Source organism: Arthrobacter sp. NPDC093128 (genome assembly GCF_040683875.1).
Taxonomy (GTDB): domain Bacteria; phylum Actinomycetota; class Actinomycetes; order Actinomycetales; family Micrococcaceae; genus Arthrobacter.
Genome location: NZ_JBFBEY010000009.1, coordinates 1 through 57,549, shown reverse-complemented (window position 1 = coordinate 57,549; position 57,549 = coordinate 1). Strand labels below are relative to the sequence as shown.

Below are 57,549 nucleotides of genomic sequence, written 5' to 3'. Positions count from 1 at the left end.
CGCTCCACAAGTCGGGGTCTGCCACGTAGCATCAAAGTACGTCGTAGCTAGGAGTGTGGCGAAATGTTTGAGCGATTTACGGACCGTGCCCGTCGCGTAGTTGTGCTTGCCCAAGAAGAGGCACGCATGCTGAACCACAATTACATCGGTACCGAACACATCCTCTTGGGTCTTATCCATGAGGGTGAAGGCGTTGCCGCCAAAGCTCTGGAGTCCTTGAGCATTTCGCTCGACGGCGTACGCGAGCAAGTGCAGGAGATCATCGGCCAGGGCCAGCAAGCCCCGTCCGGCCACATCCCCTTTACTCCGCGCGCCAAGAAGGTGCTGGAGCTCTCGCTCCGCGAAGCGCTGCAGCTGGGCCACAACTACATCGGCACGGAGCACATCCTGCTGGGCCTCATCCGTGAGGGTGAAGGTGTTGCCGCCCAGGTGCTCGTGAAGCTCGGGGCCGACCTCAATCGGGTCCGCCAGCAGGTGATCCAGCTCCTCTCTGGCTACCAGGGCAAGGAGACCACCGGCGCAGGCGTCGGGCCCGGCCAGCCGGAGGGAACCCCTGCCGGCTCCGTGGTCCTGGACCAGTTCGGCCGCAACCTCACCCAGGCTGCGCGCGAGAACAAGCTGGACCCGGTCATCGGGCGCGAACAGGAAATGGAACGCGTTATGCAGGTCCTTTCCCGCCGCACCAAGAACAACCCCGTCCTCATCGGCGAACCCGGCGTCGGCAAGACTGCCGTCGTAGAGGGCCTCGCCCAGGCGATCGTCCGCGGGGACGTCCCGGAAACCATCAAGGACAAGCAGCTCTACACGCTGGACCTTGGGTCCCTGGTGGCAGGCTCCCGCTACCGCGGTGACTTTGAAGAGCGCCTGAAGAAGGTCCTCAAGGAAATCCGCACCCGCGGCGACATCATCCTGTTCATCGACGAAATCCACACCCTCGTCGGTGCCGGTGCAGCCGAAGGCGCCATCGATGCAGCTTCCATCCTGAAGCCCATGCTGGCCCGCGGTGAGCTCCAGACCATCGGTGCCACCACGCTGGACGAATACCGCAAGCACATCGAGAAGGATGCCGCGCTGGAGCGCCGCTTCCAGCCGATCCAGGTCAAGGAGCCTTCGGTTGCGCACGCGATCGAGATCCTCAAGGGCCTGCGTGACCGCTACGAGGCGCACCACCGCGTCACCATCACCGACGGCGCCCTCGCCTCGGCAGCCAACCTGTCCGAACGCTACATCTCGGACCGCTTCCTGCCGGACAAGGCCATCGACCTCATCGACGAAGCCGGCGCACGCCTGCGCATCCGCCGCATGACCGCTCCGCCGGAGCTGAAGGCCATGGACGAGCGCATCGCCGAACTCAAGATGGAGAAGGAGTCCGCGATTGACGCGCAGGACTTCGAAGGCGCCGCCTCGCTGCGCGACAAGGAGCAGAAGCTCATTGCCGAGCGGGCAGAGAAGGAACGCCACTGGAAGACCGGCGGCATGGACGACATCTCCGAGGTGGATGAGGATCTCATCGCCGAGGTGCTGGCGAACTCCACCGGCATTCCGGTCTTCAAGCTGACCGAGGAAGAGTCCTCGCGCCTGCTGAAGATGGAAGACGAACTGCACAAGCGCGTCGTCGGTCAGAACGAGGCCATCAGGTCCCTGTCCCAGGCCATCCGCCGCACCCGTGCAGGCCTGAAGGACCCCAAGCGTCCGGGTGGCTCGTTCATCTTCGCCGGCCCCACCGGCGTCGGCAAGACCGAACTCGCCAAGGCCCTCGCGGAGTTCCTGTTCGGTGAAGAGGATGCCCTCATCACGCTGGACATGTCCGAGTACTCCGAGAAGCACACGGTTTCGCGCCTCTTCGGTGCCCCTCCGGGCTACGTCGGTTACGAGGAAGGCGGTCAACTGACCGAAAAGGTCCGCCGCCGTCCGTTCTCCGTGGTCCTTTTTGACGAAGTGGAGAAGGCCCACGCGGACCTCTTCAACTCGCTGCTGCAGATCCTGGAAGACGGCCGACTGACCGACTCCCAGGGCCGGGTGGTGGACTTCAAGAACACCGTGATCATCATGACCACCAACCTTGGAACACGGGACATTTCCAAGAGCGTTGCCACGGGTTTCCAGTCCGGCACGGACACGCAGACCGGCTACAACCGGATGCGCGCCCGGGTCACTGAGGAGCTCAAGCAGCACTTCCGCCCCGAGTTCCTGAACCGTGTTGATGACGTTGTGGTGTTCCCGCAGCTGACCCAGGACGAGATCATCGAGATCGTGGACATGTTCGTGGCCCGCCTGGAGAAGCGCCTCAAGGACAAGGACATGGGCATCGAGCTCACCACCGCGGCCAAGGTGCTCCTGGCCACCCGTGGTTACGATCCCGCCATGGGTGCACGGCCGTTGCGCCGCACCATCCAGCGCGAGATCGAGGACCAGCTGTCCGAGAAGATCCTCTTCGGAGAGATCCACGCGGGCGACATCGTGGTGGTGGATGTGGATGGCGAAGGCGACGACGCCAAGTTCACTTTCGCCGGCAACGCCAAGCCGCGCATCCCGGAGATCGCCCCGAGCGTATAAGTACCACGTCAACGGCCCCGCCATCCCGCAAGGGAAGGCGGGGCCTTTGCGTTGCCTCCCGCCTCCCGCCAGGCACCGGCGACACGTGCCAGAGTGTGAAAACACCCTTTCACCCGTAGTGAACTTGCTGTGATCCAGCGCACATCCGGTGTTGAATCTCTTCATGGCATTTGAAGACTCAGCGATCCTGAGCGAACAACCTGCGACCCCCTTCCACGACGTGGACCACTACCTCGCCATCCCGAGGGTGAGCGGCCTTGCGCTGAGCCCTGACGGAAAGCGCCTGGTGACCACCGTCTCCACCCTCAACGCCAAGGGGACCGAATACGTGACGGCCCTGTGGGAGCTGGATCCTGCGGGGGAGAAGCACGCCCGGAGGATCACGCGCAGTGCCAAGGGCGAGGCCGGTGCGGCATTTGCCTCCAACGGGGACCTCTACTTCACGTCGGCCCGCCCTGATCCCGAAAGCCCGGAGGGCGACCCCGTCAACGCGCTCTGGCAGTTGCCCGCCGACGGCGGCGAAGCCCGGGTGGTCCTCTCGCGTGCCGGCGGGATCAGCCACGTGATGTCGGCCAGGGATACCGGCGCCACCTTCGTCACGGCGTCCATCCTTGCCGGGTCACCCGATGAGGAAGCGGACGAGGAGCGGCGCAAGAGCCGCAAGGACCACAAGGTATCCGCCATACTCCACACCGGCTACCCCGTGCGCTACTGGGATGCGGACCTGGGCCCGGATCAGCCGCGAATTTTCGCTGTGGAGCCGGGGGAAGAGAAGGAACCCGGCAAGCCGGTAACGGTTGACGCCGCCGCCCCGCTCAAGCTCCGCAACCTGACGCCGGACGCGGCAGGCCTTTTGCGCGACTCCGAATCCGTGGTCAGCCCCGACGGCAAGACCATCTATACAAGCTTCAACAAGCCCCTCGCAAAAGCGGACTCGCGGTCGGTACTGGTGGCAATCGACGTGGCCACTGCAACGCACAAGGTCCTGCTGGACCATGAAGGCATGAGCTACTTCGCGGGCCCGGTGAGCCCTGACAACCGCACGCTTGTGGTGATGAGCGAATCCGACTCCACTCCCCATCAGGCTCCGCAGGTCAAGCTCCACCTGCTCGATGTCGGTTCCCAAGGGGAACCGGAAGCCGAGCTCCGGCCGTTGGCCCACGACTGGGACCGCTGGGCCATCAAAGCGGCGTGGTTGCCGGATGGCTCCGCCCTCTTGGTGACCGCCGACGACGACGGTGCCTCCCCGGTTTTCCGGATCAGTTCCGCGGGGATTGGGTTTGGGGCCGGCAGCGTGGACATCACCCGGGTGACGCGCGACGCGGCGGCCTACACCGACGTCGTGGTTTCACCTGACGGGCTGAGCGCCTACGCGCTGCGGAGCTCCTACGAATTCCCGCCCGAAGCCGTCCGGATCGACCTGGCGAGCGGAGAAGCCACCCGGCTGCCCGCTCCGGCCGAGCGCCCCCGCATCCAAGGATCCCTGGAGCGCATCGGGACCGCCGCTGCCGACGGCTCCCGGGTTCCCGCGTACCTGGCCCTGCCGGAGGGAGCCTCCGCACAGAATCCGGCACCGCTGCTGTTGTGGATCCACGGCGGGCCCCTCGGCTCGTGGAACGCCTGGACGTGGCGCTGGAACCCGTGGCTGCTGGCGGCCAGGGGCTACGCCGTACTCCTGCCGGATCCGGCGCTGTCCACCGGCTACGGCCAGTCCTACATCCAGCGCGGCTGGGGCGGCTGGGGCAGGGCGCCGTACACGGACCTCATGGAGATCACGGATGCCGTGGTAGAACGCCCGGACATCGATGCGTCCCGGACTGCTGCCATGGGCGGCTCCTTCGGCGGCTACATGGCCAACTGGGTGGCCGGCCAGACGGACCGCTTTGACGCGATCGTCACGCACGCCAGCCTGTGGGCCCTCGACCAGTTCGGCCCCACCACCGACGCGTCACAATACTGGCTGAAGGAAATGACGGCCGAGATGGCCCTGGCGAACTCGCCCCACCTGCACGTTGAGAAAATCAGCACGCCCATGCTGGTGATCCACGGCGACAAGGACTACCGCGTGCCCATCGGCGAAGGCCTGCGGCTCTGGTACGAACTGCTGTCCAAATCCCAGCTGGCAGCCGATGGCAACGGCCAGACGCCCCACCGCTTCCTCTATTACCCGGACGAGAACCACTGGATCCTGCAGCCGCAGCACGCCAAGGTCTGGTACGGCGTCGTGGAGCACTTCCTGGCGAAGAACGTGCTGGACCAGGACGTGCCCCTGCCCGCTGACCTGGGGCTCTAAGCGGCAGGGCGGCCGTAAGATTGGGGCTGTGACTGAGACCTTCCGCATCCGCCCTGCCCGCACCAGCGACGTACCTGCCATCAAGGGGCTTGTGGCTCCGCTGGCGGACAAGAGGATCCTGATGGCCAAGGAGACGGTGGCCTACTACGAAAGCCTGCAGGAATTCAGGATCGCGGAGGCGGCCAACGGCGAGGTGATCGGCTGCGGCGCCCTGCACGTGATGTGGGAGGACCTGGCCGAGGTGCGGACCCTGGCTGCCTCGGACGCGTGGCGAGGCAAGGGCGTGGGCCACGTGCTGGTGGAAAGCCTCCTCGAGGAGGCCCAGGCGCTGGGGGTCTCGCGCGTGTTCTGCCTGACCTTCGAGGTGGACTTCTTCAAGAAGCACGGCTTCGACGTTATGGCGGACCAGACCGCAGTGGACCCCGTGGTCTATTCCGAGCTGCTGCGTTCCCATGACGAAGGCGTGGCGGAGTTCCTGGACCTCGCCCGGGTCAAGCCGAACACCCTGGGAAATACCCGCATGATCAAGTTCCTCTAGAGGCCTTCCGGCGCGTCCGGATTATGTCTGACTTCTACCTCTTCCCATATATCGAATCGATGTATAAAATTACAAGAGCTTGCTTATGGCACCCGAATCCCGAACCACATCAAAGGACAGAAATGCGCGAGCACGCCATTTTTCCGGATTTTTCGGCGTTTCAAATGGACCTGCCTTCGGTGATGAACCGAAGCGATCCACTAAGCCGGCCTCGCGAGGCGTCGGCGTTCCACATAGGCGCCGCGGCGTGGCCGGATTTCCTTCCGGCTTCCTGGGGGAAGCGCTGAGGCCGGCGGGGGGACACAAGCTGGGAAGGGAAAGGGACAGTCAATTGGGGGCTGTCCCTTTTCTTTGCCCTCGCTAGCAGGACGGTTACCGGCCGATTCGACACGGCGCTACCGTTGCCGGGGCGGCGGTAGTAGGGTCAAGACAAAGCCGCTAGGACACTCCAGGGAGTACTCCAATGAAGAAGCTGATCAATGATCCCCGCGCTGTGGTGGACGAGTCCGTGGAAGGCTTCGGCCTTGCCCATGCGGACCTCGTGACCGTCAGTTCCGAGCCGAAATTCATCACCCGCAAGGACGCCCCGGTGGCCGGGAAAGTCGGCCTGGTCAGCGGCGGCGGCAGCGGACACGAGCCGCTTCACGGCGGCTTCGTGGGACTGGGAATGCTCGACGCCGCGGTGCCCGGTGCCGTCTTCACCTCGCCCACGCCTGACCAGATCATTCCGGCGACGCTCGCCGTGAACTCCGGTGCCGGAGTCGTGCACATCGTGAAGAACTACACAGGGGACGTCCTCAACTTCGAAACGGCCGCGGAAATGGCGGAGGCCGAAGGCTTCCAGGTCCGGACCGTCCTGGTCAACGACGACGTCGCCGTTGAAGACTCCCTCTACACGGCCGGCCGGAGGGGTGTGGGCGGCACTGTCCTCGTGGAGAAGATCGCCGGTGCCGCGGCGGAACGTGGTGATGACCTGGATGCTGTCGCTGCCATCGGAGACCGCGTGAACCGGAACGTCCGCAGCATGGGCGTGGCATTGTCGGCCTGCACGGTCCCGCATGCGGGCGTGCCCAGCTTTGACCTGGAAGAGAACGAAATCGAGATCGGCATCGGGATCCACGGTGAGCCCGGGCGGCACCGGATCCCGATGGAAAATGCCGACGCCATTACCGACCGCCTCCTTGAGCCCATCCTGAGCGACCTCGGCATCGCCTCCGGTGACAAAGTACTGTTGTTCGTCAACGGCATGGGCGGGACGCCGCAAAGCGAGCTGTACATCGTGTACCGCCGTGCAGCGCAGGTGCTCGCCGACAAGGGCGTCACGGTGGAGCGGTCCCTGGTGGGCAACTACATCACCTCACTCGAGATGCAGGGCTGCTCCATCACCGTGCTGCGCCTCGACGACGAACTCACCGGCCTCTGGGACGCCCCGGTCCACACCGCCGCGCTGCGATGGGGCATCTGACCGTGGGGCTTGACGTTGACTGGGCCGTACGGTGGCTCACCCTTTCTGCGCAGGCCATGGCGGACCACCGGGTGGAGCTGATTGAACTGGACCGTGCCATCGGGGATTCCGATCACGGCGAAAATATGGACCGCGGCTTCAAGGCCGTGATGGCAAAGCTCGCCGAGGCGCCGCCGGCCACCCCGGGAGCGGCCCTGAAGCTCACGGCCATGGCATTGATGTCCAAGGTGGGCGGAGCGGCCGGCCCCCTCTACGGCACGGCCTTCATGCGCGCCTCCACATCGCTGGGCGACGCGCCGGACATCGATCCGGCAGCCCTGGCTGCTGCCATCCAGGCTGCCCGCGACGGCGTGGTGGCCCGCGGCAAGGCCGAGCCCGGCGACAAAACCATGGTTGACGCGTGGACCCCCGCCGTCGAGGCGGCGGCCGCGGCCGCCGCTGCTGGGGACGGCGATGTCCGCAAGGTCCTCCTTGCCGCGGCTGAAGCTGCGGAGGCCGGTGCCGTTGCCACCGATCCGCTCATCGCCCGCAAGGGGCGCGCCAGCTACTTGGGGGAGCGCAGCGCCGGCCACCGCGACCCCGGGGCGGTCTCCACCGCCCTCATCCTGCGCGCCGCGGCCGGGGCGGCCGAATGACGGTCCGCCTGGTGGTGGTGTCCCATAGTGAAAAGATCGCCGACGGCGCGGTGGAGTTGGCCGCCCAAATGGCGCCCGACGTCATGATCCTCCCCGCCGGCGGCACCGACGACGGCCGGATCGGCACCAGCCTGGAGAAGGTCATGGCCGCGCTGGAACAGGCCGCCGGCGAAGACGGCACCGTGGTGCTCACGGACCTCGGCTCTGCCGTGATGACGGCCGAATCGGCCGTCGAGTTCCTCTCGGATCCCGACTCGGTCCTGTTGGCTGACGCGCCGCTGGTGGAGGGGCTCGTGGCGGCAGCAGTAGCGGCGCAGGCCGGGGCGGATGCAGCGGGCGTGAAGCAGGCGGCCGAGGCGGTCCGCCGCGCTCCGGCACCCCCGGCGCTTGGGACTCCTGCCGAGGAGCCGACGTTTGGGCCCCCGGAAGCCACGGGTGACTTTGAGCTGGTCAACCAGGCCGGCATGCATGCCAGGCCCGCAGCGAAGATCGCCGGGGGACTCGCGGGCCTGGACGCGGAGGTCACGGTCAACGGCGTGGACGGGGCCTCCATGACTGGCCTGATGACGCTGGGGGCGGGCCAGGGATCGGTCCTCCATGTCGAGGCCTGGGGGCCGGACGCAGCTAGGGCGGTCACGTACGTCGGCGGCCTGGTGGAAGCAGGGTTCGGGGAGCCCTGACGGGCTCAGCCTGCCTGCCTGAGGCCATCGGCGTCCAGCACCAGGCTGGCTGTGACGAACTTTCCGCACTGCTCGCCGTACGGGTAGTCCGACTTCGGCGTGAAGCTCAGTTTCCGCGCGGGCAACGGTGCCCCCGCCGTGGAGGTGCCCGTGGCGGTCGCGTCAATGCGCGATTCGGTCAGGACATCCATCATCAGCATGCCCGTAAGGGTGCCGTCGGGCGAGGACGTCGCGGAGCATGTGCCGTCAGGGCCGGCCGAGGGTTCGCAGCCCATGTCGACTGCGGTGCTGCCCGGCATCAGTTCCAGGTCGGCTTCCCGGCACGTGCCGTCCTGGCAGGCTTTCAGGTGGATGGCTTTGACGGCGGGTGCATAGCTGGCCGCCACCGTCAGGGACACCACCGGAGCCTGCGCGATAGCCGGGCACGGCACCGCCTGGGGCAGGCACGCGGACGGGAGCAGCGACGTCGTAACCACTGCCAGAAGAACGCCCAAGCTGCGCATGCTTCAGCGTAGGTCCGCCAGGTGGGGCGGCGCCAGCACAGGGTGGTTTCAGTCCCGGAACGAATGGGTAACGGGCCTTAGGCGGGGAGCCGGAGGCCGCCCAGGTGCAGCTCGGCCAGGCCGTCGCTGACCAGCCCGGCCAGGGCGCGCTCGAGCTGCTCGGGCGCGGAATTCAGGCGGTGCAGGGCTGCCAGCGGAATGCCGATGCCGTCCGCTTCGAAGCCAAGGTCCGCAGGAGGCTGGTGGAACATTTCCGGCGGTACCGGGGAGTCCGCCAGGCGGAGGACGGCCATCACGGCTCCACGGACCTGCCGGTCAGTGCCGTGCCAGGACTGCCCCTTCGGGGTGTACGACGGCGGCGGCTCGCCAGCCGCCAGCCACGCGCACGCCCCGCGGACCGGGCAATCAGCGCACTTCGGCGCCCTTGCCGTGCACACCAGCGCGCCGAGCTCCATGACTGCCGCGTTCCAGCGGACGGAGAGTCCGACGTCCGCCGGCAGCAGTTCAGCGGCGAGCCGCATTTCCGCGGCTGTCAGCGACTGCGACGGCAACGCCGTGCCCGAAAAGAGCCGCGCATGGACGCGGCGGATGTTGGTGTCCACCACTGTCTCGCGGCGACCGAAGGCGAACGCCGCGACCGCTGCCGCCGTGTAGCTGCCCACGCCGGGAAGTTCCAAGAGTTCGGCGTGGTTTCCGGGGACCTCGCCGCCGTGCCGTTCCACGATGGCTACGGCGGCGGCGTGGAGGCGCAGTGCCCGGCGCGGGTAGCCGAGCCTGCCCCAGTGCCGGACGGCCTCGCCGGAGGCTTCGGCGGCTAATTGCGCAGGCGTGGGCCAGCGGCGGAGCCAGTCTTCCCAGACGGGAAGGACACGGACCACAGGCGTCTGCTGCAGCATGATCTCGCTGACAAGGACTCCCCACGCAGTGCACCCGGGTTCCCGCCACGGCAGCTCCCTGGCTGTGGTCGCGAACCAGTTGTCAAGGACTTCGTGCAGGGCGGCCAGCGGCGGCGCGGGGCGACTCGCCGGGGGCATGGCAGTGGGCAGGGCTAAGGCTTCGATGCAAATACTGTAGTGGATACTGGCCCTGGGTCCGCCTTCCCGGCGTGGTGGTGCCCCAATGTGCCCGCGGTTCTCTAGCCTAGAAGGATGGTCAGGCAAGGCACTTCAGGAAAGAGCGGTTCGAAACCGAAGGGCACCGCCGGCCGACAGGCGGGGCGGCCGCCGCTGAAAGCCGTGTATCGCCGTCGCAGGCTGTTCGTTGGCCTGGTGCTGCTTCTCATCGTCTCAGTGGCGCTGGGCGGTTTTGCTGCCGTCTCCGGCGCCATGCGCGCCTCCGAACAGGCCTCCTCCACGGACCGGAACGGACCGGACGGTGAAGCCGCCCAGGCCACGCCTTCGGCAACCCCCAGCATCCCATCGACGCCCACCTGCGACCAGGGACTGGTGACGGTGTCCGCATCGACCGACAAGGGCGCCTACGCCGCGGGCGAGAATCCGTTGCTCACCCTGAAGGTCACCAACGGCGGCAAAGTGGCGTGCGAGGTAAACCTTGGCACGTCCCAAATGGAATACACGGTGACCAGCGGCTCCGACCGGATTTTCTCCTCCGTTGACTGCCAGGCCGAGAGCGGCGACCTCGTGAAGACGCTCGAGCCGGGCCAGAGCGAAACCGCCAACTTCCCGTGGCAGCGCAACCGGACCGTGCCCGGCTGCGGGGCGGTGTCCGCCAAGCCCGGTGCCGGCGGGGCCTACTACATGTTCGTCGCCCGGCTGGGCACCAAGTCCAGCTCGAAGGCCGTCTTCCAGCTCAACTGAGCTTCTCTTCTGTATCGGTTCGTAGTCGACGACGGCTTTAGAGGAACCGGTCCAGGAGGCTCGCCTCGGCCATCCGGCTCAGGCCCTCCCGGACTGTGCGTGCTCTCTGGTCGCCAATGCCGTCCACGGTCATGAGGTCATCGATGGTGGCCGCCATCAGGTACTGGAGGCCGCCGAAGTGGTCAACGAGCCTGTCCGCCACTGCCTTGGGCACTGCCTTCAGGCCGGACAGGAGGCGGTATCCGCGCGGCTGCACCACGGCGTCGAGCGTGTCCACGCCACCTGCGAAGCCGATGATGCCGGCGATTTTGCTGAGGTCGATCAGCTCGGTGGGGCCCAGGTTGAGCAGGGCGCTGACGGCGCCGTCGATGTCCTCCGGGGACGCGTTCGGACCGGCATAATCGCGGATGATCACATCACTGCCTGGTCCGCGGCCCACTGTAAGCTCGTCCAGCTGCAGCGAAAGCAGGCGCCCGTCCTCGCCGAGTTCAAGGACGTACTGGGAGATCTCTTCGGAGATCCGGCGCACCATTTCCTGGCGCTGCAGCGTGACGGCGACGTCGCGGACGGTCACCATGGCTTCGATTTCCAGCGCGGAGAGCGAGCTGGTGACCTGGTCCAGGCGGGAACGGTAGCGTTCGAGGGTGGCCAGCGCCTGGTTGGCGCGGGCCAGGACCTTTTCGGAGCCCTCCAGGACGTGCCGCAGGCCGTTCACATAGAGGGCGATGATCTGCATGGACTGGCTGACCGAGATCACCGGGACGCCGGTCTGGATGGCGACGCGTTCGGCGGTGCGGTGCCTGGTGCCGGATTCCTGGGTTTCGATGCTCGAGTCCGGAACCAGCTGCACGGCGGCCCGGAGGATGTTGCCGGCGTCCTTGTCGCAAATGATGGCGCCGTCCATCTTGGCGAGTTCGCGGAGCCGTGTGGGGGAGAAGTCGATCCCGATATCGAATCCGCCGGAGCAGATGGACTCGATGGTGCGGTCCGAGCCCAGGACGATCAGCGCGCCGGTGCGCCCGCGGAGGATGCGTTCCAGGCCGTCGCGCAGAGCGGTGCCTGGAGCCACTCTGCCCAGAGTCGCCTTAAGCGAATCTTCAGGGCTCCGAGCCATAGGTTTTCCCTTCAAAGGTGCAGGCTGCAGCCCGCAGGTATGCCGGTTTTACGATTCCGCCGGCAGGATCAAAAGTACTCAATTTCCCACTGGCTCCATCCTAGAGGCAAAGATGGGCATTAACCGCACGGACAAGCCTCAAAGTGGCCCATTGGACGTGATGCCGCCGGGGCTCCGGAAGGCCCCGTACGACGGCGGCGGGAGGCGGCAGTTGGCCGCCCACCGGCGGCGCCTCCCGCCCTGCGATAAACTGGGAACCTTGGCTGCACAGTTCACGCCTGCCGGCCCCCACGTTCAAAACACGCTTAAATAACGTTCACATCCCTGACCAGCCCCCCATGTCGCAGCGAAAGTAGCACCGTGTCTCAAGAAGTCCTTAGCCCCGCCCGAGTCCAGGAGATTCACAAACAAGCGGCCCGGCGTCGGACTTTCGCGGTCATTTCCCACCCTGACGCCGGCAAGTCCACGCTCACTGAGGCCTTGGCCCTGCACGCCAAGGTGATCGGCACGGCCGGCGCCTCCAGCGGAAAGGCCAACCGCAAGGAAACGGTCTCGGACTGGATGCAGATGGAAAAGGACCGCGGCATCTCCATCAGCTCCGCCGCGCTGCAGTTCGCGTACCGGGACACGGTGATCAACCTGCTGGACACCCCGGGCCACGCTGACTTCTCCGAGGACACGTACCGCGTCCTGGCGGCCGTCGACTGCGCCGTGATGCTGGTGGACGCCGCGAAGGGCCTGGAAACACAGACCATGAAGCTCTTCGAGGTCTGCAAGCAGCGCAATCTGCCCATCATCACCGTGATCAACAAGTGGGACCGGCCCGGTCTGGATGCCCTGGCGCTCATGGACGAGATCACCGAGCGCACCGGCCTCCAGCCCATGCCGCTGACCTGGGCCGTGGGCATCTCAGGCGACTTCCGCGGCGTGTGGGACCTCCGCAACGACCGTTTTGCCCGGTTCCAGCGCAACAATGCCGGCGCCAACATCGCCCTCACCGAATACTTCACCCCGGAGGAAGCCGCCGCCAATCAGGGTGACGACTGGTCCAACGCCGTGGACGAAGCCGGACTCGTGATCGAGTCCAACCTTGAGTTCGACATCGACGCCTTCCATGCCGGCAAGGCAACCCCCATCCTGTTCAGCTCCGCGGCCCTCAACTTCGGCGTCAAGGAAATCCTGGACGCCCTGGTGGACTTCGCCCCGCCCGCTGCCCCGCGGCCCGACGTCGAGGGTGAACCCCGCCCGGTGGACGCCCCGTTCGCCGGCTTCGTCTTCAAGGTCCAGGCCGGCATGAACAAGGCCCACCGCGACCACGTTGCCTTCATCCGGGTCTGCTCCGGCATGTTCGAGCGCGGCATGGTGGTCACCCAGACCCGCACCGGAAAGTCGTTCGCCACCAAGTACGCCCAGCAGGTGTTCGGCCGTGAGCGCGAGGTCATTGACGAAGCCTTCCCGGGCGACGTCGTCGGCCTGGTCAACGCCTCGTCGCTCCGGGTGGGCGACAGCCTGTTCCTGGAGGATCCGGTGGAATTCCCCGCGATCCCGCTGTTCGCGCCGGAACACTTCCAGGTGGCCCGCTCCAAGGACCCCAGCCGCTTCAAGCAGTTCCGCCGCGGCATTGAGCAGCTCGAGCACGAGGGCGTCATCCAGGTGCTCCGCTCCGACATCCGCGGAGACCAGGCGCCGGTGCTTGCCGCCGTCGGCCCCATGCAGTTCGAAGTGGTGGAGGACCGCATGGCCCATGACTTCAGCGCGCCCATGCGCCTGGAGCGGCTCCCCTATTCCATCGCACGAATTTCGACGGCGGATGCCATGCCTGCCCTGGCCAACGTACAGGGCGCTGAGGTGCTGCTGCGCTCGGACGGCGAATACCTGGCCCTGTTCAACGACGTCTGGGCGCTGCGCCGGATCGAGAAGAACCACCCGGACCTGACCCTGGTGCCGATCGGAACGCACAACCCCGCGAAATAGGGTCTGCCGGCTCCTTCGTGCGGACGCTGATCCGGGTTCACTGTTTCTGGGACTCCGCTGCGGACGCGTCAAGGTCCGAGAGGGTCAGCGGATGCGCCGGTGCCTCCGGGAAGGGGAAGGTGGAAGTCACCGTCAAATCCGGACCGACGTGCACAAGCTCACCGGCCGCCATGGGACGCCAGGCCGGGTTGTGATCCATCGGCACGGTGGCGATGAGGACGTGCTCGGAACGTGCGAGGTCTTCACTGCGGGCGTGGATCCGGTGGCTCCTGGCCTCCAGAGGCGCTGCCGGCCCGGGGACACCTGCAGGGTCCCGTTCCAGAATGTGCAGCTCATGAGTGGCCGGGTACCTGACCGCCCACAGGTCCGCCGCCGTCGTCACGATGAGGTTCAGGCTAAAGACATGCAAGTGCCTGGCGATCCACGTGACGGCCTGGGTGATGCCTTCCCCGACGTCGCCACCTGCACGCCGGCTCTCGGCGGTGATCAGGGCGAAGAGACGTTCGCTGTCAGTCTGGCCGTGCACGAGATCCGCAACCCCAAGCTCGGCCAGGCGCCGGCCGAGCCGCCCAAGGTCACCGAAGGCGCCGTTGTGGGCGAAGAGCCGCCCGTCCTGCTCAAACGGGTGCGTGTTGACCATCGTGTGTGCGCCGGTGCTGGCATAGCGGACGTGGGCAAGGAACGTGGTGCTCTTCAGGACCCGGGCCTCGCGCGCGAATGCGTGATCCTCCCACGCGGCCAGCGGCTGCTTGGTCACGTGTGCCCGACCGTCCGCGTCGAAGGTGCCAATGCCGGCGCCGTCGGGCTCCCGGCGGCTCTGGGCCGACAGGCTGTCCGGGGCATCCAGGAGCCAGAACGTCGCTCTGACCGGTCCGAGACCGGCGTGCAGTCCGAATAGTCGGCACATGGGCTTTCCTTTGCTGGCGACGGCTAGTGGTGAAGATTCCAGTTTCCGGTGTGGCCGTCCAGGTAGGCGAGGCATGGGGTACGCCGGCACGAGCCATCCGGTCATCCGCAGGCGCTCGGAAAGGTGGTGAAGATTCCAGTTTCCGGTGTGGCCTGCTCATGGGTCGCTCCTTGGAATCGTCGCGGCGTAGGCACTGCCTGCCTTGGCTCACGCTACCCCGCGCGATCCCAGCGCCCAAGGGCCCATGCGCCCGGACAACCGGATGCGCCCAAGGTGCCCAGGACCGTCAGCGCCGCCCGGCGTGCAGTGCGAGTTCCAGCTCGAACCGGGCCCGGGGGTCTTCCAGCGCATCGCCGAAGAGCTCGCGCAGCTGCGCCGCCCGGTATCCCACGGTCTGCGGATGGATGCCGAGCTCGGCGGCCACCGGGGCCCGCTGGCCCCAGTGCCGCAGCCAGGAGAGGAGGGTCTCCGCCAGCCTTTCGCGCTGCGCCGGACGCAGCCCTTCCAAGGGTGCAAGCCTCTGTAGCGCCAGCTCCGCGATGGCCGACGGTTCGGAGCCGAGGATAATCTGCGCCAGATGGTCATCGGCCCAGATAGGCGGGTCATTGGGGCTTTCCCGCGGCGGCAGAACGGATGCGGCCACCACCGCGAGCCGCAGGGAATCGGGCACCTTTTCCCAGCTGCCGGCCGGGCCCACGGCGGCGGACCTGCCCTTCAATGCTTTCTCCAGGGCCGCCCGACCGGCCTCGGACTCCCGTGCCGGCACGAGGGCCACGGCATCGGTTTCGCGTTCAACCACCAGCGTTCCCGGCCCCAGCTGCAGCCGGAGCCCCGCGGCCCGGTCCAGCGGGAGGGTGACCACCACCAGCCTCGCAGGCAGGGACCAGTCGGCCATGGATGCCGCCTGCCGCAGGGCGGCCTCGTCCGCCTGTCCCATCAGCAGCAGCTCCAGGAGTTCGGTCCGGCGCCGGTCAACCGCCCCCGCGCGCTCAGACTGTTCAAAAGCGTAAGCTTCTGCGCTGACAGCGGACAGCTCGTCGATGTAGGCCAGGATCGATTCGCCCAGATCCACCACCACGCCCTGGCCCAGGTCCTTGTCCATGGAGATCCGTGACATCTCCCGGAACGTCACGCGCGCGCCCATGCGGTAGGCGCTCAGCAGCGCATCCATGCTCCGTCCCTGGCGGAATTCGCCGCTGCCCAAGCCGGCCACGAGCTCCCTGCTCTCCTCAGACAGTGCAGGCAGCCTGGTCCCGGGCAGTTGGAGGAAACGCTCCAGTGCCGCACCCACGCCCCGCCGCAGCCCGCGGCCGAAGCGCCCTTCGATGGGCCTGGCGTAGGCAGGAACCAGCTGCGGCACGGCATCGATGATCGCCTCCACAATGCCGGGCATCATGGGGCGGAGCAAGTCACTGACTTCCCGCGGCAAGGCGAGCCACGGCGGATCGTACGTGGGGGCGGCTGGACTCTTTGAGGCCGGAGGGTTCATGAGAGACTTCCATAAGTTGTTTCGGGGGAACAGTTTAGAACGTTCGATCGTATGCCTTGGGAGAAGAAATATGCCTCGGTCTAACATAAGGTTAATAACATGATCCGGCTCCGTAAGCTGGCGCGCGCCGCATCTGTACTGACCACCCCGCTAGCTCCAGAAGACATTCTGTCGCTGTTCAACCCCGTGTTCTCCGCCCGCCAACTGCGCGGCGTGGTCACCAGGGTGGTCGCCGAGACGGCCGATTCCGCCACCATCTTCTTCCGCCCAGGGCGCGGCTGGAAGGCCCACCAGGCCGGCCAGTGGGCCCGCATCGGCGTCGAACTCGACGGCGTCCGGCACTGGCGGTCCTACTCGCTGAGCGCCCCCGCCGGCCAGGATCCCGCCATCACGGTGACCGACGTCGGCGCCGTTTCCGGTGTCCTGGTCCGCGAAACCCGCCCCGGCGACGTGCTGTTCCTGGCACCGCCGCAGGGCGACTTCGTCCTTCCCGAGCACCCCCGCCCGCTGCTGATGCTCACCGCCGGCAGTGGTATCACTCCCGTTATGTCCATGGTGCGCACGCTGGTGCCGCACCGCCCGGACGCCGACGTCGTGCTGGTCCATTCGGCCCGGACCCCGGAAGACAGCATCTTCCGCGAGGAACTGTCCGAGCTTGCCGACCAGTTCCCCAACTTCAAGGTCACGCACTGGTTCACCGGCGAACGCGGACGGGTGGACTTCTCCTCACCTGCGGCCCTCGACGAACTCTGCCCGGACTGGCGCCACCGCGCAGCCTACGCCTGCGGACCGGAAGCCTTCCTGGACGACGCCGAAGCGCTGTGGTCTGCCGAAGCTGCCGTCGCCGCGGCCACCGAAGGTTCCGCCGCCGGAGAGTCCCACCAGCCCGAGGGGCCGTTTGCGGCTGACCCGATCAACCTGATCATCGAACGCTTCACCACCAGCCTGGCCGCCGGCGCCGGGCACGACGGCGGTCTGGTCACCTTTGAGGCCTCGGACCGAGAGGTGGAAGCGGACGGCAGCACCCCGCTTCTGGACGTCGGCGAAGACGCCGGCGTGCTGATGCCCAGCGGCTGCCGGATGGGCATCTGCCACAGTTGCCTTACCCCCCTGCGGGCGGGGCATGTCCGCGACCTCCGCACCGGTGAAGTCCACGGCGAGCCGGGCCAACTAATCCAGACGTGTGTATCGGCAGCCGCCGGACCCGTTAACCTCGACATTTGAGGAGCACCACCGCATGGCAATAGTTATTAACCACGAAGCCGAGTCCACGGAAGACGCCGTTGTGCCCGCGAAGACGCGGCGAGGTGCGCTGGCCACTTCCGGCAGCCCACTGGTCCGTCCACCGGCCGCGGCGCATCTCTCGGACGAGCAGGTTGCCGAACTGGGCCGCGAACTTGATGCCATCAAGGACGACATCCTGGCCAAGCGCGGCGCCTCAGACGCCGCGTACATCCGCCGGGTTATCAAGATCCAGCGCGCACTGGAAATCTCCGGCCGCGCGACGCTCCTGGTTAGCCGGAACAAGGGCGCCTGGGTCGCGGGCACCACCCTGCTGAGCCTGGCCAAGATCCTGGAAAACATGGAGATCGGGCACAACGTGCTGCACGGCCAGTGGGACTGGATGCGGGACCCGGACATCCACTCCACCACCTGGGAATGGGACTTTGTCACGCCCGCCCGTGCCTGGCAGCACACCCACAACGACCTGCACCACCGCTGGACGAACGTGGTGGGCAAGGACAACGACGTCGGATACAACCTCCTGCGCATGGACCCCAGCCAGGAGTGGAAGCCGTTCAACCTGGGCAACCCGCTCTACAACGCCATCCTGGCCCCGGTCTTCGAGTGGGGCATCGCGATTTACGACCTCGAGCTGCAGGACTTCAAGGACGGCAACAAGTCCAAGGAAGCCCTCGTCAAGGACCTCAAGGCCCTCGGGGTCAAGGCGCTCAAGCAGTTCACCAAGGACTACGCCGCAACCCCGGCCGTGGCAATGCTGACCGGATCCGGCAAGCAGGCGCTCTACGGCACCCTGACTGCGAACGCTGTCCGCAACGTCTGGGCCCACGCGGTGATCTTCTGCGGCCACTTCCCCGACGGGACAGATACCTTCACCGAGGAAATGGTGGAAGGGGAGACCCGCGGTGATTGGTACGTGCGGCAGATGATCGGTTCGGCCAATATCTCCGGTTCCAAGTTCATGCACTTCATGACCGGAAACCTTTCGCACCAGATCGAGCACCACCTCTTCCCGGACATTCCGTCCAACCGCTATGCCGAGGTAGCGCCGAAAGTGCGGGAGATCTGCAGCCGTTACGGCCTGCCGTACACCACCGGACCGATGTGGAAGCAGGTCGGTTCCACGTGGGCCAAGGTCTTCAAGCTGGCGTTGCCGCCCAAGAAGGCCTAACTGCTCAAACACCAAGGGGCGCCTGCCAGTGCGGCAGGCGCCCCTTGTCATGCCCGGCTTGCGGTCCCTTAGGAGAAGCGCCCGGGACGGAACGTGGCCAGCATGGGGTGCTTGTTCCCGGTCATGATCTCGCCCGAGAGAAGTTCGCCGGCGATGAGCCCGAGCGTGGCTCCGGAGTGGGTGAATGCAACGAAGCAACCGGGCACCTGGCCCAGCTCACCGAAGACGGGTTCACCGTCGCCGGGGATCGGCTTGTAGCCGATCTTCCACGATGCCGGCTTGAGGTCGGGGTTCCCGGCGATCAGCTTGGAGGCCTCGTCGGCCAGGTCCTGGACCACGCCATCGGGGATGCTGAACGAGCCATCGGCGTGCCCGGTGATGTGCTCCTCATACCAGTCGTGGTCCAGGGCGAAGGTGTTGCCGGGGTTGGGGCGGACCGCTGCCCGCGGGGTGTTCATCACGGCCCTGACGTCGTGGTCCACCGGTTTGGTCAGCACGAGCATGGAGACGGGGGAACCGTTGGGGATGTGGACGCCGAGGGGCGCGACGACGGCGGGCGTGGCGGCGCCGCAGGCCACCAGCACGGCATCAGCCGCGTAGGTCTCGCCTCCTGCCGTCCCGACGCCGGTAGTCCGGCCGTCCTCGACCGTTACGGAAGCTTTGCCGGCGTTGAGGACGAGCTGGCCGCCGCGGGCGTGGAACTCGTCCATCAGGAAGTCCACCAGGTCCGGCAGGCTGACCCAGCCTTCGCCCGGGTTGAAGATGGCGTTTTCCGGCACGGCACTGGAATCGATGCCGGGAGTGACGGCGGCGATTTCCTCGGGCGCGAGCAGCTTGGAGTCGTAGCCGACGGATTTCTCGTAGGCGTGACGGGATTCGGTCACAGCGTGCTGTCCGGCTGCATTCCACATCAGGCCGCCGCCGAACTGGAGCCATTCCCTGCCGGGATCCGAGGCGAAGAGGGTGCGGTACCGGTCCACACCGGCGAGGCGCAACAGGTGGTACGGCGTTGACCGCTCACCGGCGGAGTTGAGCCAGGAGAGCGAGCGGCCGGTGGCTTCACTGGCAAGGCCGCGTTCGGTCAGCAGGACCACGGATGCGCCTTGGCGGAGCAAATGGACGGCAGTGGAGACTCCGAGGATGCCGCCGCCGATGACGGCGACGCGTTTGGATGAGGCGGTGGAGGACATTACGTCTTCCCTTTCTTCGGTGATTGGCGGTTGGTTCGCGCGGGGATGGTCCCGCAGCTACGCGAAGGCGTGGATTTTCTCGATGATCCTGAGGACTTCGAGGGACTCCCCGGGTTGAACCGGCAAGGGCCCGTGTCCGGCGAGGGCCGCGGCGAGCTGTACGTAGAAGCGGGGGTAGTCACCCCGCTCGGCAGGTACGGGTGCAGCATCTCCGTCAATGCCCAGGACCCCCCAAGAGTCCTGGGGGTCAACGCCGTAGGCGGGGTCTGACGGCGTCATTCCGGCTGCGAGTACCGGCTCCTGGCTGTCCAGGCCCCATTTGGTGTAGCCGGCCTTGGAACCCAGCACGTGGAAGCGCGGGCCGACCCGGGCTGCCATGCCGTTCATCCACAGCCTTGACCGGACCCCGGATTCGTGGAACAGGGACACGAACGCTTCGGTATCGGCGCCCTCCGGATGGGAGCTGTGGTTGGCTGTTTCCCCGTAGCTTTCCTGCACGGGACCGAACAGCTGGATGGCCTGGTCTATCAGGTGGGCGCCGAGGTCGTGGAGGATGCCGCCCCCCTCTGTCAGCGTGGCGGTATCGCGCCAGTTCCCGAATCCTTCCGGCCGCCACCATTCAAAGCGCGACTCGAAGGTGCGGATGTCACCCAGGGCGCCCTCCCGCACGAGCTTTTGGAGCGTCAGGAAGTCGGCGTCCCACCGGCGGTTCTGGAACACCGTCAGCTGCACACCGGCGTCGGCCGCACGGGAGATGAGCTCTTCGCCGTGAGCCGAGGCGGTGACGAACGGCTTGTCCACCACTACATGAAGGCCGTGCGCTATTGCCGTAGCGGCCAGGTCCAAGTGCGTGAGCGGGGGAGTGCCGAGGACCATAAGGTCAAGGTCAGCGGCGAGGGCGAACATGGCCTGCGGCGTCGGGACGACGCGGGCCTTTGGGTAGCGCCGTGCCGCCTCGGCGGCACGCTCGGGATCCGCCGTCACGATCACGTCGAGGGAGTACCCGCGATCAGCCTCGATCAGCGGTGCGTGGAAGACCCGCCCCGAGATCCCGAAGCCGACGACGGCGGTCCGGATGGGTGCCGTTGAAGCATCAGGCATTACAGCACCTCCGAAAGGAACCGCTGGAGACGCTCGCTGCGCGGGTTGTCGAACAGGTCAGTCGGTGTTCCGGACTCCACCACTTCACCTTCGTCCATGAAGACCACCTGATCGGCAACTTTGCGGGCGAAGCCCATTTCGTGCGTCACCACGAGCATGGTCATGCCGCGCCTGCCGAGCCCCGCCATGAGGTTCAGCACTCCTTTGACGAGTTCAGGGTCCAGGGCGCTGGTTGCTTCGTCGAAAAGCATCACTTCAGGTTCCATGGCAAGGGCGCGTGCGATGGCGACGCGCTGCTGCTGGCCGCCGGAGAGGTCCCGGGGCCGGTGGTCAGCGCGCTCGGCGAGACCCACCTCGGCGAGGCGGCGGCAGGCGCGTTCCCTTGCTTCGGCTTTGGACATGCCCTTGACGCTCCAGAGCGCCAGGGCCACATTCTCGAGGGCAGTGTGGTCCGGGAAGAGGTTGAAGTGCTGGAAGACCATGCCGATGCGGGCCCGCAGGAGGTCCGGTTTGACCTGCAGGGCGCTTTCTCCGGCGAGGAGCACGTCCCCGCTCTTGGGTTCATGCAGGCGGTTGACGCCGCGGAGCAGCGTGGATTTTCCCGAGCCTGAGGGCCCGATGATGCAGGTAGTGGTTCCGGGGGCGACGGTGAGGCTGACGTTGCGGAGTACCTCGATATCCCCGTAGGCCATGGTCAGGTTCTTCAGTTCCAGGCTGGAGCCGTGGAAGGTGTGGCCTTCCGCGGCTGCCGCGGTGTTGGCGGTGTTGCTTGCGAGGCTCATGTGTTGCTCCCGGTGATCAGCGGCGAGGCCGCGTCGAGTTCTTTGACTTCGTTCAGTCCGCTGCTGGGGGCTGAGGGGCGGCGGCGGCCGGTCCGGAACCTGTTGTCGAAGTAATTGACCAGGTGGGTCAGGGGCACTGTGATCACCAGGTAGAAGATGCCTGCCATAACCAGTGGCGAGAGATTTCCGGACAGCACGGCCGCGTCCTGTCCCACCCGGAAGAGTTCCCGCTCAGTGACCAGGAGGCCCAGGAAGTAGACGAGGGAGGAATCCTTGACGATGGCGATGAACTGGTTCACGAGGGCCGGGAGGACCCTGCGGATGCCCTGCGGCACCACTACCAGGGCCATCGACTTGGCATAGCTCATGCCCAGGGCGCGGCAGGCCTCTCCCTGCCCTCTGTCTACGCTTTGAATGCCGGCGCGGAAGATTTCGCCGATGTAGGCGCTGGCGATCAGGCTCAGCGCGATGATCCCCAAGGGGTAAGGCGAGGGCCCGAAGATCGACTGGCTGAGCCGGGCGAAGCCCTGTCCGATCAGCAGGATGGTGAGGATGGCAGGCAGGCCGCGGAAAAGATCGGTGTAGATCCGGGCCGGCACGCGCAGCCACCTGGAGGGGGAAATGCCCATGACCGCGACGATCATGCCCAGGGCAACCCCGATGATGGTCGCCGCGACCGAGATGATCAGGGTGTTGAGGAGGCCGACCCCAAGAAGCTGGGGCAGGACTTCGGCCATTGCGCCGAAGTCGAAAAATGTACGGATGATGGTGTTGAGCCAGTCCATGGTTGCTCTCAGACGTAGGTAGCTTGTGAATCCCGGGCTGGCCGCGGATGGCAGCCAGCCCGGTCATTGGCAGCCGGACTCTTTGCCCGGGCAGGGTGCCCGGCGATCGGCTTGTGTCGGACTACTTGCTCGGGGCGGGAGTAGCCGTCTGTTCTGCCTTGGGCAGGTACTGCTCGGGCATCGGCGATCCGGGGAACCACTTCTGGTAGAGCTTCTTCCAGGTGCCGTCTTCCATCGCTTCCGCGAGTCCCTTGTTCAGGGCCTCCTTGAAAGCGGTCTTCCCCTTCGCGACCGCGAACCCGGCCGGTGCGTCGAAGGACGGGATGTCCGCTGCGCTGACCAGGCCGTGCTGTTCCTGGTATGCCTTGGCTGCCTCGTAGTCCAGGAAGTGGGCATCGACGGAGCCGCTGTTAACCGCAGCGATTGCGGTGTTGTTGTCCGGGAAGCGCACCAGGTTGGCCGAGGTGAAGTTCTTGACCGCATAGGCTTCCTGAAGTGTTCCCTGCACCACGCCGAGCCGCTTGCCGGACAAGCCGTTGGCATCCGTGATGCCTGAGGTCTTGGTGGTGATGACGGTCAGGTACCCGGCGAGGTAGCCGTCAGAGAAGTCCACAGTTTCCTTGCGCTTGTCCGTGATGCCGATGGCGGCCACGCCGACGTCGAACTGGCCGTTGGCAACCGCGGCGAGCAGGCCGGAGAAGTCCTGGCCGGTGAAGACCACATTGTCTACGCCGGCGCGGTGGGCCACGTCCTTGAAAAGCTCAACGTCGAAGCCGGTGAAGTTACCCTGCGCATCTGCGAAGGTGTACGGCTTCGAATCACCCAGGCTGGCAACCCGGACCGTGCCGGCCTGGATCAGTCCATAGGGGTTCTCGGCTGAAGTGGCGGACGAAGCGGGGGCAGAGCCGCCGCAGCCGGAGAGCGCCAGGACGGTTGCAACGGCAGCTGCAACGATCACCCCGGGGCGGAAGTTCAGTCGTTTAGTCACAGCATTTTTCCAATCTTGGGAAGCAGGCGGCCTTTGGCCCTTTTGTCGAAATCCTCTTGCTGAGTCCGGTCTCACCGCTTACGATTGAGACCGGACTCACAAAGGGTTGCTAAAAATGTAACCCAAGCCACACCGGCCGTCAAGGCCCCTCCGGAAGGCGTAAATGAGCAGCAATGGTTCGAGGCGACGGGACATCACCGTCGCTGACGTGGCAAAGGCCGCCAACGTGTCGAAAGCCCAGGCGGCGCGCGCGCTGGGAAACTACGGGGCCGTGAGCGATGACGTGCGGGAGCGCGTCCTGGCCGCCGCGGAGGAGCTGGCCTATCGCCCGAATGAGCTGGCCCGCAGCATGAATACGGGAAAATCGAACACCATCGGCGTGGTGGTGGGCGACATCGAAAACCCGCACTTCGGCCTGGCCACGAGGGGCATCACCGACACCGCAAAGAAGAGCGGTTTCAACGTCATCCTTATCAACACCGATGAGGAAAGGGCTGCCGAAGTCGACGCTGTCCAAGTGCTCTTGGACAAGCGGGTGGACGGACTCATCGTGGCACCCGCATCGTCAACCGAAACGCAGCACCTTCAGCGGGTTCAGGATTCCGGCCGCCCCCTGGTCCTTCTTGACCGTGCGGCAGACGGCCTACAGATAGACACCGTCACGGTGGAAATGACCGGGGTAGCGTACGAATCCACGCGTTACCTCATCGAAGCCGGACATCGGAGGATCGCGTTCATCTCCACGCTTAAATCCGCGGTCCCCTACAGCGAAGGGGTGCCGCTGGATTCATCGCAAATAGCTGAGCGTGTCGACGGCATGAGGCGTGCTTTCCTGGAATCCGGCCTGTCGCTTCCCGAGGACCTGGTGCGACTCAACGCGGGGGACGCCGAATCCATCCGGAACATCACACGCGAGGTTCTCCATCTGCCCGACCCGGCCACCGCGGTTGTCGCCTCGGACGGCCTCATTGCGCTCAGCGTCGTCGAAGCCATCCAGGAAATGGACCTGTCCATCCCCGAAGACGTGTCATTCCTCATGTACGACGATTTTGCCTGGACACGGCTGACCAGTCCGCCGCTGACGGTCGTTGCCCAGCCCGTCTACGAGATGGGCGTTGCGGCCGCGGAAGCGCTGATCCGGCAGATCGAAGGCCGCAGACCCGCAGCCGTGCCCACGTTTACTGCCCGCCTGATCAGGCGAAACTCAGTCGGAGCACCCCGGAAGTCCGAGCTGCCCAGCGAGGCCACGCCTAGCCGATAAGCAGGCTCAGCGCCTCCGTCAGGTGTTCCACTTCCCGGACGGAGAACCCGGCCGGGATGGGGCCGGGGCCGTTGTGGCTGGCCGGGACCACCGCGTGCGTGAAGCCCAGGCGGTGGGCTTCCTGGATGCGCTGGTTGATGCCGGGGACGGGGCGGACTTCCCCGGCCAGGCCCACCTCGCCGAACGCGATCAGCCGGATGGGCAGGGGCTTCCGTGCTTTGGCCGAGGCCACTGCCAGGGCAACGGCCAGGTCGGTGGCGGGTTCGCTGAGTTTTACGCCGCCCACCGTTGCCACGTAGGAATCGTCCTTGTGCAGCAGGCAGCCGGCGCGCTGCTGCAGCACGGCCAGCAGCATTGACACGCGTGAACTGTCCAGGCCGCTGGTGGCCCGGCGGGGCTGTGAATTGGGGCTTTCGGCGAGGAGTGACTGCACCTCGGCCAGCAGCGGCCGGCGTCCTTCCATCGTCACGGTGATGCACGTGCCGGACACCGGCTCCTTGGTGCGGCTCACAAAAAGCCCGCTGGGATCCGTCAGCCCGACGATGCCGTCTTCGTTCAGGTCGAAGCAGCCCACGTCATCGGTGGGCCCGTAGCGGTTCTTGACCGCACGCAGCAGCCGAAGCCGGGAGTGCCGCTCGCCTTCGAACTGGCACACGACGTCCACCAGGTGCTCCAGCAGCCGCGGACCGGCAATGGAACCGTCCTTGGTCACGTGGCCCACCAGCAGCGTGGTCATGTTGCGCCGTTTGGCCGCGGAGATGATGGAGGCGGCAACCTCACGGACCTGCGACACGCCGCCCGCGCTGCCGTCCACATCCGCGCTGCTGAGGGTCTGGACGGAGTCAACAATGAGCAGCCTCGGCTCGATTTTCTCCACCTGGCCGAGGGCCTGGCCCAGGTCCGTTTCGGCCGACAGGTAGAGGGATTCCGCGACGGCATCGATCCGCTCGGCGCGGAGCTTCACCTGCGCCGCGGACTCCTCGCCCGTGATGTACAGGACGTCCTGCGCAGTGCGGGCGAACTTGGCCGCCACATCCAGGAGGAGGGTGGACTTGCCCACGCCGGGTTCACCGGCCAGCAGGATGACGGCGCCCGGCACCAGACCGCCGCCCAAAACGCGGTCAAGCTCGTCCACGCCGGTGGGCAAAAACGCGGCCGTCGTGGCGTCCACTTCGGCAATCCGGCGGGCCGGCTCCAGGACGGTGGCGGCCGCCGTCGTACGCGCAACGGCGGCGCCGGTTTCCTCAACGGTGCCCCAGGCCTGGCACTCACCGCAGCGGCCCACCCACTTGACGGTTGTCCAGCCGCATTCGGCGCATTTATAAGCCGGGGCTTTGGACGCCCGGGAAGTCTTGGTTGCCATTGCTCCACACTATCCGGGGGCAGCGACAAGGTGGCGACAGCCACTAGCAGCAGCCACTAGCAGCAGCCGCTACAGCGGCGGGAGGATGTCCCGGGCTTCCTTCGAATCCATTCCGGTCGCCTCGAGCAGGTCCACCATCAGCGGGCGGAACAGCATGACCACTGTTTCGCCTTCAAGGCGCTGCACGTCCAGCAGCCGCGGATGCAGCCGCCCGGCGATCTCGGCCAGCTCCAGCCGCGACGTCCGGAGGTGCGCGCGCCGGGCGCCCTCGTGCATTTCGGCCAGGCCCAGGGACAGTTCGTCGATGGCGGCCGCGGTTTCCTGCAGGACCTCCGCGATGTTCTCCGTGGCCTCGTCAGAAAGGGCGGCGTGGTTGATGGCGCTGGTCAGGCGGCGCGCGAAAACCCGGCTGTTGCGGAGCGCCAGGTCGATGTAATCCAGCGACTGCTCCAGCCGGTCGAGCTCGTCGCGGTGGCGCCGGTAGGCCGGGGCCAGCGTGGCCACCTCGCCGGAGGCACGCAGGGACTGGCGCATCGCGTCCACCAGCGGCTGGCAGTTCCGGCCGCGGACCAGGGCGTGCCAGGCCTCGGTGGAGTCGCTGCTTGTCAGCGCCGACGCACATTCACGCAGCACCTCGGCAAGCTCGTGCAGCAGCTTCTGCACATCCTTCCGGGGCTCCCGGCGGGGATCCTTCGGAACCAGGATGGTGACCAGCAACGCGAAGACTCCACCCACCACGGCATCAAGGCTCCGGGTAAACGGGCCGCCGGCCGGGGCGGGGAGGAGCACCACGAGCAGCGACTGCAGCGCCAGCTGCGTGGTGAAGATATTGCCGCTGTCCAGGAAGCGCGCCAGCAGGATGGAGAACAGAAGCACGACGGCGGCCTGCCAGATCCCGGCGCCCAGCCAGTGCAGCAGCAGGTCACCCACCGCAATGCCTATGGTGCAGCCCAGGCCCACTTCCAGGACCCTGCGCAGCCGCGGATCCCGGGAAAAACCAAGGGCGATGAGTGAAGACGTGGCCGCGAAGAGCGGTCCGGAATGGCCCAGGACGTATTCGGCGAACGCGTACGCACCCACAGCGCAAACCGTCATCTGGATGGCGGGCATCAGGGAGGTCCTGCTCCGGACCACACCGGTGCGGATCCTGGTTCGCAGGAATCTTCTGCTTGCGGAAATTCCTGTCGCGGGGGCCATGCGTTCCAGTGTATTCACTGGCATTGCACTACGGCCGGAGATGTGATGTGCGCAATGGTGACGCTGCACATGTAAGCCGATGTCCCGCCGTCGTTAACCGTCCGTTCATCTTGGTCCACACATCCCGTTACCTAGGGCCCATAACTTCGGTAGAGGTACAAAAAGTACGCAACTTCTTATGTACGGACGTCTCCGGTCCGGCACGCATCAGAAAATCCCTGGAAGGGGTACATCTAGTGAAGGCACTCCGCTTCGGCCGCCACGCGGCTATCGCTGTCATCGCAGCCGGCGCTCTCGCGCTCACCGCCTGTGGTTCCGACAACGCCACGGGCGCAGCCCAGTCCGGCGCTCCGTCTGCCACGGGGGCCAACGTCACCGGCACGCTGACCGGCATTGGTTCGTCCGCCCAGGGCGCAGCCATGGATGTGTGGAAGACCAACTTCGCGTCCGCCAACCAGGGTGCCAACGTCCAGTATTCCCCCGACGGTTCCGGGGCAGGCCGCAAGGCCATCCTCGACGGCTCGGCCCAGTTCGCCGGCTCGGACGCCTACCTGAAGGACGAGGAGCTCGCCAGCTCCAAGGATAAGTGCGGCCCGGAAGGCGCCATCAACATCCCCGTCTACATCTCCCCGATCGCCATCGCCTTCAACATTCCGGATGTCAAGGAACTGAAGCTTGACGCCGCCACCGTGGCGAAGATCTTCCGCGGTGAAATCGCCAACTGGAACGACCCCGTGATCGCGGCAATGAACCCCGAGGTCACGCTGCCGGACCTCAAGGTCACCCCGGTGAACCGTTCCGATGACTCCGGCACGACCAGCAACTTCACCGATTACCTGGCCGCCGCAGCTCCGGAGGCTTGGACCGACAAGGCTGCCGGCGTTTGGCCCGCATCCCTGAAGGGCGAGAACGCCAAGGGCACCTCCGGTGTGGTCAAGACCGTCACCGACACCCCGGGCGCCGTCACGTACGCCGATGACTCAGCCGTCAGCGGCAAGCTTGGCATCGCCCAGATCAAGGTGGGCGAAACCTTCACCAAGATCTCAGCCGAGGCCGCAGCCAAGGCTGTCGACGCCGGCAAGCCGGTTGAGGGCCGTTCCGCCACCGACCTGTCCATCAAGCTGGACCGCAAGACCACCATCGAAGGTGCCTACCCGGTTGTCCTGGTGTCCTTCCACGTTGTCTGCTCCACCTACGCCACCCAGGAAACCGTTGACCTGGTGAAGGCTTTCGAGACCTACGTTGTGTCGGACGCCGGCCAGCAGGCTGCAGCGGACGCCGCGAAGTCTGCTCCGCTCTCCAAGACCCTCCAGGACAAGGCTGCCAAGGCCATCGAGACCATCAAGGTCAAGTCCTAGGGGATTCGCAGAACAGCAAGGCATAGTGGAAACACGAGCCTGAGCCAGGTTCCCTGTCCCGGACGGGACGGTCACAGACCGTCGTCCGGGGCAGGGAACCTAGGTGTTTGTCCGAAGTAAAACCAGTTTCACCGCTGCTGCTACCGGATCGGTCCGGACACGGCAGTCGGTTCTATTCGAACCCAAAGGATCGTTTGTGACCACCACCTCCCTGACACAGTCCCGGGGCACAGGGCCCGCCGGAGACAAAGTCTTTTCCGGGGCCGCCCTGGCCGCTGGGTGCCTGATCCTTGCCGTGCTCTTTGGTGTTGCCCTGTTCCTGGTCATTCAGGCGATCCCCGCCCTGGTGGCCTCCCCGGACCAGATCCAGGGCGGCGAGGGCTTCTTCGCCTACATCTGGCCGATCGTTGTGGGCACGCTGATCGCGGCCATTATTGCCCTGGTCATCGCCACGCCCGTGGCAATCGGAGTCGCGCTCTTCATCTCGCACTTCGCGCCCCGCGGCCTCGCTTCCGGCCTGGGCTACGTGATCGACCTCCTGGCCGCCATTCCGTCGGTGGTCTACGGCGCCTGGGGTGCCGCGTTCCTGGCCAAGGAAATCTCCCCGGCCTACGACTGGCTGGCCAACAACATGGGCTGGCTGCCCATCTTCCAGGGCCCCGCATCCGCCACCGGCAAGACGATCCTCACCGCCGGAATCGTGCTGTCCGTGATGGTCCTTCCCATCATCACGTCCCTGAGCCGCGAAATCTTCCTGCAGACCCCCAAGCTGCACGAGGAAGCCGCCCTGGCGCTGGGCGCCACCCGCTGGGAAATGATCAAGATGGCGGTCCTCCCGTTCGGCCGCCCGGGCATCGTGAGTGCCGTGATGCTGGGCCTGGGCCGCGCCCTCGGCGAAACCATGGCCGTGGCCCTGGTGCTGTCCTCCGGCGCCCTCACCGCCAGCCTGATCCAGTCCGGCAACCAGACCATCGCCGCTGAAATCGCCCTGAACTTCCCGGAGGCCAGCGGCCTGAAGGTGAGCACGCTGATCGCGGCAGGCCTGGTCCTGTTCGTCATCACGCTGGGCGTCAACATGATTGCCCGCTGGATCATCAGCCGGCACAAAGAATTCTCGGGAGCCAACTAATGACCTCCACCCTCACGCCGGTCCGCAAGCGTTCCGCGCTCACCAAGGGCCAGCTGCCCAAATACGCCCCGTACGTCGTCCTGGGCCTGGCACTGGTCATCGGCGCCGCCATCCTGGCCCTTATCGGCTTCAACGCCTTCGGCTGGGGCATCGTCTCCGCCATCCTGTTTACGGTCGGTCTCGTGGGCTGGAGCGCCGCTGCGGAGGGGGGCCGCAAGGCCAAGGACAAACTGGCCACGTGCCTGGTGCTCGGGTCCTTCCTGGTGGCCCTGCTGCCGCTGATCTCGGTGATCTGGACCGTCCTGGTCAACGGGCTCCCCGGGCTCCTGGACCCTGGCTTCCTCACCACCTCCATGAACGGCGTCACCGGCGCCTTCGACAACAAGAGTGTTGAAGAGGGTGCGCCGGTTATTGGCGGCATCTACCACGCCCTCCTGGGCACCATCCAGATCACCCTGCTGGCCACGGTCATCTCCGTTCCGGTAGGCCTGCTGACCGCTGTCTACCTGGTGGAGTACGGCGAGGACCGCCCGCTGGCCCGGGCCATCACGTTCTTCGTGGACGTCATGACGGGCATTCCGTCGATCGTCGCCGGCCTGTTCGCAGCCGCGTTCTTCTTCGCGGTGGTGGGGCCGGGTACCAAAACGGGAGCCGTAGCCGCCGTCGCGCTTTCCGTCCTGATGATCCCGGTGGTGGTGCGCTCCAGTGAGGAAATGCTCAAGATCGTCCCCAATGAACTTCGCGAGGCAGCGTACGCCCTCGGCGTCCGCAAATGGCGGACCATCCTCAAAGTGGTCATTCCGACGGCGATCTCCGGCATCGCGTCCGGCGTCACCCTGGCGATTGCCCGCGTGATCGGCGAAACCGCTCCGATCCTGGTGACCGCAGGCTTCGCCACCAACATCAACAGCAATGTCTTCAGCGGCTGGATGGCCTCGCTGCCCACGTTCATCTACACCCAGATCCTGAACCCCACCTCGCCGTCCAACCCGGATCCGTCCTCGCAGCGGGCCTGGGGTGCCGCGCTGGTGCTGATCATCCTGGTCATGCTGCTGAACCTCGGCGCACGGCTGATTGCCAGGATGTTCGCACCCAAGACCGGCCGCTAGGTAATATTCAATTCGTATCCAGCAAGTGAAGGAATACCATGTCTAAGCGCATCGACGTCAAGGATTTGAACGTCTACTACGGCAAGTTCCTGGCCGTTGAGGACGTCAACATCAACATCGAGGCCAAGTCCGTCACGGCGTTCATCGGCCCGTCCGGTTGCGGAAAGTCCACCTTCCTGCGCACGCTGAACCGTATGCACGAAGTTATTCCGGGCGCCCGGGTGGAAGGCGAAGTGCTGCTGGACGGGGACAACCTCTACGGCCCCGGCGTGGATCCCGTGACCGTGCGCTCGCAGATCGGCATGGTGTTCCAGCGCCCCAACCCGTTCCCCACCATGTCCATCCGGGACAACGTGCTGGCCGGCGTGAAGCTGAACAACCAGAAGATGTCCAAGGGCGAGGCCGATGCCCTCGTGGAACGCTCCCTGCAGGGCGCCAACCTGTGGAACGAAGTGAAGGACCGCCTTGCCAAGCCGGGCTCCGGACTCTCGGGCGGTCAGCAGCAGCGCCTGTGCATCGCCCGCGCCATCGCCGTGGAGCCGCAGGTCATCCTGATGGACGAGCCCTGCTCGGCACTGGACCCCATCTCCACCCTGGCCATTGAGGACCTCATCAACGACCTCAAGGACCAGTACACGGTAGTCATCGTCACCCACAACATGCAGCAGGCAGCACGCGTCTCGGACCGCACCGCGTTCTTCAACATCGCCGGCACCGGAAAGCCGGGCAAGCTGATCGAGGTGGGCGAGACGCACACCATCTTCAGCAACCCCACCCAGAAGGCCACGGAAGACTACGTCTCCGGCCGCTTCGGATAAGGGGCCTTTCCTCCATCGGTTGCTCCGTAACCGCCGTTTTGACACCTCAAAACGGCACCTGCGGAGCAACCGATGCTGCGTTAAAGGTCCGAAAGGGGCGAGAGCGACAGTTCCAGCACGAAGGCCGCTGCCGCCGTGACCACCGGCGTGAAGAGCCAGAAGGCCAGGATCCTTAACACCAGCCTGCGGTTGGTCACCGGGAAGCCCTGGTTGCTGCCGGCGCCCAGCACGGCCGCCGTGACCGTGTGCGTGGTGGACACGGGCCAGTGCAGCCCGATCGCGCCCAGCAGCAGGATCACAGAGCTGTACAGCTGCGCCACGAAGCCGCGTAGGGGATCGATCCGGGTGAGCTTGTAGCCGATGGTGTAGGAAATCCGCCAGCCCCCGGCCAGGGTTCCGGCCGTCAGCATCGTGGCCGTCAGCAGCGCCACCCACGCCGGCATGGCGGCGCCGTCGGACAGTCCCGAGGCGAGAAGAGCCAGGAGCAGCACCGCGCTGGTCCGCTGGCCGTCCTGCAGGCCGTGGCCGAAGGCCACCGCTCCGGCGGCGATGGCCTGGGTCCGGCGCGAGCGGCTGTTCACCACGTTGGGCGGCGTGTACCGTGCAGCCCAGGTGGCAGGCCACACCAGCAGGTAAGCGCCCACGAACGCGATCACGGGGGACAGCAGCAGCGGCAGCGCCACCTGGAACAGCAGGGAGTTGTTGACCCCGCCGACGTAGTTTCCGCCAACCAGCACACTGGCCAGCCCGGCGCCGGCCAGGCCGCCCACCAGGGCGTGAGTGGACGAGGACGGAATGCCGCGCCACCACGTGTAGATGCCCCACAGGACGGCGCTGAACAGGCCAGCGACCAGGATGGTCAGGCCGTTTTTGCCGTCCGGCAGCGAGATCCAGCTTCTGCTGACCTGCAGCGCCAGGGCCGCGCTGAGCGACGCGCCGACGAAGTTGAAAAGGGCCGCCAGCAGGACAGCCACGGTGGGTGTGAGCGCCCGGGTCCGCACGGCCAGGGCGACGGATGTTGAGGCGTCCCTGAAGCCGTTCAGGAAGGTGAACGCCGCAGTCACCACCACAACTACGGCGAAGAAGAACAGGGTCACGTCAGGATTCCTTGACGATGATGCTGCCTACCTGGGTGGCAATGCGCCGCATGTCCTTGGTGACCTCCACCAACTGGTTGGCAATGTCCCGGTTCCGGGCATACTGGGCGCCCTTCATGTCCTTGAGCATGTCAGCCACCCACACCCGGTGCGTGCGTTCGGCGCGCTTGGCGAGCCGCAGGATCTCGATCCAGTAGTCCTCAAGATCGTCCAGGTTGTTCAGCCTGCGCATGGCGTCTACCGTGAGTTCCGCCTGCCGGGCGATGATCTCCAGCTGGTCCGCGGCACGCTTGGGGAATCGTTCGAGCTTGTACAGGGCCACCAGCTCCGCGGCGGCGTCGAGCTTCTCCATGGCTTCGTTGAGGTACCGGGACAGCGCGTACATGTCCTCGCGCGGCAGGGGATTCACGAAGCTTGTGCGCATGTGCGTCAGCAGCGCGAAATGCAACTCGGCGGACTTGGCCTCGTGGTCGTGCATGTCTTCAACGAGGCGGTTGTGCTCCGTGGCCGGGACGCCGAGGATTTCAGCCAATGTCCCGGTGGCGGCGACAATCTGGCGTGCCATCTGCGAGAGCAGGTGCAGCCCTGCAGGCTCCTGCGGGAAGAGTCGGAGCTTCACCTTCGAATTCCGGTATGGGAAGGCGAAGGCATGGAATGTGGCCTTTGGGCCATGTGACTTGACGTTGACCCGCACATGGGCACTACTTTACCGGCAGATGCATCGGGGCATAAAAGTGGTGCCGAACCGGATACGCCTCTCGGCGGTAGGCCGCTCTAGGCGGCTAGATGTTGAAGCCCGGGGGTTTCGCGGTTCGGCACCAGTTTCAGTTTTCTACTTTGGCTGAACCAAGTCAACATTGACAGCCGGGCCCCTCCGTGCGTAACAGTGGCGGACTTGCGAAGCTGCCACTGCCGCGGAGCCTTGTCAGTCCAGTTCGCCCAGCCGCCATGCGTTAGCTGCGTGCTCCAGGTCCTCCGCGGTTTTCACCAGGAGGTGGGAATTGCGCGTCAGTTTGCTCGCGTGGTTCTCGTTGCTGTGGTCGGCGCCGTCAGCCAAAGTGGCCTGGCCTAGGGCCACCACCCGGCAAAAAGCAGCCGAGCGTTCCAGCGCGACGTCGAACTCGCCGTCGAACGCGCCGGAGAGGATGGCGTCCGCCATCGTCTTCATTTCGTCCGCCCCCGGCGGTTCGGCAGCGCCGGCAACCACATTGGATACCTGCGCCGTGTCCTTGCCTGCCTTGAAGTAGACGGAGATGCGTTCGGGGTCCTGGATGGTGGCCGCACGCAGGGCGTACAGGCGCCAGAGGGCGCCGGGCAGGGAGCGTGCGGGGCTTTCGGCCCACATTTCAGCGATGGCTTCCAGGCCCTGTTCGTCCGCGAGCTTGACCAGGCGCTTGGTGACCTTGGGATCGTCGCTGTCGCGGCCGTGGCGGACCAGCGCCTGGGCGGCCAGGTGGGCTGCCTCGGACACCCGTGCAGGGTCCGCGCCGCCCGCGAACGGCTCAAAGTCGATGGGCGCAAAAGGTTTCGGCTTGTGATGCCGGTTTGCGCCGCCGTAGGCCTTGGATCCTGCTTGCTCGCTCATGCCCCCACGCTACTCCTGTGCTGTTCTGTTATCGAGCTTGCCGACGGCCGGCTTAAGGAGTAATGCAGGCAGCTGCGGCACCACCATGAATGCACGACGGCGCCACGCGCCGTTTGTGTAAAAGCTGGCCCCCGGCGTGGGGTACAGTATTTAACGTCCAGAAATGGACTGGGCTGACAGTCCGATTGCGCGCGCTTGCCGCCCGTATTCACGGCCGTCAGCTGGGGCCTTTAGCTCAGTTGGTAGAGCATCGGACTTTTAATCCGTGGGTCGTGGGTTCGATCCCCACAGGGCCCACTCTTTTAGCGAAGAGTGGAAAACCTCCGGCTTCCTGGTAACAGGAGGCCGGGGGTTTTTTGTTGCCCGGAACTAGTTTCCGTGCCCCTTCCCCGCGCTATTCGCGGCTGGGCTATCTGCCGGTGAGCGTCCACGAGCGCTTGGACAGGCCGAACCAGAAGCCGTCGATGGCCGTCTTCGCATTCAGGTCACCGGATTCGTACGCGGCACCCAATGCCACGTAAAGCGGCGCCCAGTGCTCGCTGCGCGGATGCGCCTCACGCGCCGCCGGCGCCTTGTGCAGGAAGTCGAGGATGGAATCGACGTCGCCGGCCTCCATTGTTTCCTGAGCCCAGTGGTCAAATTCGCTCGAAGCGGAGGGCGGGGCAGTGTCCGGTCCGCCGGCAGGGTTGAACCAGCGCAGGTTGTGCGTGGTGAAGCCGGAACCCACAATCAGCGTGCCACGGTCCCGCAGCGGCGCCAGCGTTTTGCCCAAGTTGAACAGGCCCTGCGGATCCAGGGTGGGCATGGACATCTGGAGCACCGGAATATCGGCCTCCGGGTACATCTCCACGAGCGGAACGTAGGCGCCGTGGTCCAAGCCGCGCTCCTCGTCGCGTTCCACGTGGTGGCCGTGGGTGGAAACGAGTTTCTCCACTTCGGCGGCGAGTTCCACCGCCTGGGGTGCGTTGTACGTGACGTCGTAGTACTTCTGCGGGAAGCCCCAGAAGTCGTAGACCAGCCCGGGGTTCCGCGACGTGGCGCTGAGCGTCACCGGCGCGTTCTCCCAGTGCGCGGACACCATCAGGATGTCCTTGGGCTTGCCGTACGTGCCGGACCAGGCGCTGAGCTCGCTGGTCCAACGGGCGTCGTCAGCCAGGGGAGGGGCTCCGTGGCTCAGGAAGAGTACCGGCGGGCGGTCAAGTGTCTGCGTCATAACTCCATTCTAGAACCTTTTACTTGAATCTTCAACCAATATTATTGAACTCGTTTCGCGTCGGCTAGGCGAGGCCGCCGTTGTTCGGGCGGAAATGCGCTCCGATGTGATGCCGGACACTCACTTGCGTATACTGGGACGGTTTTGCAGCCAATCTTGGGGCTTCCCGCACGCGAGGGGTAGTGGCCGGCAAACACCAACCGCCCACCAGGATCCCCAGCAGTTAGGTACCGCGCCCATGTCAGGTCGCCGAGCAGCAGGCCCGCAGCGCCATGGCCGATACCCCCGCAAGTCACCGTTCTTCTGGCCCCGGATAGTGATGATCGTCGGCTTGACGGTGGCCATCGCCGTCGCCGCCGCCGCCGTCATCTGGATCACGGGCAGCCAGTCACCCCTGGCGGCCGCGCGCTGTGACGTCCCCGCTGAAGTCCGCGTCGGTGCCGACGCCACCATAGCCCCGGCCCTGCAAAGCGCGGCCGGGAACGTGCCCGCCGGCGCCTGCGTGAAGTACACCATCGAAACGCAGACGCAGCCTGAGCTTGCTACCTCCGTGACCGCGGGCAAGGACGCCCCGGACTTGTGGGTGGCCGATTCGGCGGTCCGCGTGCAGCGGGTCGTGACCGCCGCGGCGCCTGAGATCACCGTTCCCTCCCTCGCCTCGACGCCTGGGGTTATTGTCGGCCGCCAGGGGGAAGTCCCCGGATTCGCCACCTGGCTCAGCGCGCTGCAGGCTCCCGGCATCAGGTTCAGCGATCCGCTGGTGACCGGCAGCGGGGAAGTGGCGCTGCTGGGGGCCCTCTCCGAAGTGGAGGCCGGCCGCGCGGAAGCCAAAACGCTTCAGGCCGCCACCGCCCAGCTCGCCCAGAGCGAAAGCCAGCGCACGGGAGAGAAGCTGACCGATGCCAAGCAGCTCGAGGCCGTGGCTTCCGGCGGGGGATTCGCCATCGTCACCGAGCAGGCCTGGCTGGCCTTCGCGCAGACGGCTCCCGGGGCCGGGCTTTCAGCGTCGATGCCGCACACCGGGTCCGTGTCGCTGGACTATCCGGTGGCCCTCACCGCCGCCGGCCAGGCCAGGGGCAGTGCCGCAGCTGACGCCGCCCGGGAGTTGGCTTCCGCCATGGCAACCGAGGAGGGAAAGAGGGCGCTCGCCGACAGCGGCCTTCGGCCTCCGGACGGCAGCCGCACCCCGGACCAGAAGGGCGTGGGCAGTGTTGCCGCCCTCAAGCCCGCTTCCGCGGAAACCGTGCAGCGGACGCTGAAAGGCTGGTCCCTCCAGGCCATTCCCTTCAGGTCGCTGGTGGTCATGGACGTTTCCGGTTCCATGAACTTCCAGGCGGGTGGACAGACCCGCATGCAACTCACGCAACAGGCGGCAATCGCGGGCAGCAAACTGTTTCCCAACACCGCTGCACTGGGAATGTGGGCGTTTTCCATCGGCCTCGGCGGCGGCAGCCAGGACTACGTGGAACTCGACCCCATCAGGAAAATGGACCAGGTGGTGGGCGGCGTGACGCAGCGGGACCGCTTGGTGGCGGACATCTCCGGCCTGGACAAGCGGACCGGCGGCGCCACCGGGCTCTATGACTCGACCCTGGCCGCCTACCGCACGGTCAAGGCGAGCTACGATGCCCGGGCTGTCAACAGCGTGATCCTGTTCACCGACGGAGCCAACGAGGACCCGGATTCCCTGAGTCTCGAGGAGCTGTTGGAGGCTCTGCGGCGCGAACAGGACCCGGCAAAGCCGGTGGTGATTGTCAGTATCGGCATTACCGAGGACGCGGACGCTGAGACCCTGCGGAAGATTTCCGGGGCCACCGGTGGCACCAGCTATGTGGCGAGGAATCCGCAGGACATCCCGAGCGTGTTCGTGGATGCACTGCAGGCTCGAGCACAATAGTTTCATGGCCTACAGCAGCGAGCGGCGCCTTCCGCGACTTGAAGACGTGGCGGAACGCGCCGGCGTCTCCCACCAGACAGTGTCCCGCGTAATCAATAACCACCCCAATGTGAGCAAGGCGACCAGGGAGCGGGTCGAGGCTGCTGTCGCCGAGCTGGGATACAGGCGGAACACAGCCGCGCGCAGCCTGGTGACCCGGCGTTCGCACACCATTGGCGTCCTGGCCAGCGAGCTGTCCCAGTACGGGCCAGCCAACACGCTGCTCGGCGTGGAGCAGGCGGCACGCAACGCCGGCTACTTCGTGAGCATCGCCGCCCTCCGGGAAGTCAGCGCGGATTCGATCACCGACGCTGCCCGCCATTTCATGGACCAGGGCGTGGACGGGATCGTGGCCCTGGTGCCGCACGCGGGAACCCTGCAGGCACTGGAAGTTCTCAACCTGGACGTGCCGGTGGTGGTAGTCGGCTCCAGCGGAGAAGGCAGGTTCAGCGGCGCCATGGTGGACCAGAAACTGGGAGCCAGGCTTGCCGTTGCCCATCTGATTGAGCAGGGCCACAAGCGGATCGGCCACATCTCCGGACCCCAGGACTGGATCGACGCCGCTGAGCGGGCGGAAGGCTGGCGCGAGGCCCTCGCCCAGGCGGGACTGGACGACGACCTCCTCGTCGAGGGCGACTGGAGTGCCGGCAGCGGCTATGGGATCGGCCAGCAGCTTGCCGTTGAACGCGCTGCCACGGCGGTGTTCGTAGGCAACGACCAGATGGCCCTGGGCGTCCTGAGGGCCTTCGGCGAAGCGGGCGTGCGGGTGCCGGAGGACGTCTCCGTGGTGGGCTTTGACGACCAGCCGGAGGCGGGCTACTTCATGCCGCCCCTCACCACTGTCCGCCAGGATTTTGAGGAGCTCGGACGCCGGTGCATGGACATGATGCTGGCGCTGCTCGAAGACGGCGCTGTGGCCGGAACCACGGTGGTTGACCCACGGATCGTAGTGCGCGCGAGCACCGCCCCGCCCGCCTGAGCACGCCCTCCTCCGCCCGCCTGGTCGGGCGCCTTCGTGCCGTTGGCACCACCTGCAGTCCTGACCATGTCTTGACAGGTTGTTTGTTAGCGCTAACAATTGAGGACAACCGCAGAGAAGCGGAGACTATTGGAGGAATTGATGGACGTCACAGCAGACGGTTCAGACAGCTTTGTGATCGGCGTCGACTACGGCACGCTGTCCGGGCGGGCCGTGGTGGTCCGCGTCCGGGACGGCAAGGAACTGGGCAGCGGCGTATTTGAGTACCCCCACGCCGTGGTCACCGACGCGCTCCCGGCCGGTCTGGCGGACTCGCCGGATGGAGCGGCCGCCCGCCTGCCCGGCGAATGGGCCTTGCAGGTGCCCAACGACTACCGCGAAGTGCTCCGCCGGGCAGTGCCCGCGGCGATCGCCGACGCCGGGATCGACCCCGCGGCCGTAGTGGGCATCGCCACCGACTTCACGGCCTGCACCATGGTCCCCGTCAAGGGCGACGGCACACCGCTGAACGAGCTTCCCGGCTTCGCCAACCGCCCGCACGCCTACGTGAAATTGTGGCGCCACCATGCCGCCCAGCCGCAGGCGGACCGCATCAACGCAGTGGCAGCGGAACGCGGCGAAAACTGGCTGCCGCGCTACGGCGGGCTGATCTCCTCCGAATGGGAGTTCGCCAAGGGCCTGCAGCTGCTCGAGGAGGACCCGGAAGCCTACGCCGCCATGGACCACTGGGTGGAGGCAGCTGACTGGATCGTCTGGCAGCTGTGCGGCAACTACGTCCGCAACGCCTGCACCGCCGGGTACAAGGGCATCTACCAGGACGGCCGCTACCCGTCCGAGGAATTCCTGTCCGCCCTGAACCCGGACTTCAAGGATTTCGTCAGCGCAAAGCTGGCGCACACCATCGGCCGGCTCGGCGATGCAGCCGGCTACCTGACGGCCGAAGCCGCAGCCTGGACCGGACTGCCGGAAGGCATCGCCGTCGCGGTGGGCAACGTGGACGCCCACGTCACGGCGCCCGCTGCGAAGGCGGTTGAGCCCGGGCAGCTGGTGGCCATCATGGGAACTTCCACCTGCCACGTGATGAACGGTGCCGAGCTGCGTGAAGTGCCGGGCATGTGCGGCGTGGTGGACGGCGGAATCGTCGACGGACTGTGGGGCTACGAGGCCGGGCAGTCCGGCGTGGGGGACATCTTCGGCTGGTTCACCGACAACGGCGTCCCGCCCGAGTACCACCGGGCGGCGGAAGCGGCAGGCCTGGGCATCCACGAGTACCTCACGGAACTTGCCTCCCGCCAGGCCATCGGCGAACACGGGCTCATTGCCCTGGACTGGCACTCCGGCAACCGTTCGGTGCTGGTGGACCATGAACTCTCCGGCGTCGTGGTGGGCCAGACCCTCGCCACCAAGCCCGAAGACACCTACCGGGCGTTGTTGGAAGCCACGGCCTTTGGCACGCGCACCATCGTGGACGCCTTCCGCGACTCAGGAGTGCCGGTCCGGGAATTCATCGTGGCCGGCGGCCTGCTGAAGAACAAGCTGCTCATGCAGATCTACGCGGACATTACCGGCCTGCCGCTCTCCACCATCGGCTCAACCCAGGGGCCCGCGCTGGGCTCGGCCATCCACGCCGCCGTGGCCGCAGGCCATTACCCGGATATCCGCGCCGCTGCGGCTGCCATGGGATCGGAGCCCGGCAGCATCTATATTCCCATTCCGGAAAATGTTGCCGCCTACGAAAAGCTCTTCCAGGAGTACCGCACGCTGCACGACTATTTCGGCCGCGGCACCAACAGCGTGATGCACCGCCTCAAGGCGATCCAGCGTGCGGCCAGGCCGTCATTTGCCGCCGCCGCGGGCGCCCCGCAGCAGAACGCCGCATCCGCCGACTCCGCCGCAGAGGAAGTGTCCGCATGAGCAACCTGCTGGAAACCATCGCGCAGGTCCGTCGCGAGGTCTGCGACCTGCACGCCGAGCTCACCCGCTACGAACTGGTGGTGTGGACGGCCGGCAACGTCTCCGCGCGTGTTCCCGGCCATGACCTGATGGTCATCAAGCCCTCCGGAGTCTCCTACGCGGACCTGACGCCCGAGAGCATGGTGGTCACCGACCTCGATGGCACCCCCGCGGAGGGCGAGTGGGGCAACCCGCCGTTCTCGCCGTCGTCGGACACCGCGGCGCATGCATACGTCTACCGGCATATGCCGGAAGTGGGCGGTGTGGTGCACACGCACTCCACCTACGCCACGGCGTGGGCTGCCCGCGGCGAAGCGATCCCGTGCGTGCTGACCATGATGAGCGACGAGTTCGGCGGGAGCATCCCGGTAGGACCGTTCGCGCTGATCGGCGACGACTCGATCGGCCAGGGCATCGTCGAAACCCTCCGGAATTCCACCTCACCGGCGGTCCTGATGCAGAACCACGGACCGTTCACCATCGGCAAGGACGCCCGGTCCGCCGTGAAGGCCGCCGTGATGTGCGAGGAAGTGGCACGCACCGTCCATATTTCCCGCCAGCTGGGTGAACCGCTGCCCATCGACCAGGGCAGCATCGATTCCCTCTACGCCCGCTACCAGAACGTCTACGGCCAGTAGCGCCGCAGCCCACGCTTTTTCAGGAGAACCCCATGAGCAACGCCAACAACACGTCCGCCAACAGAACTTCGCTCAGCCACTACGAGGTCTGGTTCCTCACCGGCAGCCAGCACCTGTACGGCGAGGACGTTCTCAAGCAGGTCGCAGCGCAGTCGCAGGAGATTGCTGCCGCGCTGAACGCTTCCTCCGCTGTCCCGGTCAAGGTGGTCTGGAAGCCCGTCCTCACCGATGCGGAGGCCATCCGCCGGACCGCGCTGGAAGCCAACTCCGATGATTCGGTGATCGGCGTGACGGCCTGGATGCACACGTTCAGCCCGGCCAAGATGTGGATCCAGGGCCTGGACCTGCTGCGCAAGCCGCTCCTGCACCTGCACACCCAGGCCAACGTTGAGCTGCCCTGGGCGGACATCGATTTCGACTTCATGAACCTCAACCAGGCAGCCCATGGCGACCGTGAGTTCGGCTACATCCAGTCCCGCCTGGGCATTCCCCGCAAGACCGTGGTGGGCCACGTGTCCAACCCGGAGGTCTCCCGCCAGGTGGGCGTGTGGCAGCGTGCCTCGGCCGGCTGGGCCGCCGTCCGCACGCTCAAACTGACCCGCTTCGGTGACAACATGCGCAACGTGGCCGTCACCGAAGGCGACAAGACCGAAGCTGAGCTGCGCTTCGGCGTCTCGGTCAACACCTGGTCAGTCAACGAGCTCGCCGACGCCGTGCACGGCGCCGAGGAGTCCGACGTCGACGCCCTCGTGGCGGAGTACGAGCGCCTTTACGAGGTGGTGCCGGAGCTGAGGGCCGGGGGAGCTCGGCACGAATCGCTGCGCTACAGCGCGCGGATCGAACTGGGCCTGCGCAGCTTCCTCGAGGCCAACGGCTCCGCCGCGTTCACCACCTCCTTCGAAGACCTGGGCGAACTGCGCCAGCTGCCCGGCATGGCCGTGCAGCGGCTGATGGCCGACGGCTACGGCTTCGGCGCCGAGGGCGACTGGAAGACCGCCATCCTGGTCCGTGCCGCCAAGGTGATGGGTTCCGGCCTCCCCGGCGGTGCCTCACTTATGGAGGACTACACCTACCACCTCACCCCCGGCCAGGAGAAAATCCTGGGTGCGCACATGCTCGAGGTCTGCCCTTCGCTGACCGCCACGAAGCCGCGCGTCGAAATCCACCCGCTGGGCATCGGCGGCAAGGAAGACCCCGTCCGCATGGTGTTCGACACCGACGCCGGCCCGGGAGTCGTGGTGGCCCTGTCCGACATGCGTGACCGCTTCCGCCTCGTGGCAAACGCCGTCGACGTCGTGGACCTGGACGAACCCCTGCCCAACCTGCCGGTGGCCCGCGCGCTGTGGTCGCCCAAGCCCGACTTCGCCACGTCCGCCGCCGCATGGCTGACGGCCGGGGCCGCGCACCACACGGTGCTTTCCACCGCCGTCGGCATGGACGTCTTCGAGGACTTCGCCGAGATTGCGAAGACCGAACTGCTGACCATCGACGAAGGCACCACCATCAAACAGTTCAAGAAGGAACTGAACTGGAACGCCGCCTACTACAAGCTGGCCGGCGGGCTGTAGCAGCCCACCCCGGCGGGGGCCGCCACGGCGGCCCCCTCCCATAAGCCCGTGGTTCCACCCTTGCCGCCTGCCCAGCCCTTGCCGCCTGCCCAGCCCTTGCCGCCCGCCCAGCCCTCCCGGGCCGGGCGGGCGGTTAGCGCGTGCCGGGGTCCGGCGGAGCTGCCGTTGAACTCCGCACGATCAGTTCGGTGGCGAGCTCCACGGACTGAGGGCTTTTCGGCGCATGCCCGATCTGCTCCACCAGGATGCCCACCGCCATTGCGGCCATCATCGGCTTCTTTATCGCCGGCCAGAAATACCTCATCAACGGCATCGCCACCACCGGGCTGAAATAGCTCGGTTAGCTACACCTTTCTGCCGAGTCAGTACTGGGCCGCAAGTAGAAGCGGCAGGGGTGCGGGGACCGGTTCCGTGGTGATGGTGTTGCTGTCCAGGGTGACCGCGCCGTTTAGTGCCAGTGCGCGGCCTTCGATGGTGACGCCGGTTGTCACGGTGATCGATGCCAGCGCCATGATCGTCCCGGCGATGGAGGATCCGGTGCCGAGGGTTGCGGAACTGCCGACCTGCCAGAAAACGTGGGAGGCCTGGGCGCCGTTGATCAGTGTGACGTGGCTGGCCGAGGCTGTGGTGAGGGTGGAGCCCATCTGGAAGATGAAGACCGCCTCCGGATCGCCCTGGCCGTCCAGTGTCAGGGTCCCGCTCAGCCCGAGCGAGCTGGCGGAGCTATAGACTCCGGCGTTGAGTGTGCGGCCGACCAGGTCACCGGCGACAACCTCGGTCGTCGTGCGACCGGCGGCATCGTTGTAGGCGGCCTGCAGGTCCGTATGGGCGGCGCCGGCCTGGACGTCGGCGGAGTGGGTGGTGCCGGCCAGGGTGCCCGGCGGGAACCCCGTGATCGCGGTTCCCGGGCTGACTCCCAGGTCCCCGCCAAGGTTCGTCGGACCGGTATTGGTCACCGTCGAAGCGCCCAGCACCGAGAAGCTCCCCGCAGCACCCAGACCCACCGTCGCACCCGCGGGCAGCGGAGCGGCAGCCGGGGTTGTGGTGATGGTGTTGCTGTCCAGGGTGACCGCGCCGTTTAGTGCCAGTGCGCGGCCTTCGATGGCCACACCTGTTGTCACGGTGATCGATGCCAGCGCCATGATGGTTCCGGCGATGGAGGATCCGGTGCCGAGGGTTGCGGAACTGCCGACCTGCCAGAAAACGTGGGAGGCCTGGGCGCCGTTGATCAGTGTGACGTGGCTGGCCGAGGCTGTGGTGAGGGTGGAGCCCATCTGGAAGATGAAGACCGCCTCCGGATCGCCCTGGCCGTCCAGTGTCAGGGTCCCGCTCAGCCCGAGCGAACTGGCGGAGCTATAGACTCCGGCGTTGAGTGTGCGGCCGACCAGGTCACCGGCGACAACCTCGGTCGTCGTGCGACCGGCGGCATCGTTGTAAGCGGCCTGCAGGTCCGCGTGGGCGGCGCCGGCCTGCACGTCGGCGGAGTGGGTGGTGCCGGCCAGGGTGCCCGGCGGGAACCCCGTGATCGCGGTTCCCGGGCTGACTCCCAGGTCCCCGCCAAGGTTCGTCGGACCGGTATTGGTCACCGTCGAAGCCCCCAGCACCGAGAAACTCCCCGCAGCACCCAGACCCACCATCGCACCCGAGGCATGGGCCGGGGTGGGCGTCGACAGAAGGCCCGCAAACAGCAGGGTGCATGTCAGCCCGGCGGCACAGACAACTGCTGCCCAACGGGCCGTTCCGGGACCTTCTGCAGCTTTGGTCCGAAGAATATTGCTAAACATCATGGTCTTCCCCCAGGTTGACTGCCCCCGCGGGTGTTCCCGCCGGAGACTCATAGTGATCAATGCGTTGCGTTGTGTTGGGACGGGGCGGTTAATAAAGCCGCAACCAGCCCTTGTTGCTGGTGTTTCGACGATTCCGGGCATGCTGGCGCCCGCTCTGGTCTGGGAGAGCTGCGCGATCGCGCTGGGCGTGTTAAAGGAGTCGCCGGATACCGGCTTCCGGCCTGCCGTTAATTACTGGATCTCTGCGTAGGAGCGACCCTAGAGAATACGTTCTGTGGCCCCCACCATGAACGGATATCACCAACGACGTGGTGTGTAGGCCCCCACACTGAACCTCATCCAGGATGAAGTCAATAGCTCGCGTTGACTCATGAAGATGGGCTCGTGGAGGGTCTCGAAGCATCATTTGGTGATGCCTGCGTAGCGGCGTGTCCGCGGCTGCCGGCTCCCCTGCCCCAGCGTGTCCGTGGCCTTCTCTTGACGGCGGGCGGTTCCAGCCCTAAGAATGGTTTTCTATAACGTTGTAGAAACCTAGAAACGAGGATGTTTACGTGGGCACTTCCGAACACGCCACCGCCAAAATCACCCTGGACCCCGCCTTCACCGTGGGGCCGGTCCGCCGCCGCACCTTCGGCGCCTTCGTGGAACATCTTGGCCGGTGCGTCTACACCGGCATCTTCGAGCCGGGCCATCCCAAGGCGGACGCTGACGGCTTCCGGACCGACGTCCTGGAACTCACCCGCGAACTCGGGGTGTCCACGGTCCGATACCCGGGCGGCAACTTCGTCTCCGGCTACCGCTGGGAGGACGGCGTGGGACCGGTGGAACAGCGCCCCGCCCGCCTCGACCTGGCCTGGCACTCCACCGACCCCAACCATGTGGGGGTGGACGAGTTCGCCAAATGGTCCGCCAAAGCAGGCGTCGAGCCGATGATGGCCGTGAACCTGGGCACCCGCGGGACCCAGGAAGCCCTCGACCTGCTGGAATACTGCAACATCGACGGCGGGACGGCCTTCTCCGACCAGCGCCGGGCCAACGGGGCCGAAAACGGCTACGGCATCAAGATGTGGTGCCTGGGCAACGAGATGGACGGGTTCTGGCAGATCGGCCACAAGAACGCCACGGAGTACGGCCGGCTGGCGGCCGACACCGCCCGTGCCATGCGGATGGTGGAGCCGGACCTGGAGCTGGTGGCCTGCGGAAGCTCCAGCCCCACCATGGACAGCTTCGGCGAGTGGGAGCGGGTTGTGCTGACGGAAACCTACGACCTCGTGGACCTGATCTCCGCACACCAGTACTTCGAGGACTTCGGCGACTTGCAGGAACACCTGTCCTCCGGCCACCGGATGGAGGCCTTCATCAAGGACATCGTGGCCCACATCGACCACGTTAAGTCGGTCAAGAAATCCGCCAAGCAGGTAAACATCTCCTTCGACGAATGGAACGTCTGGCATATGAGCCGTGACGAATCCAAGGCGCCCACCGGCAAGGACTGGCCCGTGGCCCCGGTGCTCCTCGAAGACCGCTACACCGTGGCGGATGCCGTGGTGGTCGGTGACCTCCTCATCACGCTGCTCCGCAACACCGACCGCGTGCACTCGGCCAGCCTGGCGCAGCTGGTGAACGTCATCGCCCCCATCATGACCGAACCCGGCGGCCGCGCCTGGAAGCAGACCACCTTCCACCCGTTCGCCCTGACGTCACAGCACGCCAAGGGCACGGTGCTGCAGCTCGCCGTCGAATCCCCCCTGCTCAGCGGCGGCAAGACGTCGGACTTCGCGGCGCTGTCCGCCGTCGCCACTTTTGATGCGGACGCCGGCGAGGCGGTGGTGTTTGCCGTGAACCGTTCGGCCACGGACGCCCTCACGCTGGACGCCGCCGTCGCCGGCCTGGGGAACGCCAAGGTTGTTGAGGCGGTCACCTACGCAAACAAGGATCCCTACTGGCAGGCGACGGCGGATGACTCCACCTCGGTGCTGCCCGGCGAGAACGTCAGTGTCAAGGTCGACGGCGGCCGGCTCACCGCCGAGCTGCCCGCGGTGTCCTGGAGCATGATCCGCCTCGCGGTCGGCGGAGCCGGACACTAGGCGGCAGGGAAGCCGGCAGGGAAACCGGGCGCCGGAACTAGCTCACAAGGAGCGCCGGATCCAGGTGGACGGGGGCGTCCAGGTCGCGCAGGCAGACCAGGACGTCCCCTTCCACGTGCAGCCGTGCCGCATGGATGCTGGTGCGCTGTTCACGGACTGCGCGGGCCGGGTCCGCAAGGCCGTTGGCCATTTCGGTGTCCTGCCACTCCGGATGCGTGAAGTAGAAAATGTAGGCGTGATCACCCTGGGTGACCACGTCGGCGTGCCTGCCGTGCGTGGCGTCGTCCGCCCCGGCGCCCGGAGCATCCAGGATGAGGCCGTTGTTGGCCTCCTGCCGGGTCCAGGCGAGGCCGTCCGCCGAGCGGTGCACGGCCTGGCCGCGCCACTCGTCCACCACCATCCAGTACCAGCCGCCCAGCCGGAACACATTGGGACCCTCATGGGCAGGCAGCCCAATCACCTGCCCCTCGGCGCGCCAGCGGCCGTCCGTCGCTTCCCGGCGTCCGGGGCGTCCGACGGCGGTGCTGCCGCTGCCGCCGTCGGACGGTTCCTTCCGGGCGGCCGGCTGTTCCCAGACCGCCGACCAGGTGGTGGAGCCGTCCACCTCATCCTTGAACCAGAGGCGCGGACGGCCGTCCCCCACCACGGCGAAGGCTGCGTCGATGACGTTCTCGGAGCCCACCTCCACCCGCCCGCGGAACTCCCACTGCTCCAGGTCGGGGCTGGTGAAATGCACCAGCCGCCGCCGGGTCTGCTCGGCCCAGGTGCGCGGAGCGCCGGCACCCCAGGTGAGGAACATGTGGTACCTGCCGTCATGCCACACCACTTCCGGGGCCCAATGGGTGTTCAGGCCGGGGAAGTCCTCCGGGTCGAGGCCCTCCACCACGCCGCGGTACTGCCAGCTGGCTCCTGCGTCCGAGGACACAGCGATCCCGATCCTGGTGCCGGTGATCCAGTCCACACCATCGGTGGTGAGCGTGGCGCGCCGGGCCGTGTAGAACATCCACCACTCGCTGGTGCCGCGGCGGTGGATGACCGTGGGGTCGGCGGCGCCGTCGAACACCGGGCAGCGGAAGAGGGGAGAGGCGGCGGACGGCATGGCGGTTTCCTTTGTGGCGTGCTGGCGGAGGCCCGGTTCGGATGCTGCGGCCGCACTAATTCTATAACGTTGTAGATGTTGCGGAGAGAGCAAAACCGGGGCGGGTCTGCAACGATGTAGTTGAAAGTGTTGACGGGGAAGGGAATCACCTGTGGCTGTGACCATGAACGATGTTGCGCGCGCGGCCGGCGTCTCGTTGAAGACGGTATCCAATGTGCTCAACGACTACGAGTTCATCCGGCCAGCCACCAAGCAGAAGGTGCTGGACGCCATCGCCGAGCTGGGGTACGAGGCCAACCTGACGGCCCGGAGCCTGCGTTCCGGCAAAACCCGGATGCTTGGCCTGGTGCTGTCCGACCTGTCCATTCCCTACTATGGGGAGCTCGCGTCCAGGCTGATGACCGTTGCGGCCGGCCGGGGCTACCGCGTCCTGGTGGAGCAGTCCGGCGGGGTCGCGGGACACGAGCTGAGCGCGCTCCAGGGCCCGTTCCGCCAGCTCACGGACGGGCTGCTGTTCACCCCGCTGGCCCTGGATGCCGGGACCATTGCCGCGCACCAAGGCAACAAGCCGATCGTGATGCTCGGGGAACACATCGCGGATCCGCGCTTCGACCTGGTGACCATGAAGAACGCCGAGGCCGCGGAAGCCATCACCGCCCATCTCCTGGCCGGGGGCCGGCGCCGGATTGCCGTCCTGGGCGCGGCGGCGGACGCCACGACGGACAGCCCCGGCCTGCGCCTGAACGGCTACCGGAAGGCGTTGGAGGCTGCGGGGGCGGAGTTTGACCCGGCCCTTGTGGTGCAGTGCGACTGGCGCCGTGACGGCGGGGCCGCCGCCGTCGGCAGCCTGCTGGACAGCGGAGTCCGGTTCGACGCCGTCTTTGGCCTGAATGACGCGATAGCGCTCGGTGCCTTGCACGAGCTCCTGGTCCGCGGCATCAAGGTGCCGGATGACGTCACAGTGGCGGGCTTTGACGACATCGACGAGGCACGCTTCGCCTCGCCATCCCTCACCACGGTGTCCCCCGGGATGGAGGAGATCGCAGAGCGGTCCATCAAGCTGCTCATCGACCGGATCGAAGGTGTGGAGTCGGCGCCCGGGGGACTCCGCATCGAAGCGGGTTTCGAACTGAAGGTGCGGGACTCGGCCCGGTAAGGTCCGGGTGCGGCCGCAAAGCCCTGCAGGGACCCGGGGCGGGCGTAATGTTCGGCGAATTAGCGCACGTTTGAGTTGCTTAATTTGGGCCCGTGGGTGATCCTCTTATAAGGCCAGCCTAACCTTGGCTGCGAATATTTGAGGCTCCACGTTCATGACAGCAAACTATTTGATCGGCCTGCGCGAAGGCCTTGAAGCGACTCTCGTCGTCGTCCTCCTGATGGCCTATCTCATCAAGACCGGACGGCGGCACCTCCTGCCCCGGCTCTGGGCGGGCGTCGGATTCGCAGTGGCCGTGTCGGCGGGATTCGGGGCATTGCTCACCTTCGGCCCGCGCGGACTCACGTTCGAAGCGCAGGAAGCCATTGGTGGCAGCCTTTCCGTCGTCGCCGTGGCGCTGGTGACCTGGATGGTGTTCTGGATGGCCCGCACCGCCCGCACCCTCGGTACCGAACTCCGCTCGCACGTGGACAGGGCTGCGGGCGGCGCCGGCTGGGGCCTGGCCGCCGTTGCCGCGCTCGCCGTGGGCCGCGAAGGCCTCGAGACTGCCCTGTTCCTCTGGGCGGCCACCCAAGCCGCCGGGCAGTCGGCAACTCCGCTGCTCGGTGCCCTCCTGGGCCTGGCGACTGCCGTCCTGCTCGGTTTCCTGCTGCACCGCGGAGTCCTGAAGATTAACCTCGGGGTGTTCTTCACCTGGAGCGGCGCCGCCCTCGTCGTCATCGCAGGGGGTGTGCTCGCCTACGCTGTCCACGATTTCCAGGAGGCAGGGATCCTTCCCGGCCTCCACAGTCTGGCCTTCGACGTGACGGCGGCAGTCCCGCCGTCGTCCTGGTACGGAACGGTGCTCAAAGGCACCCTGAACTTCTCGCCCGCCACCACCTGGCTGGAAGCGGCGGCCTGGCTGCTGTACGTCCCTGCCGTGCTGTTCTTCTACCTTCGCGCCAACCGCTGCGTCCGCGTCTCCGCGCCGGCCGAAACATCCGCCCGGACTGCCGTCGCGGCGTCCTGACCCACCACTCCCGCACCCCCAAAGGACCACCCTCATGCCAAGCCCCAGCCTGCCCGATTGTGACCGCTCAGCATCAGCGCTTAGGCAGGGCCGCCGGCCTGGAGCTGCACGCCGCCTGGCCGCAGCGGCCGCCGTCGTCGCCCTGCCCCTGACGATGGCCGCGTGCACGGACAACGCCGCACCTTCACCGACCGCGGGGGCGGCCGGACCCATCCAGGTCACCAGCACCAGCGATGCCTGCAAGGTGTCCACGGCCACCGCGGAGAGCGGCAACCTCACCTTCACCGTCAAGAACGACGGCGACCAGGTCACCGAGTTCTACCTGCTGGCGGAGGACGGCCTGCGGATCCTCGGCGAAGTGGAAAACATCGGACCCGGCCTGACCCGGAACCTGGTGGTCACCGTCCCGGCCGGCAAGTACACCACTGCCTGCAAGCCCGGAATGGTGGGTGACGGCATCCGCGCCAGCTTTGACGTGGCCGGCTCGGGCACCCAGCCGGCAGTGGACAAGGACCTGCAGGCGCTCATCGACCAGGGAACGGCCCAGTACGCGGCGTACGTCAAGGACCAGACCGAACAGCTGGTGGCCGGCACCAAGAGGTTTGCCGAGGCCTACGCCGCCGGCGACGCCGCCACCGCGAAAGAGCTCTACGCCGCAACCCGCATGCACTGGGAGCGGATCGAACCGGTGGCCGAGTCCTTCGGCGACCTCGACCCCAAGCTGGACGCCCGTGAGGCGGACCTGGCCGAGGGCGAGGACTGGACCGGCTGGCACCGTGCCGAGAAGGACCTGTACCCGCCGGCCGGGTTCCAGGCTCTGAGCGCCGCGGAGCGCGAAAAGCTGTCAGCCCAGCTGGTGGCAGACACCGAGGAGCTGGCCAAGCGCACGCGGACAGTGGAGCTCACTGCCGACAAGCTGGGCAACGGCGCCAAGGAACTGCTGGACGAGGTGGCCACCGGCAAGGTCACCGGCGAAGAGGAGGCCTGGTCGCACACCGACCTGTGGGATTTCCAGGCCAATGTGGACGGCGCCCGGATCGCGTTCGAAAACCTCAGGCCCGTGCTGGAGCAGAAGGACCCGGAGCTCGCCAAGACCCTCGATACGAAGTTCTCGGAGCTGCAGGCTGAACTGAAGACCCACGCCAGGGGCGACGGCTTTGCCTACTACAACGAACTGACCCCGGAACAGGTCCAGCGTCTCGCCGCCCTGGTGGATTCCCTTGGTGAACCGCTGTCCAACCTCACCGCGGCAGTAGTGCTGTGACCGGTTGCCCCTTCGGCGGTGGCCAGGGCGGAGTCCAGCGGGAGACGTCCCCGGCTGCTGCCGCCACCGCAACCGACACTGACGGGGCCGCCACTGGGGGCGCGGCTGACAAAGAGGCTGCCGGGCGCGGCGTGTCCCGCCGGCGCATGCTCTCCTTCGCCGGCGTCGGCGGCGCCGGCGCGCTGGCAGGCCTCGCCGCCGGACTGCTGGGGCGCGACGCCGTCTTCGCGTCGGCCCCCGCCGCCGAGGTGACTGCCGCCGACACGGTCCCGTTTTACGGGGACCGCCAGGCGGGAATTACGACGCCGGCACAGGACCGCCTGCACATGGCCGCCTTCGATGTCATCACCGAGGACCGCGACGCCCTGATCCGGCTCCTTAAGGACTGGACCGCCGCGGCGGAAGATATGACCCAGGGCCGGGAAACCGGTGAAACCGGGGCGGCCGGCGGGTCCTATGACGCCCCGCCGCAGGACACCGGGGAAGCGATGGGACTCAGCGCCGGCAAGCTCACAGTCACCTTCGGCTTCGGCGCCAGCCTGTTCGAAAGGGATGGGAAGGTGCGGTTCGGGCTCGAGGGCCGGCGTCCGGACGCCCTGATAGACCTGCCGCATTTCCCCGGCGACGACCTGCAGGCCGGACGCAGCGGCGGAGACATCATTCTGCAGGCATGCGCCGACGATCCCCAGGTGGCCGTGCACGCCATCCGGAACCTCGCCCGGCTGGGGTTCGGGAAGGTCCGCGTCCGCTGGTCGCAGCTGGGCTTCGGACGCACGTCCTCCACCTCCCGGGCTCAGCAGACGCCCCGTAACCTTTTCGGCTTCAAGGACGGCACCAACAACCTCAAAGTCGAGGACGCCGGCCTGCTGGACAGCCATGTCTGGGCGGGGGCCGGCACCCGGGAGGGCGAAGCCTGGATGCAGGGCGGAAGCTACCTGGTGGCGCGCCGCATCCGGATGCACATCGAGATCTGGGACCGGACGTCACTGGGCGAACAGGAAGGCCTGATCGGGCGGACCAAGGCAGAGGGCGCTCCGCTGTCCGGCGGCCAGGAATTCACCGCCCCGGACTTCAACATCAAGGGCAAGGACGGCGAACCCCTGATGGGCATCGATTCGCATGTCCGGCTGGCCCATGCCGACCAGAACGGCGGCGTCAGGATGCTGCGGCGGGGGTACAACTACACGGACGGTTCCGACGGTCTTGGGCATCTCGACGCCGGCCTGTTCTTCATCGCCTTCGTCAAGGATCCGCGCACGCACTACGTGCCCATGCAGATGGCCATGGCCAAGCAGGACACGCTGGCCGTCGAGTACCTCAAGCACACCGGCTCCGCACTGGCCGCGGTGCCGCCGGGCATCAGGCCCGGCGGCTTTATCGGCGAAGGCCTGTTCAGCTGACCGCGGCTTAGCGTAACCGCGGCCTTGGCTGACCGCCCAGAGGGCGGCGGTGACCCCGATCGGGTTGCCGCCGCCCTTTTGCGTGCCCTTTGCGGGAACCCTTGCTTAATGCGTTAGTGACGACTAACGTATTTTCTGTGCCTGATCTTCTGGAAGTCGCGACCGAGCCCAACAGGCGGACGCTGCTTCGGCTCCTGGCGGAAGGGGAGAAAACGGTCACCGAGCTGTCGGGCCACTTTCCGGTCAGCAGGTCGGCCATTTCCCAGCATCTGCTGCTGCTCTCGGAGGTGGGGCTCGTGACCGCCCGGAAGGACGGGCGGAACAGGTACTACCGCTTGGACAGTGCCGGGATGCTCCGGCTGCGTGAACAATTCGAGGCCTTCTGGACAACCGAACTGGACCTGCTGGTGGCCGACGCCGGCCGGCTGGGACCGCAATCATCGCAAGGGAAAATCTGATGACATTCAACAAGACAGTATTTATCCCGGTTGACCCGGACGTCGCCTTCGCGCTCATCACGGAGCCAGAGCGACTGCGGCGCTGGAAGACCGTGGCGGCGAGGGTGGATCTTCGCGTGGGCGGGGACTATCGCTGGACCGTCACGCCGGGGCATTCGGCGATGGGAAGTTTTACCGAAATCGAGCCCGGCAAGCGGATCGTCTACACCTGGGGGTGGGAGGGCGACGCCGGGCTGCCGCCGGGAGCGTCGACGGTGACCGTGAACCTGGAAGCTGTCGAGGGGGGAACCACCGTCCAGCTGATTCACGAGGGACTCACGGAGCAGCAGGAGGCCGGCCACGCCGAAGGCTGGAACCATTTCCTCGAGCGGCTCGTCCTGCTGGCCACCAACGGCGATGCCGGCCCCGATGAGTGGGCTGCGGCCCCGGACCCCATCGACGAACTCTCCAGCGCCGAAGCATCCCTGGCGGTTGCCCAGCGCGTCCTCCGGCGGCTCAAGGATTCGGACCAGGGTGTGGCGACACCGTGCGAAGACTTCACCGTTGATGCCCTCCTGGACCATCTCTTTGGCTCGATCGCATCGATCGGCAAGGCGCTCGGTGTGACGGTTGCGGATCAGCCGTCCGCCACGCCGGAGGTCAGGATCGCCGACGCCGCGCAAACCACGCTGGAGGCGTTCCGCGCCCGCGGCACGGAGGGAACCCTGGACATGGGCTTCGCCGAACTGCCGGCAACCCTGGTTGCGAACATCCTGAACCTTGAACTGCTGGTCCACGCCTGGGACTTCGCCACGGCAACCGGGCAGGAGCTCAGCGTCTCGCCGGTCCTGTCCGACTATGTCCTGGGCCTCGCCCGGAACACCATCAGCCCCCAGATGCGCGGCAAGAGCTTCGCCGCCGAGACATTGGTTGACGAATCGGCGGCAAGCATGGAACGCCTGGTTGCCTTCACCGGCCGGCAGGTTGCCGGACTCTAGGCGGTCGAGGCGGCAGGTGAGGTGGCAGGCATGGTTGATGTGGTGACGGAAATCGAAATCCGCCGGCCGCGCGTAGCGGTGGCGGCCTACGCAGCCAACCCGGAAAACGCTCCGGCCTGGTATTCGAACATCAAGGCCGTCAGGTGGGAAACGGCTCCGGCCATGGCATTGGGATCCAAGGTGGCGTTTAGGGCTCAGTTCCTCGGAAAGAGCCTGGAATACGTCTACGAATTCACCGAGCTGGACCCGGGCAGGAAGCTGGTCATGCGCACGGCCCAGGGGCCGTTCCCCATGCAGACGACCTACACCTGGACGGAGGCCGCCGGCGGTTCCACGCGCATGACGCTGCGTAACACCGGTACGCCGCCCGGGTTCCCGGCGGTCGTCAACCTCGTGATGGCACCCATGATGCGGCGCGCCATGCGCAAGGATCTCGCGAAGCTGAAGTCCCTTCTTGAAGGGGGCGGATCGCAAGCCACCCAGGAAAAAACGCAACGAAAGGACAAGTCATGAGCAAGTTCATTTACATCTACAAAGGACCGGCCACGCCGATGGACCAGTTCACGCCGGAGCAGTCCGCGGAACAGATGGCCGCGTGGGGTGCCTGGATGGCGAAGCTGGGCCCGGCACTGCTCCACGCCGGCGCACCGTTCGCTGCCGGCACCTCGGTGGTGGACGACGGAACCCTCGCTGAAGCCTCCGACCTGAACGGCTACTCAATCGTGGAGGCCGACACCCTCGACGGGGCCAGGGCGCTCGCGGACGGCCACCCGTTCCTGGCACAAGGCAGCGGCAAGTTCAGGCTTGAAATCTATGAGCTCGCCGACATGCAGATGTAGAAGCTGCCCCGGCGGCAGGGCTGACACGCCATGAGCGGAGCAGACGGCAGAACCGCCGTCTGCTCCGTTCTGACTGACGCTCCCACGTGGGGGTTTCCTTCGGCCGCAACCTTCTATAACGTTATACAAATGTTGTTAGCGCAAACTCCTCCCATGGGCTGGAACAGCTGGGACTGTTTCGGCACCACTGTCACGGAGGACGAAGTCCTCGCCAACGCCGAGTTCATGGCCGCCCACCTGGCGCCGCACGGCTGGGACACCGTCGTCGTCGACATCCAGTGGTACGAACCCGCTGCCAAAGCGGGCGGCTACAACGACGGCGCCGCCCTGGTCCTGGACGCTTTCGGCCGCCAGTTGCCGGCGCTGAACCGCTTTCCTTCTGCGGCGGACGGCAAGGGCTTTGCCCCGCTGGCCGAGAAGATCCATGCCCTGGGACTGAAGTTCGGGCTGCACATCATGCGCGGAATTCCGCGCCAGGCGGTCCGCGACCGGTTGCCGGTGGCAGGCACGCCATTCACGGCGGACCAGGTGGCTGACACCGGCTCGGTCTGCGACTGGAACACTGACAACTTCGGGCTCGACCACGGCCACCCCGGGGCGCAGGCCTACTACGATTCGCAGCTGGCACTGTTCGCGGAGTGGGGTGTGGACTTCGTCAAAGCGGACGACATGCTGGGGCCGTACTTCACGTCGGAGATCGCCGCCTACCAGGACGCCATCGGGAAGTCCGGACGGGACATGGTCCTCAGCCTCTCGCCCGGACGGGTATTGTCCCTCGCGCACCTTGAGCACCTCCGTTCCAACGCCCAGATGTGGCGCGTCTCGGACGACCTCTGGGACAAATGGGACGACGTCGAGGCCCAGTTCGCACGTATGGCGCGCTGGGCGCCGCACCAGCAGCCGGGAGCGTGGGCTGACGCGGACATGCTTCCGGTGGGCAGGATCGCCCACCGGGCGGAGCGCGGCCCCGAACGCCTCACCCGGCTTACTCCCGACGAGCAGCGAACCATGATGACGCTGTGGTGCATGGCCCGCTCTCCGCTCATGCTGGGCTGCGACCTGCCCTCCTCGCCGCCCGAAACCCTGGAGCTCCTCACTAACACCGACCTGCTCGATGTCCTCAAGGCAAGCCGAAACAACCACGAGCTCCTCCGCGACGGGGAGCTGGTGGCCTGGGCCGCCGAGAGCACAACGACGGCGGACCGTTTCGTCGCGCTGTTCAACACAGGGGATGTGCCCCTTGAAGCCGCTTTGCCGCTGGGTGATCTTGGCCTCGGGGAGAACGCCTCGTGGGGCGCCTGGTCCGCGGTTGAAGCGTGGTCCGGGGAGGACGTCCGGGCGGGAACGGCGGCTCCCGGCTCCGATTTGCCGGGCTCCGATCTGCCGGGCTCCGATCTGCCGGGCGGCGGTCTGCACTGCACGGTTCCCCCGCACGGCGTCCGGTTCTTCCGGTTCAGCCCGAGCACGAGGTACTGACGCCCTCGGCCTGAACTGCCACACTGGTCCTGATGCAGGCATTCTTCGACGGACTCCTCAACGCCAGCCCGCTGCTGGTGGCCTGTGTTGTGTTCGCACTCGTTTTCGCCGAGGACGCCCTCTTCATCGGCTTCGTCATCCCCGGCGAAACCGCAGCCGTGGTGGGAGGTGTGATCGCGGCCAAGGGCAGCCTCCCGCTGGCGGCGATGATTGCAGTGGTGGTCTCCGCCGCGATCCTGGGAGACACCGTGGGCTACGAAATCGGCAAGCATCTGGGACCGCGGCTGATCTCGCGGAAGATCTTCGATCGGAAGCGCCCCCAGCTGGACAAAGCCCGGGACTTTCTCAAGAGACGCGGCGGACCGGCCATCCTCCTGGGCCGGTTCACCGCCTTCTTCCGCGCCGTGATGCCGGCACTGGCAGGCCTCAGCGGCATGCCCTACCGGCGCTTCGCGCTCTGGAACATCACCGGCGGTGTGCTGTGGGGGAGCCTGTTCGTGACGCTCGGTTTCCTCGCCGGAGACCTGTACGACGAGGTGGCCCGCACGGCGGGCAGCGCCGCCGCCGTCGTGGTGGCCGCCGTGGCCGTGGCCGTGCTGGTCGTCTGGCAAATCCGCCGGCACCACGCAGCAGCCGGTCGCCAGCCAGTGCGCAACGCCAGGCGCACCGACCACACAGGTTAGCGAATGTGGACTGGGGTGGAGCTTCCGCCGGTTCCAAAGATAGTCACGGTCAACGGTTTGCAGTGCCGATGCCGCAGGCCTATTTTGTCGGTGGCCAGTGGCAGAGTTATGCCATGGAGGCCATGGGGGAAGATCCAGCACGAGGCGCATTGCCGTGGGCAGTGTTGCCTGCTGTGCTTCCCGACGCGCGCTTCCGCGGCCTCCGCAGTGTCACGTCCGGGACGGGGCAGGCAGCTGGATTGGCGGCTGCTTTAACGTCCGACGGCGGTAGTTCCGGTGATCTGGCCCGGTGCGTTGCGCTGTTGCAGGGTTTGGGGTCGAGGGCGGTTGCGGACGCTGCGTTGTTGGATTTTCGGGCGGCTGCTGATTTCGCCGCCGGGGTGGAGGAAGCTGCCCGGAGCCTTGAATTTTTGCAGGTGGTCGCGGCCGGGGCCGTGGAACGCACCCGGCGGGAGGCTACGGCGGCGGCGCGATCCGGCGCGGCGGCCGGGTGGGTCACGGGCTGGGGAGACGAGGCGGCGGCAGTGCAGGGGCCGGTGGGATGGACGGCCCGGGGTGACGGGTGGATCACCGGTCCCGGACCCGCTGCGGCGGCGGAGGGGCCCGAACCCAGGCCTGCAGTCGTGAGGTCCGCGGTGCCGGGGCCAACCCGGGATCCGGCGGATGACGGGTGCCGGAACGCGGCCGAGTTCCTCCGCGTCCGGTTGCGGATCAGCATTGCCGAGTCCCGCCGCCGCCTCAGCCTCGCCGAGACGGTGCTTCCGCGGACCGGGATCAGCGGTCACATCGAGCCGGCGGAGCGGCCCGTGCTCGCGGCCGCCGTAGCGGCAGGGACTGTGGCGTCCCGGTCCGCGACCATCATCACCCTGGCCCTGGAGAA

51 protein-coding genes and 1 tRNA gene are annotated in these 57,549 nt (G+C 66.5%); 33 read left to right on the top strand and 19 right to left on the bottom strand.

All coding sequences use genetic code 11. The features are described from left to right. Positions 1–63 precede the first annotated feature (63 nt). From AB0N24_RS12200 to dhaM, 6 genes are all read left to right on the top strand, one after another. A complete protein-coding gene (locus AB0N24_RS12200; RefSeq protein WP_214951776.1) occupies positions 64–2,556 on the top strand; it encodes an ATP-dependent Clp protease ATP-binding subunit in 2,493 nt (830 codons plus the stop codon). A 163-nt stretch (positions 2,557–2,719) separates the two neighbouring features. After that, positions 2,720–4,849, top strand: a complete 2,130-nt coding sequence (locus AB0N24_RS12195) for a prolyl oligopeptidase family serine peptidase (RefSeq protein ID WP_364124229.1) — start codon at positions 2,720–2,722, stop codon at positions 4,847–4,849. Positions 4,850–4,877: 28 nt separating this feature from the next. Further along, the gene (locus AB0N24_RS12190; RefSeq protein ID WP_364124227.1) at positions 4,878–5,387 is read left to right on the top strand and encodes an amino-acid N-acetyltransferase; all 510 of its coding nucleotides are present in this window, start codon (positions 4,878–4,880) and stop codon (positions 5,385–5,387) included. Positions 5,388–5,850: 463 nt separating this feature from the next. Then, entirely contained in the window at positions 5,851–6,852 is a 1,002-nt protein-coding gene (gene dhaK / locus AB0N24_RS12185) for a dihydroxyacetone kinase subunit DhaK (RefSeq protein ID WP_364124224.1), read from the top strand. 2 nt (positions 6,853–6,854) lie between these two features. After that, a complete protein-coding gene (dhaL, locus tag AB0N24_RS12180) occupies positions 6,855–7,487 on the top strand; it encodes a dihydroxyacetone kinase subunit DhaL (protein WP_364124221.1) in 633 nt (210 codons plus the stop codon). After that, positions 7,484–8,167, top strand: coding sequence for a dihydroxyacetone kinase phosphoryl donor subunit DhaM (dhaM, locus tag AB0N24_RS12175; RefSeq protein WP_364124218.1), 684 nt, complete (start codon positions 7,484–7,486; stop codon positions 8,165–8,167). The genes dhaL and dhaM overlap by 4 nt, the downstream gene beginning before the upstream one ends. 5 nt (positions 8,168–8,172) lie before the next feature. On the opposite strand, the gene AB0N24_RS12170 is transcribed toward dhaM, so the two are convergent. Further along, the gene (locus tag AB0N24_RS12170) at positions 8,173–8,670 is read right to left on the bottom strand and encodes a hypothetical protein (protein WP_364124215.1); all 498 of its coding nucleotides are present in this window, start codon (positions 8,668–8,670) and stop codon (positions 8,173–8,175) included. 77 nt (positions 8,671–8,747) lie between these two features. Next, positions 8,748–9,704, bottom strand: coding sequence for an A/G-specific adenine glycosylase (locus tag AB0N24_RS12165; protein WP_364124212.1), 957 nt, complete (start codon positions 9,702–9,704; stop codon positions 8,748–8,750). Between the two features lie 114 nt (positions 9,705–9,818). On the opposite strand from AB0N24_RS12165, the gene AB0N24_RS12160 reads away from it, so the two are divergent. After that, on the top strand, positions 9,819–10,487 hold the full coding sequence (locus tag AB0N24_RS12160; RefSeq protein ID WP_364124209.1) for a hypothetical protein: 669 nt from the start codon (positions 9,819–9,821) through the stop codon (positions 10,485–10,487). Positions 10,488–10,524: 37 nt separating this feature from the next. Here the strand turns inward: AB0N24_RS12160 and disA are convergent, their stop codons facing one another. After that, positions 10,525–11,601: a DNA integrity scanning diadenylate cyclase DisA gene (gene disA, locus AB0N24_RS12155; RefSeq protein ID WP_104176147.1), complete on the bottom strand. Its 1,077-nt coding sequence runs from the start codon at positions 11,599–11,601 to the stop codon at positions 10,525–10,527. A gap of 360 nt (positions 11,602–11,961) precedes the next feature. Here disA and AB0N24_RS12150 point away from each other — a divergent pair, with 360 nt between their 5' ends. Next, a complete protein-coding gene (locus AB0N24_RS12150) occupies positions 11,962–13,575 on the top strand; it encodes a peptide chain release factor 3 (RefSeq protein ID WP_364124206.1) in 1,614 nt (537 codons plus the stop codon). A gap of 37 nt (positions 13,576–13,612) precedes the next feature. Here the strand turns inward: AB0N24_RS12150 and AB0N24_RS12145 are convergent, their stop codons facing one another. Further along, entirely contained in the window at positions 13,613–14,482 is an 870-nt protein-coding gene (locus tag AB0N24_RS12145; protein WP_364124203.1) for a class II glutamine amidotransferase, read from the bottom strand. A gap of 286 nt (positions 14,483–14,768) precedes the next feature. Then, complete coding sequence (locus AB0N24_RS12140) at positions 14,769–15,971, bottom strand: helix-turn-helix domain-containing protein (protein ID WP_364124201.1); 1,203 nt, start codon at positions 15,969–15,971, stop codon at positions 14,769–14,771. A 99-nt stretch (positions 15,972–16,070) separates the two neighbouring features. Here AB0N24_RS12140 and AB0N24_RS12135 point away from each other — a divergent pair, with 99 nt between their 5' ends. Both AB0N24_RS12135 and AB0N24_RS12130 read left to right on the top strand, forming a co-directional pair. Continuing rightward, positions 16,071–17,195, top strand: coding sequence for a ferredoxin reductase (locus AB0N24_RS12135; protein WP_364124198.1), 1,125 nt, complete (start codon positions 16,071–16,073; stop codon positions 17,193–17,195). Between the two features lie 13 nt (positions 17,196–17,208). Beyond that, positions 17,209–18,384, top strand: coding sequence for an acyl-CoA desaturase (locus tag AB0N24_RS12130; RefSeq protein ID WP_364124195.1), 1,176 nt, complete (start codon positions 17,209–17,211; stop codon positions 18,382–18,384). Between the two features lie 68 nt (positions 18,385–18,452). Here the strand turns inward: AB0N24_RS12130 and AB0N24_RS12125 are convergent, their stop codons facing one another. The 5 genes from AB0N24_RS12125 to AB0N24_RS12105 all read right to left on the bottom strand — a co-directional run bounded on the left by AB0N24_RS12125 (position 18,453) and on the right by AB0N24_RS12105 (position 23,230). Continuing rightward, complete coding sequence (locus AB0N24_RS12125) at positions 18,453–19,574, bottom strand: FAD-binding oxidoreductase (protein ID WP_364124192.1); 1,122 nt, start codon at positions 19,572–19,574, stop codon at positions 18,453–18,455. A 57-nt stretch (positions 19,575–19,631) separates the two neighbouring features. Further along, positions 19,632–20,675, bottom strand: coding sequence for a Gfo/Idh/MocA family oxidoreductase (locus tag AB0N24_RS12120; protein WP_364124189.1), 1,044 nt, complete (start codon positions 20,673–20,675; stop codon positions 19,632–19,634). After that, complete coding sequence (locus AB0N24_RS12115; RefSeq protein WP_364124186.1) at positions 20,675–21,457, bottom strand: amino acid ABC transporter ATP-binding protein; 783 nt, start codon at positions 21,455–21,457, stop codon at positions 20,675–20,677. Before AB0N24_RS12115 ends, AB0N24_RS12120 begins: the two co-directional genes overlap by 1 nt. Continuing rightward, positions 21,454–22,242, bottom strand: coding sequence for an amino acid ABC transporter permease (locus AB0N24_RS12110; RefSeq protein ID WP_364124183.1), 789 nt, complete (start codon positions 22,240–22,242; stop codon positions 21,454–21,456). Before AB0N24_RS12110 ends, AB0N24_RS12115 begins: the two co-directional genes overlap by 4 nt. Positions 22,243–22,363: 121 nt before the next feature. After that, complete coding sequence (locus AB0N24_RS12105) at positions 22,364–23,230, bottom strand: ABC transporter substrate-binding protein (RefSeq protein ID WP_364124180.1); 867 nt, start codon at positions 23,228–23,230, stop codon at positions 22,364–22,366. Between the two features lie 163 nt (positions 23,231–23,393). Between AB0N24_RS12105 and AB0N24_RS12100 the strand changes: the two genes are divergently transcribed. Further along, positions 23,394–24,491: a LacI family DNA-binding transcriptional regulator gene (locus AB0N24_RS12100; RefSeq protein ID WP_364124177.1), complete on the top strand. Its 1,098-nt coding sequence runs from the start codon at positions 23,394–23,396 to the stop codon at positions 24,489–24,491. Here the strand turns inward: AB0N24_RS12100 and radA are convergent. Both radA and AB0N24_RS12090 read right to left on the bottom strand, forming a co-directional pair. After that, positions 24,481–25,854 (bottom strand): DNA repair protein RadA, encoded by a 1,374-nt coding sequence (gene radA, locus AB0N24_RS12095; RefSeq protein WP_364124174.1) that lies wholly within the window; start codon positions 25,852–25,854, stop codon positions 24,481–24,483. The two genes, AB0N24_RS12100 and radA, sit on opposite strands and share 11 nt — an antisense overlap. A 69-nt stretch (positions 25,855–25,923) precedes the next feature. Continuing rightward, positions 25,924–27,051, bottom strand: a complete 1,128-nt coding sequence (locus tag AB0N24_RS12090; RefSeq protein WP_364124171.1) for an FUSC family protein — start codon at positions 27,049–27,051, stop codon at positions 25,924–25,926. A 236-nt stretch (positions 27,052–27,287) separates the two neighbouring features. Here AB0N24_RS12090 and pstS point away from each other — a divergent pair, with 236 nt between their 5' ends. The 4 genes from pstS (at position 27,288) to pstB (ending at position 31,465) form a co-directional block, all read left to right on the top strand. Beyond that, positions 27,288–28,409: a phosphate ABC transporter substrate-binding protein PstS gene (gene pstS, locus AB0N24_RS12085; protein WP_364124168.1), complete on the top strand. Its 1,122-nt coding sequence runs from the start codon at positions 27,288–27,290 to the stop codon at positions 28,407–28,409. Between the two features lie 196 nt (positions 28,410–28,605). After that, positions 28,606–29,538 (top strand): phosphate ABC transporter permease subunit PstC, encoded by a 933-nt coding sequence (pstC, locus tag AB0N24_RS12080; protein ID WP_364124165.1) that lies wholly within the window; start codon positions 28,606–28,608, stop codon positions 29,536–29,538. Beyond that, positions 29,538–30,647: a phosphate ABC transporter permease PstA gene (gene pstA / locus AB0N24_RS12075; RefSeq protein WP_364124162.1), complete on the top strand. Its 1,110-nt coding sequence runs from the start codon at positions 29,538–29,540 to the stop codon at positions 30,645–30,647. The genes pstC and pstA overlap by 1 nt, the downstream gene beginning before the upstream one ends. Positions 30,648–30,685: 38 nt before the next feature. After that, the gene (pstB, locus tag AB0N24_RS12070) at positions 30,686–31,465 is read left to right on the top strand and encodes a phosphate ABC transporter ATP-binding protein PstB (RefSeq protein ID WP_307048391.1); all 780 of its coding nucleotides are present in this window, start codon (positions 30,686–30,688) and stop codon (positions 31,463–31,465) included. A gap of 80 nt (positions 31,466–31,545) precedes the next feature. Here the strand turns inward: pstB and AB0N24_RS12065 are convergent, their stop codons facing one another. The 3 genes from AB0N24_RS12065 to AB0N24_RS12055 form a co-directional block, all read right to left on the bottom strand. After that, complete coding sequence (locus AB0N24_RS12065; protein WP_364124159.1) at positions 31,546–32,562, bottom strand: inorganic phosphate transporter; 1,017 nt, start codon at positions 32,560–32,562, stop codon at positions 31,546–31,548. A 1-nt stretch (position 32,563) separates the two neighbouring features. Beyond that, positions 32,564–33,181 carry a nuclease PIN gene (locus tag AB0N24_RS12060; protein ID WP_364124157.1) on the bottom strand — a complete coding sequence of 206 codons (618 nt, stop codon included), beginning with the start codon at positions 33,179–33,181 and terminating at the stop codon, positions 32,564–32,566. Positions 33,182–33,487: 306 nt separating this feature from the next. Further along, positions 33,488–34,147, bottom strand: coding sequence for a hypothetical protein (locus AB0N24_RS12055; protein WP_104176160.1), 660 nt, complete (start codon positions 34,145–34,147; stop codon positions 33,488–33,490). Between the two features lie 224 nt (positions 34,148–34,371). On the opposite strand from AB0N24_RS12055, the gene AB0N24_RS12050 reads away from it, so the two are divergent. Next, positions 34,372–34,444, top strand: a tRNA-Lys gene (locus AB0N24_RS12050). A 112-nt stretch (positions 34,445–34,556) separates the two neighbouring features. Here the strand turns inward: AB0N24_RS12050 and AB0N24_RS12045 are convergent. Continuing rightward, a complete protein-coding gene (locus tag AB0N24_RS12045) occupies positions 34,557–35,360 on the bottom strand; it encodes a class III extradiol ring-cleavage dioxygenase (protein ID WP_364124155.1) in 804 nt (267 codons plus the stop codon). Between the two features lie 238 nt (positions 35,361–35,598). On the opposite strand from AB0N24_RS12045, the gene AB0N24_RS12040 reads away from it, so the two are divergent. From AB0N24_RS12040 to araA, 5 genes are all read left to right on the top strand, one after another. Further along, entirely contained in the window at positions 35,599–37,257 is a 1,659-nt protein-coding gene (locus AB0N24_RS12040) for a substrate-binding domain-containing protein (RefSeq protein ID WP_364124152.1), read from the top strand. A gap of 4 nt (positions 37,258–37,261) precedes the next feature. Continuing rightward, a complete protein-coding gene (locus AB0N24_RS12035) occupies positions 37,262–38,275 on the top strand; it encodes a LacI family DNA-binding transcriptional regulator (protein WP_364124149.1) in 1,014 nt (337 codons plus the stop codon). 141 nt (positions 38,276–38,416) lie between these two features. Continuing rightward, positions 38,417–40,189, top strand: a complete 1,773-nt coding sequence (gene araB, locus AB0N24_RS12030) for a ribulokinase (RefSeq protein WP_364124146.1) — start codon at positions 38,417–38,419, stop codon at positions 40,187–40,189. Next, complete coding sequence (locus tag AB0N24_RS12025; protein WP_364124143.1) at positions 40,186–40,866, top strand: L-ribulose-5-phosphate 4-epimerase; 681 nt, start codon at positions 40,186–40,188, stop codon at positions 40,864–40,866. The genes araB and AB0N24_RS12025 overlap by 4 nt, the downstream gene beginning before the upstream one ends. A 32-nt stretch (positions 40,867–40,898) precedes the next feature. Continuing rightward, a complete protein-coding gene (gene araA / locus AB0N24_RS12020; RefSeq protein ID WP_364124140.1) occupies positions 40,899–42,434 on the top strand; it encodes an L-arabinose isomerase in 1,536 nt (511 codons plus the stop codon). A 133-nt stretch (positions 42,435–42,567) separates the two neighbouring features. On the opposite strand, the gene AB0N24_RS12015 is transcribed toward araA, so the two are convergent. Beyond that, the gene (locus tag AB0N24_RS12015) at positions 42,568–42,693 is read right to left on the bottom strand and encodes a hypothetical protein (protein WP_364124139.1); all 126 of its coding nucleotides are present in this window, start codon (positions 42,691–42,693) and stop codon (positions 42,568–42,570) included. Between the two features lie 103 nt (positions 42,694–42,796). Next, complete coding sequence (locus AB0N24_RS12010; RefSeq protein WP_364124137.1) at positions 42,797–44,221, bottom strand: ice-binding family protein; 1,425 nt, start codon at positions 44,219–44,221, stop codon at positions 42,797–42,799. A gap of 551 nt (positions 44,222–44,772) precedes the next feature. Here AB0N24_RS12010 and AB0N24_RS12005 point away from each other — a divergent pair. Continuing rightward, a complete protein-coding gene (locus tag AB0N24_RS12005) occupies positions 44,773–46,308 on the top strand; it encodes an alpha-N-arabinofuranosidase (protein WP_364124134.1) in 1,536 nt (511 codons plus the stop codon). A 37-nt stretch (positions 46,309–46,345) separates the two neighbouring features. Here the strand turns inward: AB0N24_RS12005 and AB0N24_RS12000 are convergent, their stop codons facing one another. After that, positions 46,346–47,407: a family 43 glycosylhydrolase gene (locus AB0N24_RS12000; protein ID WP_364124131.1), complete on the bottom strand. Its 1,062-nt coding sequence runs from the start codon at positions 47,405–47,407 to the stop codon at positions 46,346–46,348. A gap of 151 nt (positions 47,408–47,558) precedes the next feature. Between AB0N24_RS12000 and AB0N24_RS11995 the strand changes: the two genes are divergently transcribed. From AB0N24_RS11995 to AB0N24_RS11945, 11 genes are all read left to right on the top strand, one after another. Then, the gene (locus AB0N24_RS11995; protein ID WP_364124128.1) at positions 47,559–48,563 is read left to right on the top strand and encodes a LacI family DNA-binding transcriptional regulator; all 1,005 of its coding nucleotides are present in this window, start codon (positions 47,559–47,561) and stop codon (positions 48,561–48,563) included. 154 nt (positions 48,564–48,717) lie between these two features. Next, positions 48,718–49,572, top strand: a complete 855-nt coding sequence (efeU, locus tag AB0N24_RS11990) for an iron uptake transporter permease EfeU (protein ID WP_364124125.1) — start codon at positions 48,718–48,720, stop codon at positions 49,570–49,572. Positions 49,573–49,606: 34 nt separating this feature from the next. Beyond that, positions 49,607–50,836: an iron uptake system protein EfeO gene (gene efeO, locus AB0N24_RS11985; protein WP_364124123.1), complete on the top strand. Its 1,230-nt coding sequence runs from the start codon at positions 49,607–49,609 to the stop codon at positions 50,834–50,836. Then, on the top strand, positions 50,833–52,236 hold the full coding sequence (gene efeB, locus AB0N24_RS11980; protein WP_364124120.1) for an iron uptake transporter deferrochelatase/peroxidase subunit: 1,404 nt from the start codon (positions 50,833–50,835) through the stop codon (positions 52,234–52,236). The genes efeO and efeB overlap by 4 nt, the downstream gene beginning before the upstream one ends. A 137-nt stretch (positions 52,237–52,373) precedes the next feature. Then, positions 52,374–52,694, top strand: a complete 321-nt coding sequence (locus tag AB0N24_RS11975) for a metalloregulator ArsR/SmtB family transcription factor (RefSeq protein WP_364124117.1) — start codon at positions 52,374–52,376, stop codon at positions 52,692–52,694. Continuing rightward, the gene (locus AB0N24_RS11970) at positions 52,694–53,671 is read left to right on the top strand and encodes a TIGR03086 family metal-binding protein (RefSeq protein WP_364124114.1); all 978 of its coding nucleotides are present in this window, start codon (positions 52,694–52,696) and stop codon (positions 53,669–53,671) included. The genes AB0N24_RS11975 and AB0N24_RS11970 overlap by 1 nt, the downstream gene beginning before the upstream one ends. 30 nt (positions 53,672–53,701) lie before the next feature. Further along, positions 53,702–54,184 carry an SRPBCC family protein gene (locus tag AB0N24_RS11965; protein ID WP_364124111.1) on the top strand — a complete coding sequence of 161 codons (483 nt, stop codon included), beginning with the start codon at positions 53,702–53,704 and terminating at the stop codon, positions 54,182–54,184. Then, positions 54,181–54,510: a YciI family protein gene (locus AB0N24_RS11960; protein ID WP_364124109.1), complete on the top strand. Its 330-nt coding sequence runs from the start codon at positions 54,181–54,183 to the stop codon at positions 54,508–54,510. Before AB0N24_RS11965 ends, AB0N24_RS11960 begins: the two co-directional genes overlap by 4 nt. 153 nt (positions 54,511–54,663) lie before the next feature. Next, positions 54,664–55,986 carry a glycoside hydrolase family 27 protein gene (locus AB0N24_RS11955; protein WP_364124106.1) on the top strand — a complete coding sequence of 441 codons (1,323 nt, stop codon included), beginning with the start codon at positions 54,664–54,666 and terminating at the stop codon, positions 55,984–55,986. Positions 55,987–56,018: 32 nt separating this feature from the next. Beyond that, positions 56,019–56,669, top strand: a complete 651-nt coding sequence (locus AB0N24_RS11950) for a DedA family protein (RefSeq protein WP_364124103.1) — start codon at positions 56,019–56,021, stop codon at positions 56,667–56,669. Positions 56,670–57,013: 344 nt separating this feature from the next. After that, the coding region (locus tag AB0N24_RS11945; RefSeq protein WP_364124100.1) for a DUF222 domain-containing protein at positions 57,014–57,549 on the top strand (536 nt) is incomplete at its 3' end.

Coding starts and splice junctions, on each gene's coding strand:
- AB0N24_RS12200 (WP_214951776.1), top strand. CDS start 64: ATGTTTGAGCGATTTACGGACCGTGCCCGTCGCGTAGTTGTGCTTGCC.
- AB0N24_RS12195 (WP_364124229.1), top strand. CDS start 2,720: ATGGCATTTGAAGACTCAGCGATCCTGAGCGAACAACCTGCGACCCCC.
- dhaK (WP_364124224.1), top strand. CDS start 5,851: ATGAAGAAGCTGATCAATGATCCCCGCGCTGTGGTGGACGAGTCCGTG.
- dhaM (WP_364124218.1), top strand. CDS start 7,484: ATGACGGTCCGCCTGGTGGTGGTGTCCCATAGTGAAAAGATCGCCGAC.
- AB0N24_RS12170 (WP_364124215.1), bottom strand. CDS start 8,670: ATGCGCAGCTTGGGCGTTCTTCTGGCAGTGGTTACGACGTCGCTGCTC.
- AB0N24_RS12165 (WP_364124212.1), bottom strand. CDS start 9,704: ATGCCCCCGGCGAGTCGCCCCGCGCCGCCGCTGGCCGCCCTGCACGAA.
- AB0N24_RS12160 (WP_364124209.1), top strand. CDS start 9,819: ATGGTCAGGCAAGGCACTTCAGGAAAGAGCGGTTCGAAACCGAAGGGC.
- disA (WP_104176147.1), bottom strand. CDS start 11,601: ATGGCTCGGAGCCCTGAAGATTCGCTTAAGGCGACTCTGGGCAGAGTG.
- AB0N24_RS12145 (WP_364124203.1), bottom strand. CDS start 14,482: ATGTGCCGACTATTCGGACTGCACGCCGGTCTCGGACCGGTCAGAGCG.
- AB0N24_RS12140 (WP_364124201.1), bottom strand. CDS start 15,971: ATGAACCCTCCGGCCTCAAAGAGTCCAGCCGCCCCCACGTACGATCCG.
- AB0N24_RS12135 (WP_364124198.1), top strand. CDS start 16,071: ATGATCCGGCTCCGTAAGCTGGCGCGCGCCGCATCTGTACTGACCACC.
- AB0N24_RS12130 (WP_364124195.1), top strand. CDS start 17,209: ATGGCAATAGTTATTAACCACGAAGCCGAGTCCACGGAAGACGCCGTT.
- AB0N24_RS12125 (WP_364124192.1), bottom strand. CDS start 19,574: ATGTCCTCCACCGCCTCATCCAAACGCGTCGCCGTCATCGGCGGCGGC.
- AB0N24_RS12120 (WP_364124189.1), bottom strand. CDS start 20,675: ATGCCTGATGCTTCAACGGCACCCATCCGGACCGCCGTCGTCGGCTTC.
- AB0N24_RS12115 (WP_364124186.1), bottom strand. CDS start 21,457: ATGAGCCTCGCAAGCAACACCGCCAACACCGCGGCAGCCGCGGAAGGC.
- AB0N24_RS12110 (WP_364124183.1), bottom strand. CDS start 22,242: ATGGACTGGCTCAACACCATCATCCGTACATTTTTCGACTTCGGCGCA.
- AB0N24_RS12100 (WP_364124177.1), top strand. CDS start 23,394: ATGAGCAGCAATGGTTCGAGGCGACGGGACATCACCGTCGCTGACGTG.
- radA (WP_364124174.1), bottom strand. CDS start 25,854: ATGGCAACCAAGACTTCCCGGGCGTCCAAAGCCCCGGCTTATAAATGC.
- AB0N24_RS12090 (WP_364124171.1), bottom strand. CDS start 27,051: ATGGCCCCCGCGACAGGAATTTCCGCAAGCAGAAGATTCCTGCGAACC.
- pstA (WP_364124162.1), top strand. CDS start 29,538: ATGACCTCCACCCTCACGCCGGTCCGCAAGCGTTCCGCGCTCACCAAG.
- pstB (WP_307048391.1), top strand. CDS start 30,686: ATGTCTAAGCGCATCGACGTCAAGGATTTGAACGTCTACTACGGCAAG.
- AB0N24_RS12055 (WP_104176160.1), bottom strand. CDS start 34,147: ATGAGCGAGCAAGCAGGATCCAAGGCCTACGGCGGCGCAAACCGGCAT.
- AB0N24_RS12045 (WP_364124155.1), bottom strand. CDS start 35,360: ATGACGCAGACACTTGACCGCCCGCCGGTACTCTTCCTGAGCCACGGA.
- AB0N24_RS12040 (WP_364124152.1), top strand. CDS start 35,599: ATGTCAGGTCGCCGAGCAGCAGGCCCGCAGCGCCATGGCCGATACCCC.
- AB0N24_RS12035 (WP_364124149.1), top strand. CDS start 37,262: ATGGCCTACAGCAGCGAGCGGCGCCTTCCGCGACTTGAAGACGTGGCG.
- araB (WP_364124146.1), top strand. CDS start 38,417: ATGGACGTCACAGCAGACGGTTCAGACAGCTTTGTGATCGGCGTCGAC.
- AB0N24_RS12025 (WP_364124143.1), top strand. CDS start 40,186: ATGAGCAACCTGCTGGAAACCATCGCGCAGGTCCGTCGCGAGGTCTGC.
- araA (WP_364124140.1), top strand. CDS start 40,899: ATGAGCAACGCCAACAACACGTCCGCCAACAGAACTTCGCTCAGCCAC.
- AB0N24_RS12015 (WP_364124139.1), bottom strand. CDS start 42,693: ATGGCGGTGGGCATCCTGGTGGAGCAGATCGGGCATGCGCCGAAAAGC.
- AB0N24_RS12010 (WP_364124137.1), bottom strand. CDS start 44,221: ATGATGTTTAGCAATATTCTTCGGACCAAAGCTGCAGAAGGTCCCGGA.
- AB0N24_RS12000 (WP_364124131.1), bottom strand. CDS start 47,407: ATGCCGTCCGCCGCCTCTCCCCTCTTCCGCTGCCCGGTGTTCGACGGC.
- efeU (WP_364124125.1), top strand. CDS start 48,718: ATGACAGCAAACTATTTGATCGGCCTGCGCGAAGGCCTTGAAGCGACT.
- efeO (WP_364124123.1), top strand. CDS start 49,607: ATGCCAAGCCCCAGCCTGCCCGATTGTGACCGCTCAGCATCAGCGCTT.
- AB0N24_RS11970 (WP_364124114.1), top strand. CDS start 52,694: ATGACATTCAACAAGACAGTATTTATCCCGGTTGACCCGGACGTCGCC.
- AB0N24_RS11965 (WP_364124111.1), top strand. CDS start 53,702: ATGGTTGATGTGGTGACGGAAATCGAAATCCGCCGGCCGCGCGTAGCG.
- AB0N24_RS11960 (WP_364124109.1), top strand. CDS start 54,181: ATGAGCAAGTTCATTTACATCTACAAAGGACCGGCCACGCCGATGGAC.
- AB0N24_RS11955 (WP_364124106.1), top strand. CDS start 54,664: ATGGGCTGGAACAGCTGGGACTGTTTCGGCACCACTGTCACGGAGGAC.
- AB0N24_RS11950 (WP_364124103.1), top strand. CDS start 56,019: ATGCAGGCATTCTTCGACGGACTCCTCAACGCCAGCCCGCTGCTGGTG.